Origin of the sequence: Shimazuella kribbensis DSM 45090 (assembly GCF_000428065.1) — a bacterium.
Lineage (GTDB): Bacteria > Bacillota > Bacilli > Thermoactinomycetales > Thermoactinomycetaceae > Shimazuella > Shimazuella kribbensis.
This window is the reverse complement of sequence record NZ_ATZF01000002.1, coordinates 288,357-346,027: the sequence shown is the minus strand read 5'-3', so window position 1 is coordinate 346,027 and position 57,671 is coordinate 288,357. Positions and strand designations below refer to the sequence as shown.

Sequence of the window (57,671 nt, the reverse complement as noted above, 5' to 3'; positions counted from 1 at the left end):
TCATATTGCAAATTTGGGTTTTCAAATCGCATATTATCAAGAGGGACAAAAGCCTGTTTTTTTCGGGAGGCCATTTGATGAAACATCTCTACCAGCATCCGTGATTCGAGAAGTCCTATCAGGAAAAACATATCATGGAGTGCTGAGATTTCCAACAGGAGTGTTTATCACAGGTTTTTTTGATGATGCCTTAATCAATACGATTGGCGTGCCGCTTCATGGCATAGAAGGAAGATCTGCTCTATTTGTTCGCCCGGATATAGGTACTCAATTTGGAGAAATGCGCATCTTTTTTTCTGTTTTGTTGCTTTTGACTATTGGATTGAGTATTTTGTTTGTATTTATTGGTACCTATTACATTGTAAGACCTATACGAACATTAACCAAAGCGACTAGAAAAATTGCAGAAGGAGATTTCCATATTCAATTGCCTGTTAATCGGAAAGATGAATTAGGAATCCTAGCAAAAAGTTTTTCAGGAATGACGGCTAGTATTGAGCAATTGGAAAAGATGAGACAAGAGTTTGTGTCGAATGTTTCACATGAAATTCAATCACCACTTACGTCTATACAAGGATTTTCTAAAACTCTTCAATCAAATGATTTGCCAAATGAGACGAAGAAACAATACTTATCCATCATTGAACTTGAGAGCGAAAGATTGTCTATACTAAGCAAGCAACTTCTGACGTTGGCCTCACTAGAAAGTGAAAAAAATCTATTACAACGAAGTCCATTTGATTTGGCGGAGCAGATCAACCAAGTTGTAACCATGTTGCAGTGGCAATGGAGAGCGAAAGGGTTAGCGATCGAGTTGGATTTACCATCCACGCTGATAAATGCAGATGCTAAACTTCTTTATCAAGTATGGATAAACTTACTGACCAACGGTATAAAATTTACGGATGAAGGCGGTACGATCCGTTTTGAAATACTACCAATATCTGTAGAGGAAATACAAGTTCGTGTTACAGATACAGGGGTAGGAATATCGAAAGAAGATATATCACATGTATTTGAACGTTTTTACAAAACAGATAAATCCCGAACAAATAAAGTTGGAGGTAGTGGACTTGGGTTATCCATTGTGCATAAAATCATTTCTTTACATAAAGGTAGTATTCAGGTGTCCAGCGTTCCTCAAGTAGGAACTACTTTTATCGTGACACTTCCAAGACTGTAATATGATATTCATCTCATGTTCATGTGCACTTCTTATAATCGAGCTAGAAAGAGAGGTGCAAGAACATGTTTCTAGCGATTCGGGAAATGATGTATGCCAAGTTACGTTATTTTCTAATTGGTTTCATTATGGTATTGATTACTTGGTTAGTATTTATGATTGCAGGATTAGCAAATGGATTGTCTGCGGACAATGCCTCTGCTATTCAGCAGATCAACGCAAATTCTTTCATCTTGCAATCAGAGGCAGAAAGCAAAATAAATCGTTCACAAGTCAATATGGTGCAATGGAAATCTGTTGAGCAACAGGTTAAAGAAGGACAAGCAACGCCGCTTGGAGTAAAAATGGCTGCTATAAGTAAAATCGGCAAATCCAAAAAAATCGATATCACCGTTTTTGCTGTAGATCCGAAAGAATTTCTGATGCCAGTTGTGATACAAGGGAAATCGATGAATAACAACGAAAAACGAGAAGTTGTTGTGGATCAATCTCTTCAACAGGAAGGCATTAATATAGGTGATTGGATCGTCGACACCGACACTTCATCCAAATGGAAAGTAGTGGGTTTTACCAAAAATAAATCTTATAGCCATTCTCCTGTTATTTTTATGAACCTAAGCAGTTGGAAGGCATGGACAAAGAAAGATACTTTTCAAGCCATTGTGCTTCGCGAAACAGATAGTAAAATAAAAATAGATCAGCAACTGGAATTCGTCCCTAAAGAACAAGTATTAGAAAGTACACCAGGTTATAAAGAAGAGCAAGGGTCATTACAAATGATGATTGCCTTTTTATTTGTCATAGCTTCTTTTATTCAAGCAGTATTTTTCTATGTTATTACACTTCAAAAGTCACATCAATTTGGTGTGTTAAAGGCAATCGGTGCTAATACGAAGTTTTTGGCTCAAAGTGTAGTTGCTCAGATCTTGAGTATTTCTATTGTAACAGTGGTTGTAAGTATTGGATTGACTTATGGTTCCGCCTTTGTTTTACCAGATAGTGTTCCTTTTCTCTTAGAAACGAATACTTCTGTTGGATTCTCAGTGCTAATGATCGTTGTATCTTTGGTAGGAGCTTTGTTGTCGGTATACCATATTTCCAAAGTAGAAGCAATTGATGCAATTGGGAGGGTTGAATGATGAATCATATGTTGGCTTTCGAACGAGTTAGTAAAGTATATGGCGAAAAAACCAATCAAACAGCGGCTCTCAAAGATGTTTCCTTGGAAGTAAAAGCTGGAGAATTTGTAGCGATCATAGGTCCTTCCGGATCTGGGAAAAGTACGCTTTTATCCATGGCAGGTCTCCTGTTATCTCCGACGAATGGCAATGTTTATCTTGATAATGTAGAAATTACGAAGCTTTCGGAAAAAGAAAGAGCGCAACTAAGATTACAAAAAATTGGCTTTGTGTTTCAGGCATCCAATCTCATTCCTTACCTATCTGTTTTGGATCAATTACTATTGATAGGTAAATTAGCAAGTAATAGTAAAGGAATGAAACAAAGGGCGGATCGTTTGCTAAAAGAATTAGGTTTATCTCACCGTACACACCATTTTCCCGCACAATTATCTGGTGGAGAAAAACAGCGTGTTGCAATTGCACGAGCATGGATGAATGATCCTGAAATCATACTAGCTGATGAACCAACTGCAAGTCTGGATTCCAAACGTGGTCGAGAAGTGGTGGAGATGCTAGCTAGTGAAGTGAAACGGAAAGGAAAGGCAGGAATTATGGTTACACATGATGAGAGGGTATTAGACTTATGTGACCATGTTTATACGATCAAAGATGGGGTACTGCATCTTGATGATAAAGTTCTCTTCAGTGGACAGATGCAAGAATAGGATTCATGCTATAATAAAATCCAGTAGTCGATCTCCCGAAGGAGTCCAATGCGCAAAGTTGTAGTGTTCATCGGAGCTGTTCTTGGCCTCATCGCGAATCGTCGTGCGCTCATCAAGTGGGTAACCCACATTCCGATCGGCGTAACAAAGATGAACTGGGACGATGAGATCAAGCCGGAAAGCCTCGATTCAAAGTGATGATTCTTCGAGCGAGGAACCTACCCATTAGCTAGACCATAATGGTAAGATACCGTCTGGTCACATCATAGGGATCGAAGGGATTATTCCTCACCTCAGGTCTAGATTGAGGCTCAGCCTTCCCCCGTAATCAAACTATTTCACATACAAAAAATATCAACATCCTAATAGAGGTATAGTTAGGATGTTTTTCGTATTTAAGTTACAATGTTTGTATTGCCAAAATTAGGAGTGACAGCATGAGATTTATTAAACCAACTAATTTTCTTACGTTAAAAAAACATGGCCGGAAAGTGGCAAACATATTCTGGCTACCTATGATGATACATCTATTGTTGTATATCAAGCATACTGTCCCAAAATAGCAGCATACGCTGTAGAACAGCAAACATTTGGTGGAGAATTTTCCATGAATCGGATGAGTTGGATCAAACCGAATTTTCTGTGGATGATGTTTCGGTCTGGTTGGGGAATGAAGGCAGATCAAGAAGTTACGCTAGCGATTCGGCTGAGACGAGAGGGATTTGAGGAGATATTACAGTCAGCAGTTCATAGCAGTTATCAAACATCATATGGAACACAAGATAAATGGAAAAAAGTATTGAAAGAATCATCTGTCCGATTGCAATGGGACCCAGATCATGATCCATTTGGCAATAAGCTGGATCGAAAAGCAATTCAACTTGGATTGAAAGGAGAAAGTTTACAAAAGTATGTAAAAGATTGGATCATAGAGATCGAAGATATATCTGATTTTGTTGAGGAACAACGCCACATGATTCAAAAGGATCAATTGGATCATTTGCAAGTCCCCAATGAACAAATATATTTACCAGCTAAACATAGAGACTAACTGGGTATGAATAAAGTTTATAAAAGAACCGTTTCCCATTTGTCTAGAAGGAAACGGTTCTTTTCGAATTAATCCCCAGAAGGATGAGTACCATAGCACATGAAATGTCCTCCTTTCAGAAACTTTTGATACTTGTAAAGTATTGTTTGGAGTATTTAAGATAATTTTCATTATCATCAAGTTGTAAATAGACTTCAGCAAGCCCAGATAGAGATTGAAGTTTTGTTGTGTGATCCATGGCATGTTGGAGTACCTCCTTGTAGTAATGGATTGCTTGATTGTATGACGTATCTAGTTGGCATGTTTTTGCTAGTTGTAACATTGTTTTGGTGTATTCTAACATGTTATTCTGTTTATTCGCAATCCTAATTGTTTTCTTTAATACTTTTTGAGAACGACTATATCTGTTTTGTTCTTGGTAAAGAATTCCTAGCTGGAGGTAGGCTTGCAGAACAAGTTGATGTCTTTTTGAGATGCTATTCTCTAGGCCGATAGCTGTTAATAAACATTTTTCTGCATGCAGGGGATAGTTGCGTTGTTTGTATATATTAGAAAGAGTGATATATAATTCCATTTGTCTTTCATAGTTATCGTTGATTAATGCTAATTCTAATCCTTTTTTGGCGCAAGCGAATGCTTCTTCATACATTTGAATTTTCAAGTTTAATTCAGCTTGAAAATCATACATGCCTATAACGGTATCCATATTAAGGTCAAAAGAATCTGCTTTGATTTGTTCAATTGTTTTAAGTGCGTCTTCTGTTCTGCCTAGATTGTACAGATAAATAGAACGATTAGATAAAAGAGTAGTGTAGAGGTATTTTCGTTCTCCATTTCGATCAAAAGCGGACAATCCTTCGTTCGTAAATTGCAAAGCCTGTTCATAATTGTTTTTATGAAAAGCGATGATTGCTAGATGGTTTAAACAATATGGTTTTAAATTTGTTTTTCCTGAATCAATTTCTTTTTCTAAGTTTTTAAGTGATTCTTTGAAATAAGCGGTTGATTTATCTTCTTGATTTAGCTTAAAGTAACATCGACCCTTTAAAAAATCGAGTAATGCTCCTTGATATCTTTCGGTTAATTGGGCTAATTTTTTTAAAACCGAGCTAGGATCTCGATTTATTTTATTCTCTAGTGACAGTAAATCTAAATATTTTTCTTCTTGCTCGGATTGCTCTTGCTGTGTAAGTTCTGATAAATGAAGATCAAGTTTGCGTAGGAGATAGTTTATTTTTGTTGGATTACGAGTGATACCTCTTTCTATAGAAGACAGGGTTGCACGGGGAATATAATTATCGGCTAGATCATCTAATGTCATGCCTCTTTCTTTACGAGCTTTGCGAATATAAGAACCAATTTTAGAAATGTCCATATGAAATCACCTCTAATAAAGGCATTTCTTTTAATAATGTTTAAATTTGGACTAATTGTCAATTCAGAATTTATCGTGAAGTATGGGAATTAAGCATTAAAACCATTGATTTTAACACATTTTTTCTCGAATTACCGTAATACATAAAAGAATTATCTTGTTTTTGTAATATATTGAATTTGCTATTTCTAGCTCTTATACTAAAGGTAAGATCTTACGTTTACTGGATTTATCAACATTTTCATATATTTATTTTGGATTTCCTGAGAAAATCGATCATTTTTTTAGAATGAAACGTTTCTGTTAGTTGATTTTGATCTACAAATTAACAGAGAAAGGTGAGAGATATGGGATGTAAATTTAAGAAATTCCAAACAACTTCTACACAACAGTTAGCGAACAAAGAAATAAAACTACATCTTGTTAATGGCGGAACGATCAAATTAAACCTTCTTCATACAGAAATCTTTGATATGTCAAATGGGAGTATATTTATTTTAGGGAGAGCATTGGATCAAAAAATTGGATCTCTTGATGAGTTAACATTGCATTCATGCGAGGAAGAGAATTGGAAGCTGTAAAATATCTAGCTTGGCATTTGCTTCATTCGTGCGAAGATAGCAATCTCCATGAAAAATTAACGTCGTTTTCTCCCAATGATCGTAAGCAAATGGTCCAACTAATCAAGTGGTGTCTCCAAAATGGAAAGCGAATTCATTCCTTATTAACACAAGCACATCTCAATCAGATCACCTCTATCTTGCAGAATGGGGAAGAGGAAGAAGTAGAAGATTTTCATTTTCATTTAACAATGTATATCTTTACATTTGGCTTGGAAATGATGAAAGGTCAACTAGATGACTTACTAGAGACAAAAGAAGATTAAACTTTGGTATCATATTAAAATAATCATGGAGTCAGAATACCACCTATAAGGTGGTATTTTTATAATTTGTAAAAGGGGTATGAATAATGAATGACATGATAAAAATGCTCTTTGATCATCGATCTATTCGTTCTTTTCAAGATATCGCATTATCAGATGATCAAATTGAATGGATTGTAAAAAGTGCACAAGCAGCATCTACATCGAGTTTTGTTCAAGCTTACTCGATTATTGGTATTAAAGATAGAAATAAAAAGGCTGAATTGGCTCGTTTAGCTGGAAATCAGGCATATGTGGCAAAGAACGGTCATTTTTTCGTATTTTGTCTAGACTTGCATCGTTTGCAAATGGCTGCACAGATGGAAGAAATACAAGAGGTTGATATAGAAGAGAGTCTATCTTCAACAGAACTCTATACGGTAGGTGTGATCGATGCCGCACTTGCTGCACAAAATGCTGCTATTGCTGCGGAATCCATGGGGCTTGGTATTTGTTACATAGGAGGATTGCGTAATCATTTATACGAAGTGTCATCCTTGTTAAAAATACCAGACTATGTTGTTCCGCTGTTTGGCTTGTGTGTAGGTTATATTGATTACCGTACAGACAAAAAACAAAGATTGCCCATGGAGGCAATCTATCATGAAGAAGAATATATGTCAGACGGAAAAATGTGTACCTATCTCCGTGATTACAATCAAGATATGGTGGCTTATTATAAGCAAAGGACAGCTGGAAAGAAAAAGGATAGCTGGACACAGATGATGGCAAAAATGTTGGTACATCCCAAAAGATTGTATTTGAAAAAATTTCTTAGTGAAAAAAAGTTACCTCTTCAGTAGAACAAAAAGCTGTCTTTCATGGGCAGCTTTTTGTTTTTCTACGACTGAATCTTTCCTTTGTCCCATATCTTTAGTAGTAAGAGGTGATGGCGATGCGTTGGAGTAAATTTATTGAAAAAGAATGTGTCAATATGGATACAGGTGAAAAGCTGGGGACATTTCACCGTTCTGATTTGGTGATTGATCCAAAAACAGGGGAAATAAAAAATATTGTATTGCCCCTGGGAAATTCTATTTTCCGTCGCAAAACAACCGAGTTGTCTCTAAGTTGGTCCAGCATACAAAAAGTAGGCCCAGAACTTATTATTATTCAGCAACATACCTATTTGATGGAATCATAAAAAGGAAAAAATAGGCTAATGGGTAACCGGCAATACCCCATACGAATATAAGTACATCATGTGGGGAAAGGGGTTGAACGGATGCTGACAGATAAACACTTTATTTTTATTGGCGGAGATGCTAGGCAACTGGAAGTAATTAAAAGTTTTATCAAAATGAGAGCAAATATCACATTAATTGGATTTGACAATTTGCATACTCCCCTAAGTGGTACAATGCAAAAAGATTTCGAACCTGCAATACTCGCTAGAGCAGACGTGGTAGTACTTCCTGTTATTGGTACAGACGATAAAGGAGAAGTTAGCAGTATTTTTACAACCAAGACACTTATTCTTACAGAGGAACATATGAAGGCATTGCCAAAGCATGCCATTATTTTCACGGGGTTGGCAAGACCATATCTCAAAAATTTATGTTCTGAATATCAAATTTCTTTTCTCGAGCTGATGCAAAGAGACGATGTTGCCATTTATAATTCTATTCCGACTGTAGAGGGTGCCATTATGATGGCGATCCAAAACACAAATATAACCATTCATAACTCCAATACACTGGTCCTTGGTCTAGGAAGAGTCGGGATCACATTGGCTAGAACATTGCAATCGATTGGTGCCCGAGTAAAAGTGGGAATATCAGATTCGTCCGATTATGCAAGAGCATTTGAAATGGGTGTTACGCCTTTTTACTTACATGAATTAGAAGACTATGTAGAAGAAGCAGAACTTATATTTAATACAATTCCTGCCCAAGTACTTACTGCATCTGTTTTAGCTCGTGTTCGTCATGATGCAGTGATGATTGATATTGCTTCAAAACCCGGAGGGATCGATTATCAATATGCTGAAAAGCGAGGTTTAAAGGCCATTTTATGCCCTAGTCTTCCTGGCATTGTAGCACCCAAGACAGCAGGTCGCATTCTTGCCACAACGATTCGTCAGTTAATGATGGAAGAGATTGCCAAGGAGGTAGGACAATGAGTTTAGAAGGAAAAACAATTGGATTTGGATTAACAGGATCTCATTGTACCCATGATGAAGTGCTTCCTCAGATGAAACGTCTAGTCTCACTGGGAGCCAATATTATACCTATTATGTCTCATACAGTGGCCAATGTAGATAGCCGATTCGGTACAGCTGAAGATTGGAAAAGTAAAATTAAAGATATTACCGGTCGAGATCCTTATACTACTATTCAAGAAACAGAACCACTTGGACCTTCTGGAATATTAGATTGTTATGTAGTTGCTCCATGTACAGGGAATAGCTTAGCAAGGCTTGCGAATGCATTAACAGATGGCCCAGTATTAATGGCTGCAAAAGCTATGATGCGTAATCATCGTCCTGTCATCTTGGCTATTTCTACGAATGACGCTCTTGGATTAAATGCTGCCAACCTTGCTAAGTTACTCGCTGCCAAAGATATTTATTTTGTTCCATTTGGGCAAGATGCTCCAGAAAAGAAGCCTAAATCTTGTGTTTCTCGTATGGAACTAATCCCCAATACATGCGAAGCTGCAATGGAAGGAAAACAAATTCAACCTTTACTAGTTGAAAAATACCGTTACTTCCCTTCATAATAGGAATAGTTATAATTAGTCCCCAAGAGGGGACTTACCCTTTATTTGTAGGAGGAAAAACTTGTGACTTATACCGTAGCTGTTGTAGGGGCGACTGGAGCAGTAGGACAACAAATGATACAATCCTTGGAGAAACGTGAGTTTCCAGTAGGAAAATTGATTCCACTAGCTTCTGCCAGATCTGCTGGAGCAACTGTTCAATTTCAAGGAAAGGCAGTTACTGTATTAGAGGCTACGCCAGATTCATTTGAAGGTGTGGATATTGCATTGTTCAGTGCTGGTGGAGGGGTAAGTAAGTTTCTTGCTCCTGAAGCTGTCAAACGTGGCGCTGTCGTGATAGATAATTCGAGTGCATTTCGTATGGATGAAAATGTACCTTTGGTTGTACCCGAAGTAAACCGCGAAGCATTATCGGATCACCAAGGAATTATTGCGAATCCTAACTGTTCAACCATCCAGATGGTGGTTGCTTTAAAACCATTGCAAGATCAATATGGACTTGAGCGTATAATTGTTTCTACTTATCAAGCTGTATCAGGGGCAGGTTCCCAAGCTATCGAGGAGTTGCGTGCTCAAGCAGCTGCGATGTTGGTGGGCGAAGAACCAGTGTCCAATCTTTTACCAGTAGGAAAATTGGACCAACATTATCCCATCGCATTTAATGCTATTCCACAAATAGATGTTGGTATGGATAACGGTTTTACTTTTGAAGAAATGAAAATGGTGCAAGAAACGAAGAAAATATTAGGTGATGATCGTCTTGGTATCACACCCACCTGTGTACGCATTCCTGTTTACCGTGGGCATAGTGAAGCGGTATATGTAGAATTGAAAGAAGATTACCAGCTTTGTGATGTACGATCATTATTAGAAAGTTTTCCTGGTATTGTCATGCAAGACGATTTAGAACAGCAGGTATACCCGATGCCGCTCGATGCTGCAGGACATGATGAAGTCTTTATTGGGCGATTGCGCCGGGACTTGGCACATCCAAAAGGGCTCAACATGTGGGTCGTATCTGATAACTTATTAAAAGGAGCAGCATCCAACGCAGTACAAATCGCAGAAGCATTGGTAGAGGATAAACGAATAAGAAGGGATTAATATGAAAGTAATCGTACAGAAGTTTGGTGGTACTTCTGTGGCAACGTCTCAGATGAGAGAACGTGTCTTGCATCACATACAATCTGCTTTGACAGAAGATTATCAAGTAGTTGTAGTGGTCTCGGCTATGGGAAGAAAAGGCGAGCCATATGCTACAGACACACTTTTGGGCCTGACAAAAGGGGAGCAGTTAAAAAATCTTTCCTCCAGAGAGCAAGATCTTTTGCTAAGTTGTGGAGAAATTATATCTGCGAGTGTTTTAAGTAGTCTTTTGACCCATCACGGGATCGAAAATATCGTACTCACTGGTGGACAAGCGGGTATCATAACCAATAATCAACACAGCAATGCGCAAATCGTATCTTTGAACCCGAAACGGTTACAAGAAGAACTAAAGCAAGGTAGAGTAGTGATAGTTGCTGGGTTTCAAGGTCAAACTGCAGATGGTGAAATTACTACATTGGGCCGTGGAGGTAGCGATACGACTGCAACAGCACTTGGAGTCGCATTACAGGCTGAATATGTAGATATTTTCACTGATGTAGAAGGTGTACTTACTGCTGATCCGCGGATTGTAGAAGAGGCTACTTCTCTGGAAATGGTAACCTACACCGAAATGTGTAACCTTGCATTCCAAGGAGCTAAGGTCGTCCACCCTCGTGCAGTAGAGATAGCGATGCAGACGAATGTTCCGATCCGAGTGAGATCTACCTTATCGGATGGGATTGGAACACTAGTAGTAAGCCGTCCTGAGCGGGTAGGATTGGCTGAGATATCAGATCGTCTCATCACGGGAATTACCCAGATGCCAAATGTTACTCAGATCCGAATACCAGCAGATCACTTAGACCAACATTTGGATGTATTTCGAAAGATGGCATCAAATGGGATAAGTGTAGACTTTATTAGTGTTACTCCAAGCAGTATTGCATATACGGTAAGTGATCCACTCGGAGAGCTGGCCAAATCATTATTGATCGAAATGGGATTGGAGCCTGAACTCTATCCATCTTGTGCAAAAGTATCTGTTGTTGGAGCAGGCATTGCTGGGGTGCCAGGAGTTATGGCGAAAATTTTAGAAGCATTGACAGAAGAGGATGTAAAAGTTCTTCAGTCTGCTGATTCTCATACCACGATTTGGGTACTTGTGCCTGGAGATGACATGGTAAAAGCAATTCGTGCATTGCATCGTAAATTCGAACTTCATAAATACTGACGGAGGAGGTTGAAATATGTTATTTGGACGCCTATTAACTGCGATGTGTACCCCATTCAAACCAGAAGGTGAAATCGATTGGGATGCACAAGGTGCCCTTATTGAACATCTCATTCAAACTGGTACAGATACGATTGTTGTATCTGGAACAACCGCTGAATCTCCTACATTGACCAAAGATGAAAAACTAGCCCTGTTCACTTTTACTGTTAAAAAAGTTGCCAATCGTATCAAGATTATTGCTGGTATTGGTAGTAACAATACAGCAGAAACCGTTCAATTTACTCGTATGGCAGCAGAGACTGGTGTAGATGGTGTGATGGGGGTAGTACCTTACTATAATAAACCTTCGCAAGAAGGCATATATCAACATTTTGTAGCGATTGCTAATGCTACGACACTTCCAGTGATGCTCTATAATGTACCTGGGAGAACAGGTGCAAATATGACTGCGGAAACCATGATTCGTTTAGCAGAGTTAGACAATGTGGTGGCAATTAAAGAAGCTAGCGGCGATCTTTCACAAATAACAAAAGTGATTGCATCTGTTCCTGATGATGTAGTGGTCTATAGTGGAGATGATAGCCTAACTCTCCCTGTATTGGCTGCAGGTGGGGATGGTATCGTAAGTGTGGCGAGTCATCTCGTTGGTCTAGAAATGAAAGAAATGATAAATGCTTATTTATCAGGTGATGTGAAAAAAGCAGCAAAACTTCATCAACAATACCAACCTGTATTTGAAGGGATATTTTTAACATCAAGCCCATCTCCTTTAAAATATACTTTGGCAAAAAAAGGACTCATGAATCCAACAGTACGCTTGCCTTTGGTAGAGATGACTGAGGATGAGAAACAAAAAGTAGATGTTTGGTTTCATGAACTTGTACAATAATAAAAAAAGATCCGTAGTTACGGATCTTTTTTTATTATTAGATTTTTTGCACGCGGCCAGAAAATTAAGTTAATATGAATGAAAGACATTCATTCAATTACTTGGAGTTCTGGTGAACTGGACTAGATCTTTGAAACCCACTCGTAAGATGATGGGACTTTCCCTCCTGATTATCGGACAGGTGCTAGCGGTCTCAGCGATTCAAGATATAATCGCCCAGTCCCTCCACATTTTGTTGAGTGCAGAAAGCGCCAGTGTGGTCATGACAGCCTACATGATGACCGTCATGTTCGGTAGGCTTTTCTTCGGAAGGATTACTGACAAAGTTGGGGAAAAAAAGCTTCTGTTGTGGAGTTTGCCGATCATGGCAGCTACACTCTGTGGATATCCCTTTGCGGATGGAACATTTGCTCTCGCAGTAGTGCGTGTACTGCACGGAATTGCCTACGCTCTCGTGGTTAACTCAATCTTTCTCGTAGTGAGAAAAAGTGTTTCACGCAAGAACCAGGCTCGTGCGAGCGCCTTCGCAGGTACTTGCATTTATCTGGGATCGGGACTTGCTATGGCCGCTGGTCTGTGGCTAGCCAAAATGACAATCCTTTGGCAAGTTGTTATTGTCCTAGGGATTTCTTCTGTTGTTTTGGTGTACTCTGGTCTTGCTCTTATCTCTAAGCCTAGTGTGACTTTGAGACAAAGGGCGAAAAAGCTCATTCATGCAGTGCACTCCGCTTGCAGTGTAAAAGGGATCACTCAAAAGGATGCTTTTATCCTTGCTCTTCCTGGGCTAGGTGTAGTTGCTGCGTATTCATCATTTCTCGCTTGGTTTGCCAGTTACTGGTTGAACCAGCCTGGATTGATTTTGGCAATGGCTACAGTAGGAAATGCGGCAGTAGCCTTGACGGTAATGCCTCGGTTTGCTAGTAGCCCAAAGGGCTATTTCCCTATCATGATGGGTAGCAATTTGATCATGATTTTGTGTTTGATCATGATCTGGATGGGGCGTTCTTTGCCTATCATGTTGCTAGCTGGAATCTTGATGGGGATCGCCATCTGCGGAAACACTCTTAGCATCACAGAGGCGATCAGCCGAAAGGTTAACCCGAAAAAACATGGTGCTGCGTTTGCCACCTCAGGCTTCATGATTCAATTGGGTGGAGTGATTGGGACATTTTATTCGAGTGTGATGTGGGGTTATTTGGGAGCTGCCATGTGGCTCACTGTTATCCCACTGCTTTTGATCTCACTCATCCCACTTCTTCTCGTAATATGCAAAGATAAAAAAGAGAGAAACGACAGAAAAGTTATTTTGTCGAAGGTTGCTTTCAAGAGAAAGTATGTCTCTCTGCATGCGGAGTTCGGGCATTATGAGAGTTTTACTCGTTCTTATGAGCAACTCCAGAAACTCTTGAAGAGAAAGGGAAGTGGACAACTTCCCACTCTAGATGGAATGGAGACAGAGCGGGTGGCGTTCTTTGTGGTACTCATGAATGCATGCCGTGCACTAAGGCTTCTGGAAGCTGTAAAACAAGCATCTACGAGTCTGCCAGTCGAAGGGATGATCCAGAAAATTCAGGAGTTGCTTCTGCGACTCTTGGAGGAGATCGAATCAAGAGAGATGGAATACAGCTATAACATCCAAATGGGTTACTCTGTGTTCTGGGACTCTGGTTCGAGTTCTCTAGAAATTCAAGCAGCATTGGTAGAGAGAGCAAAAAGTGCAGCTAGAAGAGATGCTGCAAAAAACGCAAATAGAAATGTCTTGGATCTGCTTCGTGCTGTCCAAGTACTTGGATTCGTAGATCTCAAAGAAGTATTTGAGATCTACGAAGAAGAAGTGTCTGAACATTGGCTGCTTACCTAAGCTGCCGTGATAGAGGTCCCCTCCAGAGAAGAATAGGAGGGGGCTGTTCAATTGGAAAATGATATCTAAGCCAATCTTACTTTTCCCTGTTTATTTTGGTCAACATTGTTCGTTTTATTTTTTCCTGCAATGTTCAAAGGATTAACTCTCCAATATTTCTGAATTTCTTTTGGAATACACCATTTAAGGTGCATCTCTCCCCTATATGTGACATTTTTGTTTTTCTGTGCTGCTATCTTGCATAGCCTTTTTCAAATCGTATATAATGAATACCAAGTGAGATTTGTGCGGTTATAGGGTGAACAACAAAAACATATACAGGAGGTAAGTTTTTTGACAAAGAACCAGCGAGGCAAGTTACACGTATTTGCGCTCGGTGGGTTGGGTGAAATCGGAAAAAACATGTATGTTGTCCAATATGAAGATGACATCGTGGTAATTGATTCAGGACTAATGTTTCCTGAGGAAGATATGCTGGGGATCGACATCGTTATTCCAGACATATCTTACCTCATCGAAAATCAGAGCAAATTAAGAGGTATTATTCTTACACACGGACACGAAGATCATATCGGCGGATTAGCCTATATCTTAAAACAAGTGAAAGCACCAATCTACGCTACACAACTCACCATGGGGCTAATTGAACACAAGTTACGGGAAGCACATGTGCATGATGTGAAACGTCATGTAGTTACCAATCAATCAGAGATTCAACTCGGTCGATTAAAAGCAAGCTTCTTCTATACAAACCACAGTATTCCTGATTCAGTGGGAGTTTGTGTGGATACGCCAGAAGGACTTGTTGTACATACAGGTGACTTTAAGTTTGATATGACGCCTGTAAACGATAACAATAGTGACTTCCACAAAATGGCTGAGATTGGGAGACGAGGCGTACTTTGTTTATTATCTGACAGTACCAATGCAGAACGTCCAGGTTTCATTGGTACCGAACGCTCCGTAGGCGACAATCTGATGGAAGTATTTCGCAAATCCAAGCAACGTGTCATTGTTGCTACCTTTGCTTCCAATATCCATCGGATTCAACAAGTAGTGAATGCTGCCTATCATCATGGCAGAAAACTTGCTGTAGTAGGGCGCAGTATGGTAAATGTGGTGAATATCGCATCTGATTTGGGATATTTGGATATTCCAAAAGATCTGATCATCGAGCCAGATGAGATCAATCGTCTCCCTGCTCATCGAGTAGCTGTGATCTCTACTGGTAGCCAAGGAGAGGCGATGTCAGCGCTTACGAGAATGGCAAATGCTTCTCACCGGAAGATTGAGATTCTTCCTGGTGACACAGTTGTCATTGCTGCAACTCCGATCCCTGGAAATGAAAGAAGTATTGGTCGTACCATTGATCAATTGTTCCGTATTGGTGCAGAAGTCGTATATAGTGCAACCTCCCATGTCCACGTGTCCGGACACGGTGCACAAGAAGATCTTAAATTAATGCTCAATCTTATTCGTCCTAAATTTTTCATTCCAATTCATGGTGAGTACCGGATGCTCCGCGCTCACGCCCAACTAGCCGAATCAGTCGGTGTAAAAACCGATAATATTTTTATCTGCGATAATGGAGATACAGTAGAATTTTCAGGTGGTAAAGCGAGGTATGGTCCTAAGATTTCAACAGGAAAAGTCCTTATTGATGGACTTGGTGTTGGAGATGTTGGAAACATCGTCTTAAGAGATCGAAAACTCCTTTCCCAAGACGGTATTTTAGTTGTTGTTCTTACCCTAAGTAAAGCAAATGGAACCATTTTATCTGGTCCAGATATTATCTCCCGCGGATTTGTCTATGTACGCGAATCAGAGAGACTGCTGGAAGACGCCAACAATGTAGTCAACCAGACAATGGAAAAATGTATGAAAGAACAAGTAAGTGAATGGGCATCGCTTAAAACGAGCATTCGTGACTCCTTAAGCAAATTCCTTTACGAACGCACCCGCCGACGTCCTATGATCTTACCAATTATTATGGAAGTATAATCGACACTCACTAAACGAGAGCCAATTTTCCTTGATATATAAGGGGTTTTGGCTTTTCGTTTTTGTTTAAAACCTCATTTGACCACATTTTGACCACATTAGATTTATACGCTCTTAAAACCCTCTCTTTTTGACTCTAATTTTTTCATAGCTTGATCAAAATTTTTAGCAAGATCTTTTTGCATATCAGGGAGTACATGGCTATACGTATCTAATGTAATCCCTACATTTGCATGTCCCAATCGTTCAGAAACGACTTTCGGATTCTCACCAAGTAATAGCAAAGTTGTGGCATGAGTATGTCTCAAATCATGAAAAGAAATAGGTGGCAGATTATATTTTTTGATCACATACTTCATATCACGATTGATATCAGCGGGATCAATTGGTCTTCCTAAACCACTTGCAACAACTAGATCATTATCCTCATATGCATTCCCGAATTTTAGTTTCAGTTCATCTTGAAGTGCTTTATGTTTTTTTAGACATTGAACAGCAAAACTGGGCAATGAAATGGTGCGTTTCGATCCTTTGGTTTTCGGTTCCTGAAATACGAGCCCTTCTTTTACCTTGGATAATGATGTTTGGCTTACGCTTAATCTTGCGTTTTCAAGATCGCAGTTTTTCCATTTGAGTCCAAGTATTTCTCCCTTTCTCATCCCAGTATAGATTGCAAGGATATAAGCGATAAAAAATCTCCTGCCTTGTACAACGTTTAAAAATTGGTTTGCCTATTACACAGGAGGAAGAAAGCACGTACCACATACCTACGTCATCATCCTCTGTGTGTGGAGTGTGAGCGTAATGGTAGAGTAGTACCAGCTACGGTAGTGGATCATATTACTCCACATAAAGGAGATCGAGAGCTGTTCTGGGATTCTACCAATTGGCAATCGATGTGTTCTACTTGTCATAATAGAAAGACTGTTTGGTTTGATGGAATATTTAGAAATATAAGTAAATAAAAATGGAGTAGGGGGGAATCGCTAGAAATAAAATTTCTATAGACCGCCGTCCCCTTTTCTTCACACAAAATTCCCGAAAAAATGCAAAAGGGATGGATTGTTTCCTAATAATAAATACAGTTTCGTCTAATGTTAATTGATATGAAATTTAATTTTATGTATAATTCAATTAAGTGGATTACCACAACACCATTGTCTCACAACCGGAGGAACCGTTATGTCGGATCTGGCCGCGATCATGTCCAACGACAACCTCGTCAACGGACTGCTCTCGCTCACTCGTGAGCAGGTGCAGCAGATCTCTCCCGGATCCGACGATCTCGTCGAGATCTGGGAGAACAGGGACCTTCTTAACATGGTCAAGTGGGAGCTCTCGCAGCTCTCGCAGCCCATCCTGCAGGCGCTCGCGATGAGCATCCTCGTCAACGGACTGCTCTCGCTCACTCGTGAGCAGGTGCAGCAGATCTCTCCCGGATCCGACGACCTCGTCGAGATCTGGGAGAACAGGGACCTTCTTAACATGGTCAAGTGGGAGCTCTCGCAGCTCTCGCAGCTCTCGCAGCCCATCCTGCAGGCGCTCCAGATGAGCATCGAGGAGAACATGAAGCGATAACGTCGGGATCGCGACGGTCACCGCTATGAGTTAGTGAGACAGGTGGGCGACATCAGTATTGTCGCCCGCCTGCTGAAAAAAATGTACTTCAACATAAAAAGACGCCACAAATCTTAATTTTGTAGGCGTCTTTTATTATCGTAATTTATATGTATTTTTACTAGCCTGATCTAGATTATCTTAAATTATCACGAAGTAGGAGGTATGATGATAAATGGGGAGGAATGCGAAACCAATACATCTTCATTTGATAGATAAGAGAAAACATCTAACTAAAACAGAGATAAACCAGTGATTAGAAAACGAAATTAAACCCAAAACAGATAAAATAAAATGTCCTAGCTGTCTGGATAAAGTAGCAAGGTCTAAGTGGAATAGCTTGGTTAAAGAGTTGAAAGAAGTGGATCTCATGACCAATGTGGATGTAGATGCATTGGCCACAAATTGCGATGCGTACAGTCAGTATGTAGAGTGTACCGAAATCATAAGGGCTGAGGGTCCAATGGTGGAGTATACCAATAAATCAGCAGAAACCAATAGAGTACCACATCCCCTTCTTACCAAAAAAACACAGTTGCATAATCAAATGAGATCCTTGGCAACTGGCTTAGTGGCTTGTTCTCAGGCAATGGGAAAAGCTACACGTGAAGATATTGCTATGTTATTTGGTCAATTTCATATGATTGATGCTCAATACGGAGGTAAGATGTTAAAGATGATGAAGAAAAAAGGTTGGTTAGTACCACCACCACTTCACATTACTCAAAGATCTCCTGAAGAAGTACTTGTGTAAAAAGGATTAATAAACTGCCACTTCAAATTAGGAGTGGCTTGAAATTATTGTTGAAGTTCAGGAAAATTAAAGTGCAGGAAGTATACAAAATGACTGCGCTATATCAGTTACAGGAATTTAAAAGGTAAAAAGGGAAAATGGGAAGGATCTTGGAACTTGGGACACTTTAACATATAAGAGTGTCAGGTGTGTACCCACAAAGGTGTTTGATATAATTTAAATAGTGATACTTTAGTTTTTTTATCTTGTGATAGTGCTGGAGTTCTTTTTTTCCTACCTTCCCTTGATTTCTGCTAACATTTTTGACAACAAACTACTAAACACTATCAGGAATTAGTCGCACTAACCGACACGATCAATGTTGAAAATATGTACTAGAATCAACGAAATGACACTAACTGAATCGAAAGCGATAGATTTTAATCGTTATGGAAGTATAATCGACACTCACTAAATGAGAGCCAATTTTCCTTGATATATAAGGGGTTTTGGCTTTTCGTTTTTGTTTAAATTCTCATTTGACCACATTAGATTTACACGCTCTTAAAACCCTCTTTTTTTGACTCTAATTTTTTCATAGCCTGATCAAAATTTTTAGCAAGATCTTTTTGCATATCAGGGAGTACATGGCTATAGGTATCTAGTGTGATCCCTACATTGGCATGTCCCAATCGTTCAGAAACGACTTTTGGATTTTCACCAAGTAATAGCAAAGTTGTGGCATGAGTATGTCTCAAATCATGAAAAGAAATAGGAGGAAGATTATTCTTTTTGATCACATATTTCATATCACGATTGATATCAGCAGGATCAATTGGTCTTCCTAAACCACTTGCAACAACCAGATCAGTATCCTCATATGCATCTCCGGATTTTAGTTTCAATTCATTTTGAAGTGCTTTATGTTTCTTAAAACATTGAACAGCAAAGCTAGGCAATGAAATGGTGCGTTTCGATCCTTTTGTTTTCGGCTCCTGAAATACAAGGCCTTCTTTCACTTTGAATAATGTTTAACTCACGCTTAATCTTGCGTTTTCAAGATCGCAATTTTTCCATTTGAGTCCAAGTATTTCTCCTTTTCTCATCCCAGTATATATTGCAAGGATATAAGCAATAAAAAATCTCCTCCCTTGTACAGCGTTTAAAAATTGGTTTGCCTCTTAGGTGGGCTTGCTGTGGATGGAGTTTTTGGATCAAAGACCAAAGAGGCTGTTGAAACTTTCCAGAAGAGTGAAGGGCTATTGGTCGATGGTATTGTAGGACCTCAAACATGGAGGAAATTATTTTTATAAAACAAATAAGGCAGTTTCTCCTATTTTGGAGTAATTGCCTTAAAGATGTGAACAATTATCGTTTGATATCATCTACTATTTATTCTTATCTATACATACGCGTAATAGCTTTTCAGTGGAAGAGAATGCAAGGTTATTCCAAGGAATTTCATCAAAATAGAAAAAACGACCTTTCGTACTTTCAATATTAACCACGACTTCTTCGCTATTAGCAATGGCTTCGTAGGTCAATTGTATCAATCCATCTTTAGGAGAAGAGAATGTATCAACAATTTCTTTTACTTCTACAGAAAGACCTGTTTCTTCTTTCACTTCCTTTTTTATTGTCTCGAATAGATCATCCCCACGTTCCACATGTCCTCCTGGAAACGCCCATAAGCCTTTCCCAGGTTCTTCGTTTCTCTGAAGAAGTAGTACTTTGTCTTTTTTTCTATTCAGAACAACTGCTACAACTGCCAGCTTTGGATCTAAGTAAAAGATAAATTGACAATGATGACAAATGAGTTGAGGCTGGTTGGGAATATGTATGTCTTCTAGAGAGAAATGGTGACCGCAACGTGGACAAAATTTTAGATCTTCTTTTTCGTATTTCCATTTGTAGGTAAAATAAAGCTCTTTATTCATTTTAAATCTCCTTTGACTATAAAGGGGAATGAAATCTTATTGTGCATTTCCTTCATATTCCATTTTATTATCAATTCATCAAGAATGGATTTGAAAAGAGAAGATCTCCCCTTACTGTTATAATAGGTACTTGTAACTATCAATTTTCGATATATTTATTGACCTATTATGCATTCTTAAGAAAGGTATGATTTTATTGGATACCACTATTTATATCGTAAGACATGGACAAACAAAATGGAATTTAGAAGGACGTTTACAAGGAAGACTAGATTCTCCGTTGACAGATGATGGTGTGGAGCAGGCTCAGCAATTGGCAATACGATTACAAAATATTACCTTTGATTCCATTTATTCTAGTTCAAGTAACCGTGCATTTTCTACTGCACTCCATTTGAGAAAAGATCGAGAAATAGAAGTAAACAAATCAGATAATCTCATGGAAATGGATTTTGCATGTTGGGAAGGTAGAAAGTGGAGTGAAATTCAAGATTTATTCCCTGAAGAATTACTACTTATGAATGAACACCCAGAACATTTTGAGGCAAAGAAAACAAAAGGAGAAACTTTTCATGATATGCAAAGCAGATTAGCATCTTTTATTGATAAGATTTTAAAGCAGCATGCTGGACAAAACATTTTACTTGTATCTCATTCCATTACGATTAAGGTGCTGATTAACTATCTCCGAGGAGGAAATTTAAAGTATTTATGGGATGGACCAGATATTCATTGGGCAAGTCTTTATCAAGTTTGTTTTACAGAAAATAAGACGAAAATATTTTTTGAAGGAGAGGGAATCTCCCCTTTGTAACCTTGAATTACAACCCTGATCATAAATAATGGTTAAGGTCATTTTTTATGAATTTAAAAGTTATGAAGTTTTAATAGGCGGTGAAAGATGGACCTGCAACTTCATAGATCTTTCATTCGTTACTTTCCTCTATTTTCTTGTGAACTTCGAAAAATTCGATATTCATTTGGTTAAATTTCTTCTGATCCCCAGCTACACGATTTTCTTTAGGACATCTCATAATTAATTCGTATAGAGCTAAAGATCGCCTTTCGCTCTATACAGTTTAATTCGTTCGATTTCACCCTGAACAATGTGACGATTTTTACTCGATAGAAACCAAGTGGCTGGATGCCATCCATTTGTATCAGAGAAATTCGTGATCTTTATGCCATGTAAATCATAAACCTTCTTGAATGTAAGATAGGTGCGTAGTTGATGGAATGGAGAGGTCACTAAGATGATGTGAGTGAAATTATGTTCCTTTAGCAGATTAAGCACATATTCCGCGTTTTCACGAGTATGCAATGATTGATCTTCCACTAGAATCGAGTCCGCAGGAACCCCCATAGCCAAAGCTTTATTTCGTAAATAGTTGGCACCAAGATTTACATCCCATGTTTCAGCTGCCTTCGCAATATCTTTTTCCTGAATCCGTCCATTTCTAGCAGCATCTTGAAGATCCTCTAAAGGGATAAGGTTAGGTTCTCCAGAATCTGCTACTTTCGCACTAAATCTGCCGCTACAAACGATGTAAGGAGCCCACTCTCTGTGGTACAAAGAGATAGCTGTCTGAATTTTACTGTCTAAAAATTTGATATTTCCCCGCGTACCTGCGAGTACAACGATTGCATCAGCTTTATGTAACCGATTCCTCAGTGCAAACCGTTTTCCCTTAATGTAGAAGATCAGCCATAGGATCAACAATAAGACGCTTGAGCTTGCTGTAAGAAGGATTGTTTTCATTTTTCACCAGTGAGTATGTCGCTTAAATCAGTAACATACTGATCCTTTCTCCAAGGGGATTGTAACAATTTTCGGTGTAGATCTTTCACTTTACTTATTATCTTACTAGAGCCAATGGAGTTTGCAAGTTGAAAAGCACCTTGTGCATAGCAAACAGAAGCATCAACAACTCCCAATCCATAATAAGCCTCTGCTTTTTGAATTAAGTATAAGTATAAAAAAGCAACAGAAATATTAGGAGAATCATTGCAACAATTTCTCGTAGCATCTGCTTCCCTAGCAGATCAACTCCATTCCAAAGAAGAACGAACGGATGAAGAAAAAACGTTCATTCAGGCTTTTGAGGAGCTAGGGGAAGTTATTATTGATCCTGAGGCTCAGCAACTGATAAATAAAAAGGAAACTAATTTATAGCTACTCAAAGAAGCCTAGTCGCTCTTGTTGTTTATTTTTCCTGAAGATATTACCAGTATGAAGTAAAATAAATATTTCAAGCTCAGTAATGAAGTCATATAAAGAAGATACCTTTTTCTAAACTACTAGATGTAGATTGGTCTTATGTGGATGATCCCTAAATTAACTATTGTTGATTGTTGTTTATGAAAGAGAAGGCAAAGTCTTTTATGAAATGTCGTCATGAAATAATACCCTTTTAATTAGGTTATTACTTGTAACGGAAATCAGTTGCCTATGATATATTGGGAGTATACATAAACAGGAGGGCATCAGGTTGACTTACGAAGAGATCAAAAGACTTCTGAAAACTAGCATTGGCAGCAGGTTTCTTGGAAGAAAAGAAGTGAAAGAGCTACCAAGTATCTTATGGGAAGACGAAATCCCAAAAAATTTGGTAGGTGGGAACGGAATATTAGTGGTAACGGATAAACGTTTGATTTTTATCAATAAGGGGATTTTCTCACTCAAGGTTAAATATTTTCTACATGAAGAAGTATCTTATATTGAGGAAATTCCAAGAATAACGACGGGGGAAATTGTTGTTTACGCTGGTGAGGAAAAGGCTAAAATCAAACGTGTAGATAGAACTGTTCTTCGTATGTTTCTTACTCGGTTAGAGTCAAAAGACTGACCACTAAAAGACGAGGACAGAACAGAGACTGTTATACGGAAATTAAAAGAGCTTGGATAGTTGAAGAATCCAGAGGTTTTAACGGAAGAAGAATTCCATCCCGAGAAAGCAAAAATATTTAATACAAAGTAATCGCCACTCATTTGGAGTGGTATTTTTATACTCTGGAGGTTGGGTGAAATGATGTGAAACTAACTCCCTAACAGCAGGCATTTTGTGATTATTACACTGAAACAGGAAATGCAACTGAAGCTGCTAAACGTGCAGGATACAAAAAACCGAATGTACAAGGTAGTCAAAACTTAGAAAAGCTTAGTATTAAAATGTATATAGAAGAAGGCATGAAATCAAAAGTAGATAAACGCATTATGGACGCAGACGAAGCATTGGAGTTACTAACAAGTATTGCTCGTGGTGAAGTAACAGAAACCATGGTAACTGCAACTGGCAAGAAAGAGACCAAAGAGGCAGATATTAATCAACGGATAAAAGCCATAGATAGCTTGATGAAACGATTCGATGTGGTTGCGAGTTTGGATAGGATCAGGGCAAAAACAGAGCACATCAGAGAGAAAACAAAGCTTCTCAAAGGTGCATCTGTTTCAGAGGAACAGCGTGTGGTGATCATTGTGTTCAATACCAAAGAAAAGATTCCCGAAATGGATAAGTACATGGCATCCAAACTGTTAGCAGAGTTCACTGCTCTTGGTGGCACTACGGATACTACTGCCATTACGTCTGCTAACATTCTTGCTACATTCGATACCTACATGGAACAAATGGATGATGCAGAAGTGCCAGAAGAAGGGCGTGTATTGTATCTTACACCTGCTCTACGAAAGTTGTTGAAAGAAGCAACAGGAATTACTCGTGAGATCAATGTAGATATGCCAAGGACACGATCTCTGAATCAGATCGTTTCTCGCTTAGATGAAGTGGAAATTATCACGGTTCCTTCTGTTCGTATGAAGTCTGCATATGATTTCACGAGCGGAGCTGTTTCAGCAGTAGGTGCAAAACAAATTCGTATGATCTTGCTTCACCCTTCTGTTGTGATTGTTCCATTCCTTTTCTCCGACCTGCAGAACGATCTCGTATTACGTTTAACGGAAGAAGATATGAAGTCAATCGTGTGAATGAATTTTGGACAGATGATGTTGTGGTCCATCATATCGAGGTGGAGTTGAAATGAGGATTCGCTTGGATTTAGGCAAGATCCCACCTAAGTTTCGAAAGTTAGGCAAAGAGGGGCAGGTATTGTTGGATCAAGAGGTGTTGAAAGATAGTAACTACTATGCTCCCCAAGATATAGGGAACTTGATTCAATCAGGCATACGCAATACCGTTTTTGGTAGTGGGAAAGTCATTTGGAACACGGTGTATGCTCGAAGATTGTACTACAATCCACAGTACAACTTTAGTAAAGATAAGAATCCAAATGCAGATGGACTTTGGTTCCGACGTGCGAAGTCTTACAAACTAAAGAAATGGATCGATCAATTGGATAAACTCAAGAAGCGAACCATTTAGAAGAGGGGATTGCTGGTGGATCTTCTTGATCAAGTCAAAGCATATATCGAATAACGTACTAACCGTATGAATAAAACACACTCATAATGGTGTATATTAGATATTTTGCAAGTAGATGTTGCTGCAATGATCTGAGTATGTAGAACAGTAAGAAAAAAACTTTGCTTTCATGGCGTTAGAAGATATTTCGGAGCTTGATGATGAAAAGCCGCCAATTGAGGTGGAATATTTTTGAGATTATGGCGATTGTAAAAGTAGACTACTGAGGAAATAGCAAAATGTCCTCTATATGAGAGAACATTTTATAGTGTGAGAGATAATGTAAATGGTTTCCGTTCATGACAGACTAGCATATCAACATAACATCAATTAAATGAAACCTTTGCCAAATCCGATACGAGGTAAAATGAATTTAAGGGCAATTACAAATAAGAAAATTAGCATCGAATCACTTCCTATCATTGGAGTATCAGTAGCTATATATCTTATGTGGTAGATTTTAAGGTTGTAAAGGTATCTAACCTACTTTTTTTGTTCAATGTAAATTTAATTTTGGAGTTGAAAAATGCACACAGGTGATATTTTCATTAGGAGGGGTACGGAAATATGACGAAGCTATTAGGCATAGAAAACAGTATCTGGCGACTGAAAGGCAACGCAACCATATACTGGGGTTTATCTGGCGGACTAGAGCAGTAACCCTATCACTGGGCCAATTAAATACAATCAGAAAATACCTGTTTTCATAGCTTGGATTATTCTATTTTATTGTATAATGATTATTATTGTTTATAAAAAATAAAATTTTAAGGAGACTTATATGCCTATGCCTAAAAAAGCAGATATCATTCGTGAAGGATTCGGATATTTGGAAGGTTTCCGTTGGCACCATAATGAGGTATGGTTTTCTGATTTTGCCGCTAAGAAAGTTTATCGGATGAGTCCTGATGGGGAGCAGTTGAATATTGTAGCTTCCCTGGATGTGAAGCCTTCTGGATTAGGTTTTCCACTTCATGGTGATCCATTGGTAGTTGGAATGGATGATTGTACGTTACGTCGGATCAAAGCGGATGGCAGTACCGAAATAGTGGCTAGTTTTCAGGATAAAGCATATGAAGCAAATGATATGTGGGTAAGCCCAGAAGGAAGGGCTTATATAAGTCAATTTGGTTATGATCTTTTTGCAGGTGGCCCACCTATTCCTTCTCACCTGATCATTGTACATCCAGATGGCACAGTAGAGGTAGATAAAGAGGATTTGATCTTTCCTAATGGTATACAACTTACTGCAGATGGCGAGACATTAATTGTATCAGAACTCTTTGGATTAAGATTGAATGCTTTTGATGTAAAGGAAGATGGTACATTATCTAATCGTAGAGTCATTGTTCAATTTGAAGAAGAACTGGATATAATGGATGGGCTTGTTTTAGATGCAGAAGGAGCCATATGGGTTACGATGCCTTACCGGAGTGAAGTTCGTCGTATTACACAAGAAGGCATTACAACAGATATTGTTAAGACTGCTACGGAAGGACATATAGTAGTTTCTTGTACATTGGGCGGGGAAGATGGTCGTGATTTGTATATCGCTACTGCAAATGCTACTATAGAAAATTTATATGGTGGGACAGCACGAGTGGAGATGGCAAGAGTAAATGTCCCTAGTCTCCTCCATAAAAAGTGATAAGAAAAATGGCGAATAGAATTCAAACCTCACATCCACATGTAAAAGTGTGGGGTTACATTTATGCTGAATAGTTTCTATTAATCTGAGTTCGTTGCATAATTAACGATTCCAAGAGCTTCGATTTCGATATAGGAGCAAAACCAGCAACCGTGTAACGAAGTGAATTTGACCAATAAATGGAAATGGTTTTGTCATAAAAGAACCACATGACCTCTATATATTTAGGATCATGTGGTTTTCTATATTACTATCTATTTTATACGGAGCGAGGAAACTACATTGTTCCATGATCTATTCTTGCTTAGCTTTTTCTTTGTGAAATCGGAGTATTTACCAGGCTTCAATTTCAATTTATGCCCTTCGTAGTTGATGTGCTCATATAACACGACTCCGTCACCTTTTGAAACCTTAGCAGATGAGGCGAGATCATTCCAATTGTTGTTTACTAAGGTTTTATCATTGGAGCAGAACTTAATAGAGCGGCCTTTGAAATGAATGTGCTCATACAAGGTAACACAAGAAAGTTTCTTCTGTTGGTGTTGAGGCGCTGCTAATGCTGAAGCTGGTAACATTGCGCAAGCGGCTACTGCTAAGGAAGATAACACAGCAATACTTTTTTCATCGGAACAACTCCAATTACAATATTTTGGGAATTAACCCTGTTGACGATGCTGGTTTGGAGCAGGCTCAGCAATTAGCAAAGCGATTACAAAACATCTCCTTTGATTCCATTTATTCTAGTTCAAGTAATCGTGCTTTTTCTACTGCGCTTCATTTGAGAAAAGATCGAGAAATGGAAGTGATCAGATCATCTCATGGAAATGGATTTTGCAAGTTGGGAAGGTAGAAAGTGGAGTGAAATTCTAGATTTATTCCCTGAAGAATTACTACTCATGAATGAACACCCAGAACATTTTGAAGCAAAGGAAACAAAAGGAGAAACTTTTCATGATATGCAAAGGAGATTAGCATCTTTTATTGATAAAATTTTAAAGCAGCATGCTGGACAGAACAATTGCTTGTATCCCATTCCATGATTAAGGTGCTGATTAACTATTTCCGAGGAGGAAATTTAAAGTATTTATGGGATGGACCAGATATTGATTGGGCAAGTCTTTATCAGGTTTGTTTTACAGAAGATAAAACGAAAATATTTTTTGAAGGAGAGGAAATACCTCCTTAATCCTTTTTACTGCACATTGCAACTTCTTTTAAATAATCCCCCCAAATCTGCTGCTCGAGACGAATGAAACAAAACATCAACGAAGCTGGCTTATTTGTAAAATCCTTTACGAAAATAGAAAGTTATGAATGAGATGTATTTGGTAACATAAATAACAAACAAGAGACCCGATATTTCCTTGAGTCTCTTGTTGTAAAGGGTATAAATTTTAGTTTTCTGGTGGATCTACGCGATTCATCATAATTATACCCTCCTTCCTATTAATTTCTTTCTAATTCGAAATAATTGTACCGTATGCTTCTGGAATTCGATTTCATCAGAAATCTCTTCAAAACAGATACATAAGTTGGTTAATATCTCGGATTCTTTTGAATGAAAACTATTTTGTTGGGCAATCTCTTCAGCTTGTTTATACAGATCAATTGCATCTGTATACAGTTTTTGCTGAATGTACCATTTTCCCATTGCCATCAAAGATTCAGTCAGTGCAAGATCATCTTTATATATTCTGCTAATTTCAATGGCATCTTCAATATATTGCTTAGCATCTTGCAATTTATTTTGTTGAATCAGTAATGTTCCAAGATTAACATAATTAAATGGATAAAGAAATTCTTCTTTTACTTTTGGTCGGATATCCAACGCTTTAAAGTAAAATTTTTCTGTGTTTTCATAATCCCCTATATTGTAATGAATCGTGCCTAATGTTGTCCATAATGTAAAAACTCGATCAAAATCATTATTTAACCATGCTATCCTTATTCCTCTTTCACAATCTTCGAGAGCTTTGTGTGGCATTTCCAAATCATTTAAAAGTTCCGCATACATTCTGTACATTTTTACGATAACAGAAGTTCTGACATTTTGGAATACTTCCGAAGTGGTTTCTATTTTTGATATTGCGATTTTTAATTCTTCAAGAGCTTTTAACGCTTCTTCTTTTCGATTTAAACCTTCAAGGTAAATGGCTTTGTTAAGTAACAGGAAGTAAATACGATATCTTCTTTTCCCATCTTCAACAAAACATTCTATTCCTTCAGTGACATACTGCAAAGATTCTTGGGATTGATTTAGGAAATGTGCAATACTTCCAAGTTCATTGTAACATGCTGATTTGATATTCGAGAGTCTTAGTTCGGGGTGTTCAGTCAACTTTTCATCAATAAGTTTAATTGATTCAAGAAGATGTTTTTGGGACTGGCTCCATTGTTTTTTTTCGAAATAGTACCTTCCAAAAAGATAATGTCCAATAGGAGCAAGAGTACTTTTTGTATCAATATCATAATACTGCTTTAATTGCTTCAATCTCTCAAGTGCTTTATCGGGGTTAGCAACCACTATCTCTTCAATCTCAAGCAAATCTATCTTGGCTTGCTTTTCTCTTTGTTCTATCTCACTAACAATTCCGAAAAGCTCATTTTTTATTCCCAAAAATTCCGCGTAACATACAATATTATCCTCTTTCGCTTTGTGGCTCCCATTTTCTATATTGCTGACAGTTGCTTCTGAAAGGCCAGTGGCTTTTGCTACTTCTCGTTGACGATACCCCTGATCCTTACGTGTTTGACGAAAAATTTCTCCCATTTTTTCCTGATTGTAGATGAATTTAAGCAATTAAACTCACTCCAATTGAAGTTATTTAAAAGATAGGTGAATAAATTTTAAATTTTTGATCTGATTTGCTACATATCGTACCATTTGAATTTTTCCATTAAAGATACATGCAATAATATTAAAATTGATATTATTTTCTGAATATTTTATAATATATTTAAGATTTTAACAAGAAATGCTCTAAATGAAGCAAAAATGAAAAGATGCATATCGAAAAATAATTAATATCCATGCATTTACAGTCCTAATATATAGCAATATATCAGAATTTGCTATATATATTTTTTTAATATTCTTTTTCTTGACGTTTAAATTTAAAACAAATCAGTTGTTTTATCTTTTTCTATTAAAGTGTTTCACCAGAACTACAACTTTTTAATCGAGGGGAAGGTATATGATGAACAAAGAAAATCAGGTTCTACCAATTGATGATGATCTGAAAAACTTAATAACTTTGGCTTTGGTTAAGTATCAAAAAGAAATCGAAGAGAAGATTTTGGTACAGAGAAGCCAATTAAAGGCAGCTTTATTTATGGAAAGAAAGGCTCAAATCCAAAGAGCAATAAGAACAATAAATCCGATTAACAAAGATTTATTGCCTTCCTTAACCAAAAAACAAAAGAAACAAGGTGAATATCATGAAAGCTGATATGAAGAAGAATGTATCTCTAGATACAAGTGGAAGATCATTAGAGCATAAGATTCCATTCTCACTATCCATGAAACGTAAAAGGCCAAAAGAAAAGATCAAGGTTTGTTTGGAAACAAGCAATGGGACATTAACCCTGTCCATGAGTGAAATTCATAAAACATTGTCCAATGGCAAGATAGTGGTTCGTGGGAAAAGTTTTTAAAGCATTGTTCTGTTTGAATGCCACCTTTGACTTAATTGGGGAAGGAGATTGCTGACGAGTGAATATCTATGAATCCAAAACATCAAATGTTGAACTAACCGAAACATTAGAATTGGCTAAAGAATTAGCCGAATATTTCGTTTATTTGTGTGGAGAAGGAGAGCATTATGTTCCCTTAATCACTAGATTAAGAGAAGCCAAAACGCGATCATCTATTATTGAATCTATCTATGTTCTCCTAAAATATGGTCATCTGCATTTGAAACTTACCATGAAAACAATGAATCGGGTAAAAATGGAGCGACTTTTTAGCTTTATTAAAAAGGCAAAAGCAAATGATGTTCTTCGTTTTCATTCTGCTATCACAACTTATATTTTTGCATTTGAATTAGGGAAGATTCAAGAACAAGAGCGTTATTTGTTGCAATTGCTTAGTTTGTAGTTTTTAAAGAATTTGTATTTCGAATTAAAAAGTAGGTGATGCGTATGTCAAATCAACTTTATGCTCTGTTATACCGCTTAAGGTTTACTCCAAGATGGAGCGGATCATATTGCATACATACAGAAGATGTGGCACAACATAGCCATTTTGTCTCTCTTATCGCTCATGCTCTATGTTTGATTAAAAAAAACATATACAACGAGGATGTAAATGTTGAGAAAGTAATCACATTAGCACTTTATCATGATTCTTCAGATGCCATACTAACCCATGTTATTGCTCCAGTAAAAAGACATGAATCAGTAAAGACATCTTTTCAAAAGTTGAAAGGAATAGCTAACAACGAAATTACTAGAATGGTACCTGAAAAAATGGTTTCTGAGTATCTAAATCTTTCTAGATGTAGACGAGAATTCCATAAACATTGTAGATATGGCTGATCAAATTGATGCTTATTGTAAAGCGAAGATAGAAATTAACAAAGGGAATAACGACTTCTATCCGATTCACGAAGAATTAGAAAAAGAAATACAAAACCTTGCTATGCAGCAGCCTTGTGTACGCTACTTTTTGGATAATTTTCTTCCTTCTTTTTTTGAGAAGAGATTAACATATCGATATCTGTAGGAGTGAATGTAAATGCCTTGTAGTTATTTAGAAAGAAACAAAATCGAATTGTTTGATAAGAAAGTGAAAAGTATTGCCAACCAAATATGGTTAAGTCCCAGTGAGCTAAAAGAACAGATAAAAGAATGGTTTGAAGGAATTCTTGGAATTAGATATCAAGAGATTATCATTTCAGGAGAAACAGACAACATCACTTGTTATATTGTTTTATTGGACAAAAATGTAATCGTTTTCTCCCCATTTCAAGATTTACGCTCAAATGTATTATTGCAAAGGTATAATTCCGATTGGCATCAAGGAATAGATGAGCCTATACCATGGTATACCTTTGCTTATAACGATAAACTCTTAAGACTTCTGAAAATGCCCACCATGCTTCTTATTAATTTATGTGTGATTGATAACTTTCCTATCCCTAGATTGAACTTAAGTATAGGTACTCTTTCATCGTACTTAAGAAAACAACAGGTAGCACAAGTTCATATATTGGATATGCAGATGGGTATTACCATCGATGAGATAGTGAAGAAAGCATTAGAACTACAGCCAGATCTAATTGGCATGAGTGTTAATTTTGGTCAAAAATTACTTGCTTTTTCGCTACTGGATAAGTTGTTTGCTGCAAAAAAAGCGAAAGAGTTGGATTCTCTTATCATAGCTGGGAATGTGATTCCTTCATTCAATCCAGAGCAATTCTTTAACAAGTATCCTGAACTACTAATCTGTAACAAAGAAGGAGAATATGCACTGCGAGATTTATCACTTCATATTCGTGGGCGAAAAGCATTAAAAGATGTCAATGGTATATCATACCTTAACTCTGAAACAGGGAAGGTCGTTCATAATCAAGCTATTACAGTAAATATGAATGAAGTCCCAACACCAGCATTAGACACACTTAAAGATGTAGCCAAATACAGAGGTGCTCTCACTTTGGAAGCAAGTAGAGGATGTGATTATTCGCGTTGTACTTTCTGTCCCAGGGATCATAAGTTAAGGTCTTGGAGACCGTTATCTTCTAGAAATCTATTGAAACAAATCGATGATTTAATACGCTCTGGAAATGAACTAGGAATCAAGCCTCATATTTACTTAGCCGACGAGGAATTCATAGGTGAATTGCCGGATGGAAGGGAAGCAGAACGAGTAATACAATTTTGTGAAGGCATCTTACAACGTCCAGATAAAATTCGTTTTGATTTAGCTGCTAGAGCTGATTCCGTATATATCCCTAAAAACAGTGTAGAGTGGAATGTGGAACGGCTAAAAATGTGGCATTATTGCGCTCAGGCAGGAACAGATCGAGTTATTATTGGGGTAGAATCGGGATCGGAAGCTCAGTTGAAACGTTATGGAAAAGGGACCAGGCCAGAACAAAATATCATTGCCCTAAGACTTTTAAGTGCATTAGGAATTCAATTGCGAATCGGCTTTATCATGTTTGATCAGCTTATGGAGGGATTTGACGATATTCGTGAAAATCTAGCTTTCTTGGAACGGACAGACGCATTAATGAAACCAGTTGATATTGGTGATATGTCTTATGAAGAATTGTATGATCGACTGTTGCATGATGAAGACTTTATCAATGAACATAAAACTGGACAACCTGTATATTCAATTGTTTCTTATATGCTGGCGTCGATGGAGGTATTAACCAACACACCCTATTCCAGAATGGTAAAGCTCACGGAAAGAAAGAAAAATGTATCTCTCATCCAGAATGAAGGGAATCCTGATACGAATATGGGGAGATATACTATTCATTTTCTGGATTATAGAGTTGGTGAATTAAGTTTGGCTTCTCAAATGTGGATCGATAGTAACTTTGGGATTATGTATACCATTAAGAGCTTATACAAGGTAGCTAATCCAGTTGAAAAACAAAAGTACTACGATTATATGAGAAGACACAGAGAAATTAGTCAGTATCTTTTGGAGTATCTAGTGTACACACTTGAACCAACATCTCAAGAGGAGAACTCTTTGCGCAAGTTCCTTCGAGGAGAAAAATTAGAAGATTTATTAATTTTAGAACAAGGACATATTAAAGAATTGAGATCTCGCATTCAAGATAGTTTATCGAAATGGCAGCAATTGATGGCTAATTTAATTAACGATATCCAAAATGATTTAATCAACAAAAAATTAACAGATAGTTTGGATGATCGATTATCTAGATCAATTGATCTTTGGTTGCAAAATCAAGGGAAGTGGAGCCTTATTAATAATCCAGAATTGATTTAAGCGAGGGATTCTATGAAATATCGAAGAGTTGGACTATCTGGTTTGAAAGTAAGTGAATTAAGTTTAGGTAGCTGGCTCACCTTTGGTGGGTATGCATCAGAAAATGATTCCATTTCAACGATATTTAAGGCGTTTGATTTGGGTATTAATTCATTTGATACTGCAAATGTATATGAAAGGGGCGAGGCAGAGCGTATCTTAGGAAAAGCACTCAGTGAGCTTTCGAGAGAATCATTTGTTTTAAGCACAAAATTGTTCTGGCCAATGGGTAATGGAGCAAATGATCGTGGATTATCTAGGAAACACATAGTTGAGCAATGCAATAGAAGTTTAAAAAGATTAGGTGTTGATTACATTGACATCTATTATTGCCATCGATTTGATGAGGACACTCCCGTACTTGAAACATTAACAGCAATGAATGATTTGATGAGACAAGGAAAAGTATTATACCTAGGTGTAAGTGAGTGGACAACGGAGCAAATACAGCAAGCATGTGTTTTAGCAGACCAGTATTTGCTAGACCGTATGATTGTAAATCAAGCGAAATACAACATGTTTAATAGAAATATTGAATCAGAGATCATTCCCATCTGCAATAAATTAGGTATTGGTCAAATGGTATACTCACCATTAGCTCAAGGCGTTTTAGCTGGTAAGTATATGAATGGGAAAAAGACACCTATCCAAAGAAAGTCTTTACCCAAAATGATTAATGAGAAAAACAGACGTATTGTTGCAGAATTAAAAATTATTGCTGAACAAGAAGGCCTATCTTTGATTCAATTAGTATTAGCATGGACTCTTCGTGACACAGCAATAGCAAGTGCAATTGTTGGAGCAAGTCGTCCTGAGCAAATAGAACAGAGTGTTAGAGCTAGTGGCACTACACTTCACAGCGAAACAGTAGACAGAATAAACAAACTATTGGTAAAATAGCCAATACAAATCAGGAGAATTCTGGAGATGATAGTAATGAGTAAAGAACGATTTACTGCACCTGTAACCATTCATTTGTTTTTTATAAAAAACGAGGAGATCCTTCTTCTTCGCCGTTATAACACAGGATATGAAGATGGAAACTACAGTGTAGTCGCAGGACATCTGGACGGAGGAGAAACGGTCAAAGAAGCTGCTGTTCGCGAAGTGAAAGAAGAAGCTGGAGTAGAAGTCGCAGAAGAAAATGTAAAAATAGTTGGTGTTATGCATCGCAAAGCGGCAGATGAAAGAGTGGACTTCTTTGCAATTGTAAAAGATTGGAGTGGGGAAATACAAAACTTGGAACCTCATAAATGTGATGATCTGCGGTTCTTTCCGTTAAACAATCTGCCGTCAAATGTGATACCTTACATTTCTAGAGCTATTGGAAATTATAAAGAAAATAGATGGTTTGATAGTTTTGGTTGGGAAGAGAAGGAATTAGTGCATAATTTATAGTATCAAGAGGGACTTATAGGGATTTTATAAGTCTCTTTTTTTGTTATGATATTACTAGTTTTCAAGTAAACAAACTTTTGTTTTTTCTCTTCATTTAGGAAAGTTATTCATCCATGAGATATAAAAAGGAGAACAAGCATGCAAAAAGTAACCTTTAAAAATTCCCGAAATCTAACGTTGGTAGGTAACTTTTATCCATCATCTCCCGAATACATTATTATCATGTGCCATGGTTTTACTTCGGATAAATCCTCTAGGGGAAGATTTGATAGATTTGCTAATGCTTTTCAGCAGTTAGGTTACAGTGTCTTAGCTTTTGATTTTAGTGGCTGCGGGGAAAGTGATGATGAAAGATTAACCATGTCCACACAGATCGATGATCTACATGATGCAATTACCTTTGTAAAATCCATAGGGTTTAGTCATATTGCTCTTTATGGTCATAGTCTTGGTAGTAGAGTGTGCTTAGAATGTTACACAGATCAGATTGCCACGATAGTTTTGACAGGTGCATTAACAGGTCCAATGAAATACGATTGGAATAAACATTTAACAAAAGAAGAATTACAAGAACTAAAGGAAAGAGGCTATATCACAAAAAATCAAAAGCATAGGAAGGTCATCATCGATAAGCAAATGCTTTTGGATTTTGAGTTAATAGACCAAAAGGAATTACTTACAAATGTAAAATGTCCAGTATTGATTCTGAATGGTGATGGAGATGAGGAAGAATGGGACTTATACCAACTAAGCCGACAAGGAATGAAATGGTTATCGAAAGACTCTAAGTTGGAATTGATTCAAGGTGCGATTCACAGTTTTACAGACCACTTATCTGTTATTGAGAAGTTGGCAACAGAGTGGTTTTTAAAACATTTTTCACTTTTAATGAAGTAAGGATTACAACAAGGAAAATAGATTCTAAGAAAGAACTAAGAGGTTTACCCAGACTGGCAAATGTTTACTTTGTCCGTACTATCCTATGACTATTATTCCAATAACTGATTATATAAATAGTTTTTCATGAATTATTCCTTATAAGTTTTAATGAAAAAACGCCGTTTCTATAAACACAGCGTTTTATTAGTAATTCATTTATTAGATAATCTACGAGGATCTTTTACTAACATAAACCGTTTCCGAATAGGACTACAAAAACTAATCTTGTTCATATTTTCCTGTATTTATGTTGTAGTAATTTGGGTAGTCTCCATGAAAAAGTAAATACAAAGGTATTTTTAATGTTCGATTACCTACAGATGTCCAAAGTTCATGCAACCAATGGAGAAAAATAGGCTCGACATCTTCAAAAAATTCATCTGGGTCACCAGACGACTCTAATTCTTCCCAATCTACTGCTTCATCGAAGGCGATAGAAAATGAACCATAGCCATCCATTATATATTGTTCTTTTCCATTCTCATCTATAATCGGTACTTCGTCATAGAGATTGGCATAGGGTTTTATAGAGAATCCAAATCCTACATCAAATTTTTCTGCTTCACACATGAGAAGTTTTGTATTTTCCCCAAATTGGGTATTTGCTAATTTTTTGAATAAAGATAGCGCTTTTTCTTTTTCTTGTCCTAATACTGTTAATACACCTGTTTTATCTTTCTCAGATAACATGAAAGCACTCCTTACTTTTTCCTACTTAAACCCCAGATCTCGGCTCCGCCTAAATGGATAATAGCACCATGTACTTTTGATTTTACTAATTGCATTTTACCTTTGTCTTGGTGATGATGCCAAGTATATCCTAAAGGATCGACACCTTTTTTAACATAATCTAAATTTGCTTTTTCTATCTTATTAATTAAGTTTGGATTGGATTCTAATCTCTTTTTCAAAGTCTGAGAACCTTTTCCGTTCATAATATCATTTAATTCTTTCTCAGATATGGACAGTTCCTTTTTTAGTCCAGTTTTTTCTAAATAACTTTTATATTTTGTTTTTAGTTTCGATTGTCCACCATTTGTGAGTAGATCAATAGCCGTATTGGTCAATTCCGTTTTGGTACTCTTGTTTCCTTTTAGTTCTTCTCGAAGGATTTGATCATATAAGGATACATTGGATAAGAGGAATTGATCTTTATCTTTTAATTTGTAATGTTTTTCATCGAGCTCAAGTTCATAATCTGTCCATTTTTTCAAATCCGGAAATCCTTCATTGGTAATTGGAATTTTCTCTTTTTCTCCATTTCCATTAATCGTCACTTCTTTTTCTTTTCCGAAATATTCCTTGTTGAATTTTACAGAAACGGATTCACCTTTTGAGTTTATTACACTCACATTTGTTAGATCATTTGGGTCAATGGAAACTTTTCCTGTATTCGGATTAAGATTTGATGCAACTCCATTATTAAGACGTTCTTTTCTATTTCCTTTGATTCCTAAATCGTTTAATTTTTCATCTAGTGACTTATCAAGTTCAGCTTGGATTTGTTTCTTGGATTTAGGTATGGGATCACTGCTCGGTTTGTTACTCTCTTTTTTATCTCCTAATTCAGTGGGGCAGGCACATCCTTTTTTATGAACAAATAGCTTGTCTTCCAATGAGAAGATTTTGGTTATCTTTGTTGGGAGTGGAAGAGAATCAGTTACTTTAAACAATCGATTCCAAATGGTAAGTGGTTTACCTTTTTCGTCTTTTCCATTAACTGCTTGCATGAAGGTTTGATGATCATAGATGAGAGCCCAGGCAGCTCCTAGTGGATCTTTCCCAGCTTGTTTGAGTAGAGTTGCACTGCTTTCCCATACTTGATGGAAATAATTATTTGGATTGTTCCACAATTGACTAGCCGATTCTTTGATGTCTTTCCAACCGATTGTGTTACTTATGTATCCAACAGGATCAAGAAATGCTCCTTTTATATCTGTTTCCCAATACTGTTTTCCTTGTTCTTTAAACCAATTGGATGTATTTTTCCACGTAGATGTCAACCAATTGGAAACTGCTCCATCGCCTCCAGTATTATTTATGGATGATTGATTTATTGGTTGACCATCAGAATCTTTCCATTGCTTATTAGTGGAGAGGGAAGAATAATCGTTGATGACAGATGAGTTTGTATCATCCTTTTTTGTATTTACTTGATCCCTTTGTTCCGTTAACTGGCCAATAATCGAGGCTTTTACCTGATTTTTCAAGGTTTGAACAATAGAATCATCACGTAAGGCAAATAATAATAGGCTAGCTATTAAAGCGCCAACACCTAATAAAATGACATACTCTATGGTGAGACTTCCTGTTTTGGAACGTAGAATTGATTTCCAACTTTTTTTCATAGGTTAATCACATATCCTATACTCAAAAGAAGAAACAATGTAGCTCCTATGATTAAGAAAATCGATCCAAATCCTTTCCATGGCGAAAAACGATTCATTTCAGCGACTACTTTGGAGGCCACAATAAAGAAATAGATAGTAAAGGCAATGTCAAGCAATAAAAATAGGAGGAATAGGAATGTCACAAATCCTGAGCTTTGGATAATGGGTTGTTCACTTGAAAACATTTCACCACGAAAAATGAGAAGGGAGGGGATATAAATAACCAGCTTTGTACTATAAGCAATCGTTGCCCAGCTGATAGCCTTTCGCGTTTCTTCCAATGTTGCGTACCCTTGAAATAGCCGGGAACCTACATAAGTCAAACAGAAAAGTAATCCCCATGTGATTGCTCCAATAATAGGCCCAAGGATCAAAGATAATAGGAGAATAACTAAAGTAGGAGTGGTATCTCCCAGATCACGGGAAACAGCAGCGCTGATGAAAAGAGTTGCTCCAAAAAGGATAATCAAGAGGATGGTTGTTCCTTTTGTCCCTTCTATCAAAGCTTCATGAACTGTATTTCGTGGTTCCTTTAACATACTAATCCAATACTTTTTTAAAGTAGAAATCATATGGTCACTCTTTCTATGGTGTAATAAATCCGATGATATCGGTGATAGATATAGATCCTATTTGTCGACTATCATAACTATTGGATCGATCATCTCCTAAAACAAAAACATGTCCTTGAGGGATATTGACTCGTTCCGTATCTTCCATATCAATGCTCTTTTTGAGATAGGATTCAATTAGTTTTGATCCATTGATATATACTTGATTGTTTTTTATCTGTATGGTTTCACCTCCAAGACCAACCACTCGTTTGATAAAGTCGTATCCCTCTTCCTTGGAATGAAAAACGACAATATCTCCTCGTGAATAGGTATCCTTTGTTTTCGCATAGTAGACTTCTTTCTCTTTTATACTAGGTTCCATACTAGTTCCCTCGGCCTCATATATGGGGAGAGAACGGATGAATATAGTGATCCCAATTAGAAGAAACAGGGCACTGCTAATCCAAATCCACTTTCGTTTATACAAATTCCTCATTGTAATCCTCCTTTCAAATAGAAGTTTCAAATATTAGGAACAAATTATATTATAATGAAATGTAAGTAAATTAGGAAAAGAGATTTTTTCAAATTGGATGTACTTGGCCGCCCATATGTTGCTCTTAGTTGGCAACTGTTTTTTCAATAAAAAATCCAAGATCAAAAGATGTGGATGAATTCTTGCTGCATGCACCTACGCTAAAGAAAAATATTGGTTACTATCTGCTCATCAAAACCATCAACCTACAAGTAGTTGGATTCATGACTTAGAAGAAATGTTATCGAAAAGGGCTTAATGGAGGTGAGGAAAAAATCAAAGCAATTCAAGGATCTATTTTTCTCACAATGGAATCGACGTTTTCAGTAGAAGTCCAGTCTGAGGAACCGATTTTTCGAGGATGTAAAAATTTAAAATGGATCGTTACCTTATCCAATGGCGAAAAATTATTTGTAAAACAGTATCATCAACAACGGTACTTGGGAAAGCTTTCATACGTCAAAAAAGCTTTAGCGATCCAAAATACACTTCAACACCAAGGAGTCCTTTGTCCGAAAATCCACACTTGGAATGGAGAATATATTTTAACAACTCCAGACGGAGTTTTGTTTTCATTCATGGAGGTGTGTAAAGGAGAGTTTGTAAAGCCTAGTCATGCAACTGTGAAACAAATGCAGTCTCTTGGTTATGAATTAGGTAAAATGCATGCTGCTTTTCGTAAACTACCTGCCAGTGACTTTCATTGGTCACCATCCAAAGAACACATTCAGGATGAGTGGGAAAAACAATACAAACAAGCAAAAGAAGGAGAGTGCACCCCTCGAATTTTGTCTGCACTGGAGCAACAATGAGAGATCTTGGATCACCTTGATTTTACCCTATTTCAACTTTGTCCTCGTGGTTGGGCTCACTGGGATTTACATCTTGATAATATGCTTTTTCAAGATGATCATCTCTCAGCAATCTTAGATTTTGATCGAATGAGATATGTGTACCCAGAACTAGACGTGGCTCGTGCAACATTATCAGGTTGCATCGATGAAAATGGTTTAGATGAGGGGAAGTTAGCTGCTTTTTTAAAAGGTTACCAAGGATGGTTTCCATCTTTTGAGTTGAACGACTTAGGATGGGCACTTCGATTACTATGGACAGTAGAAGCCCCTTGGTGGATAAAAACAGATATTGAGAAGTGTAGTGTAGTCCCACAACGATTTTTTTATGAGATTGAGTGGTTACAAAGCAACTGGGGTATTTTTATTCGATAATGATTTATTTACAGGTACCCTAAGGTAGAAATGTGGTGAAAAATTGCATACCATTGTCGTTATAACGGACATCCATGGAAATTATCCTGCTTTAGAAGCTGTTTTGCGAGAGATTGATGACAAGCATCCCCATATTGATCATATTTACTGTTTGGGGGATATGATTGCTATAGGACCAAATACAAATGAAGTTTTGGAGACCTTATTCTCAAGAGAAAATGTTTCTATGATTTTAGGCAATCATGAGGAAGCGGTTATGGCTTTGATAAAAAAAGAGCAGTACCCATATATACAAGAGAAGTCTCATCATCAATGGATAGCAGATCAACTTAGACCAGAATTTATTCCAAAACTCTTACAATTACCACGTACTATTATGTGCGAATTTGAAAACCAAAATCTCCTATTTACACATTTTCACATCAAGCCAGAGAAATTGAATGTGCCTATTAGTGAAAACCCGTATACTTCTACAAGTAATCAGTATCCAGTCCCAATGAATGAAGTAAAGAAGATTTTTCAAGATACAACATATGTTGATGCGGTACTTTTTGGGCATCTTCATGAGTCCTATCATTTTCAGTTCAATCAAACAGTTTTTGTCAGTCCTGAGGCATTAGGATGTAATCATCAGAGTTTTGCTAGATATGTTTTATTGGAGATAGAAGGGGAATCCATTCGAGTTAGTTTGAAACCAATATCCTATGATAAAGAAGCATTTATTCGATCATTTAAACAAACGAATGTCCCTGATCAAGAAAATATTTTGAGAATATTTTATGGTGAAAAATGATTTGTTGGATTTTCCAGAAAGGGTCAACAAGTGAAAAAGCAAAAAAGGCACCCCTAGGTAATTAGGTGTACCCTCTTTGCTTTGGTAGCTTTTTTTATTTCCATTGCAATAGCTTTAGCTAAAAGAGGTGGAACGGCATTGCCAACTTGAGTGTACTGTGGTACTTCTTGCTTTCTCCTTTGTCCACCTGTTGTTCTCTTTCCGAGAAATATGAAGCTGTCATCAAAAGATTGAAGTCTTGCCATTTCTCTGACAGTTGGTATACGATTTTCAAAGGGAACTAGAAAGTCATCAGGCAATGTTACCATAGTTGGGGCAACTAAATGACTAGCCATTCTATAACGATTACTTTTCTTTGTGAGGAGAGCGTTAATTAACTCTCGGTCTAGATTGCCTTCTTTAAACTTATCAATAATTTCATCTGTAGTATATTGATCATTTAGAAGTCGTTTACATTCACCTACTAAATGAGGACAGTTGCTGAGGTCAATACCGTTGTTATTAATCCTCTTGATGAGAGAGGAAGTAGTTTCCCCCTGTATAAATAGAGAGAAGCGCTCTTTGATTATACTGCTGTGTTTGGCGAGTTCATGATTATATTGATGATCAAAATTAGGAATTGAGTTGCCAGATACTTTTTTGGTTCTTCCAGATCGGGATTCGATTTGGTAAATTGAATCTGATTTGATCAGCTGTTTCTTAATTTCTGGATCAACAATTAAATCACCAATGGCTTCTAAGACAGAAATTTTATCCGTTTCTTTTGGAGTTGTTGGCTCTGGATAATTGGGAATATTCTCATCATCGAGATAAGCGATGAATATTACCCTTTTTCTACGTTGTGGGACACCGAAATCTGATGCATCTAAAATTCTCGGTTGGAGAGCTTTATATTTGATATCTTTAAACTCTTGCATAAGTATGTTTGGTAGTAAACTATTATCTGGATAATCTCTACCTTTAACCCCGATGTATCCATCTAGGCAGGTATCCATGAATCCTTCTACGTTTTCCATTACAACATACTTAGGCCTTATCTCATTGATAATTCGCAAATACTCTTTGAATAGCATGTTTCTGGGATCATCTCGTCGTCTTAAACCCGCACGACTAAAACCTTGGCAAGGAGGTCCACCAAAAATAGCATCAATTGTAGGAAATTCCTTACCTTTAAACAATTCAAGGCTTAGTACAGAGTTAACAATGATTTGTTTGTTTAAATCTCTTATGTCAGCTCTTTTGAAAAAAGTATTGATACCATGAACTAAACCAAGTTGTTCATGTCTATAAGTATAAGTTTTTTCAACGTATTCATTGATGTCATTTGAAAATACGATATGGAAGCCAGCTTGAAGGATTCCTTCGCTCATACCTCCAGCTCCACAAAATAAATCAATTGCTATAGGTTTCATTAAATCTCTCATCCTTTAGTAAAATATTACTGCTGCTATTATATTAAAAAAGAAGATTAAAGTCCAGGGGTTTTTTTCGTGATCTGGCTTTTTATTGTGGTCTATACATTATAGTAAGTTTAAATTTAATCAATATATTTGTGTGAAGATTCCAACCTATCACTAAAAGTTACCTTGGTAAAGCATCATTTAAAGAACGAATAAGAAAAGGAGACATATATGAATGCATACTTTTTGCCGAATACACAGGAACAAAATCTGATACAGATTATACAAAAGTACTGTAGAAATGAATTTACATTAATTCGTATGACAGAAACCATGTTAAAGAAAAGTATAATAGATGCATCGGAAGGACTAAGGGTAATTTTAAAGGAAAATGACATTATTGATTACGATACTTTAACACAAGGTGAAAAAGAATATCGACAAATAACTATTATTAGCCCCGCAATGATTGAAGAAAGGCAAGTTAGTCTATACCGTCCAAAAACAAAACAAGGTGACCCAAGATTTTGGATATATTCTTTCAAAAGCATTGTAAATAGTGGTGATCTGGTTTATTTTACAGTTTATAGTAATAAACTAGTTGCTATTCCTTTACTAGAGCATGAGTGTTTTGAGGAATCTATTCGTTCTTTCTTTGGAGATTATGATGATACTCTAGTAGAAGAATTAAGAAAGAAAATATCTATATTAAAAGGAATTGGCTGGATCGAGAGCATTTCACCACACAAACCCAACCCAAAAGATGCTGGATTAACATTAGAGAAGGCTTTAGGAGTTAAACCAAATAACTTGATTACTGCGGACTATATGGGAAAAATTGAACTTAAGACCAAGAGATTGAAAACTAAGAATATGGATACTTTATTTAGTAAAGCACCAGATTGGGATATTAGCAAAATTACTAAAGCAGCAGATATGATGCTCAGATATGGGTATTCTACTGCTAGATATCCAGATTTTTATGATCTTTATGTAACTGTCAAAAATACACCTAATAATCAGGGATTATTTTTAGGTGTTGATGAGGAAAAACAACTCGTTCATCAGAAATATCTTATGAATGGTCAGGAAGAGGATACATGTAATTGGAGATTCTCCGGTTTAAAAGAGCGGTTATTGGCGAAGCATCCAAAAACAATGTGGCTATTAGTAGATGAGGAAATTATCGATGGAAAAATACATTTTAAATATGTTTCAGTTCAACTTACACAAAGTCCGATATTTAATCAATTCACATCATTAATTCAACAGGGGATTGTCACTTATGATTGGAGAGGAAGGGTAAAGTCTGACGGAACGGGTTATAAAGATAAAGGACACTGTTTTAGAATGAAGCCAAGAGATCGACATTTACTATTTGGGGAAGTAAAAGACTTGCCAATATAATTTTGATTCAATAAACGAACTATATTTCCTAATTCAGGAATACCATTTAAGCAAAATGTTGCAAATTCTATAAAAGATATATCTGGAAGGAATTTTTCAAATAGTCATTCTAGTGGATTAAGGATGAGTTTGTCTTCCTCGATAATTGGATTCTAGTCATGATTATTCTCGATTGGTTTAGTACTTAAGCGGCAGGTGAACTTCTTTCACCTGTTGCTTTCTTTTTTGAAAACAATTGAACTAATATTTACTCGATCACTTAAATCATTTGGCATGATGGGGATTCCATAAGAAATGCATTGAACTTATTAAGTAATTTGTTTCATAGTGTCTTAAGTGGTATCAACAGAGGATGAATAGGAATTCCGTCGAATATTTGAGTAGGATTCATCCGATTCGTTCTAAATAAAATCTTAAGGGATGTTGTAGTGTTGAATCAATTACATGAATTAATCTATATACAGGTAAGAGCACTTATCCAGTTTAATGCTTATTTAAACTCAGATAAATTAGTTATGCCTGATATAGTTACAGTGGCACGAAAACGTTTAACTAAGTACCTAATACAAAAGGGTAAATATCCAGCTTTGGGTATAAATGAGTGGTTACGTTATTTGATAGAACCTTCAGAACAATGGTTAAGTGAAAATGATATATTTGATCCAGTATCGCCCTTATGGGAAGAAGGTGGGTTGAGCCGTGAAGCAGAATGGTTTCTTGAAGCCTACGGTTTACCAGAGGATTTTCAAGAACGTCCAGTATTAAAAGTTTTATCCTATTGTCGTGAGGAAGATGAGCAACATGGATATGTTCTTTTTAGAAGTTTATTAACAAATCCTGATTTGGCAGTCATTAATCAAAAAACATTAACGGAAACTGCTGGGAAGATAGTAGATAGTTTTATAAGAAAGCAATATTTGTCTTGTTATGAGCCTTTTGATGAATGGTATATGTATAAAAAGTGTCCATACTGTGGATGGAGTTTAAAAAAATACAATGGTCAATGGCGATGTGGACGATCTAATGTATGTAATGAAATGGAAGGATACTACTTATCTAAATGGTCACTCCAATCACCAGACGAATTTGATTTTTCTTCAGAAGATCAAGTATATCGTCTACTTTCAGGTATCCATAGATTTATCTTAGTACCAGGACTGCCAGAAAATAGGATTTACCAACGATTATCTGAGAAATATAAAGTGGAACTATACCCTAATAAAGATGAGTTTGATATACGAATTTTTTTAGAAAATGGCAATCTAGATTTAGATGTCAAATGTTTTAGACAACCACGGCATTTAGTAGGGTACATTAACCACTTAAGTGATTTGAAACGTGAACCTTTTCAAACCGATGAAGCAAAATTTGTGGTTCCTAATGAGTACGGCTATGCTAGTTATTTGAAACAAGTAAACACTCAAATTAGCAAATTTCGAATTCAGGTTGTTTCGGAAAATCAGCTATTCCGAGAGTTAGGGGAGAAGGAGAAATCTATATGAGTCGGTTAGACTTTATTCCATTTCTTGAAGGAATAAGTGGGTCGAATTATTTTAAGGCATTACCTTTCGACGATACGAAAGAGGGCAAAAAAAAGCGTGATGTTTTTTTGCAAACAGAATTTACTTTATTTACATGTTATATAAATGGCTTACAAGAATGGGATGCTGAAGATTATAGTATTTTATTTGAAGGTTGGGAAAGATTGGTTCTACCAAATAAGGAAGATATTGATGATTTTCGTCGATTGCGGTTGCTTATCAATCATTTTCAAAATAAATCTATATGGAATAAGGCGTTAGAAGAGTACAGAGCAGTAGAAGAGAAATATTGCTTGTATACAATTAGTAGGGAAGGTCGATTAGAGAATCGGAAAGTTGATCCTGTTTGTTGTTCGAGTAGAATAAAATATTATCAATCTGCCTTACAAAAGAAAATACTACGAGTTGAGACACTAATAGAATTTGCTAAACCAGAAGAAAGATATATGTATAATCGCCCAACAAGAGATGAATTATATAGTCTTGAAATACCGGAACGTTTGGTAGATGACAAACAAACAGAAGTGAAAAAAAGAAATAAAAAGAAGAAGATCACTCTTTCTGCAAATTTAGATTGGCTCAAAATTGGTCAGAAAATGGACAAAGTTCTTCAACAGAACGGCTATGAGCCAAGTTATGTGGAAAGACTCAAAAGGCTTAACTTAGTATCACTTAACCAGCAACAAATGACTTTGGATTTTTCTAATTTGATACATATCCTTGGAAGATTGAGTGCAGGTAAATCTACATGGATGTTGGCAGTTACTTATGAACTTGTGACAAAAAAGAAAATTAAAGCAGGATTTATTGAATCGAGTGTTGCAAATCTTTTGAAACGTACAGAAGAACTGAGAGCTTTGGGATTAAGAGTTGCGACTATTATTGGGAAAACAGAACGTCAGAAACATGAACAAGAACGTTTATCTAGCCCGAATCTCTCTATAGAGGATATTGCCAATGACGATAGTTTTGAAGATATCTCTTCTGTATGTTTGGCAGAAGCATTAGCTGGAGATGAAACGATTAATAATGATTATCCTTGCCAACGATTATACAAAACAAAGACTAAAAGTATGACTTTACTATGTCCTATGGCAACACATTGCGGTATATATAAGCAACAAGCAATGCTGGATAAAGCAGATATTTGGATTGCAACTCCAGCTAGTTTACTCCATTCATCCATCCCCAAGAATCTTAGAAAAGATAATCCAAGTATATATGAGCTTTTTTATGAAGAGTTGGATGTTGTTTTCGTTGATGAAGCGGATGCTGTCCAAAAAACGTTTGATGAACAATTTATCAATGATCTAAGCCTATTTGGAGATGGTGGATATCTAATCGAAAATTTTGTTAGGAAGGTACGTGAGGCGATTCATGGGTTCTATGAGCCTGATGGTGAATTTATAACAACATATGCCAGAAAGTGCGATGCATTAGCTGATTCTGCACGAAATCTATTTCAAGTTATCTTGAAATCCCCAAAATTAAAACGAAAACTAAAAAGTTCAATAGCTTTTAAACACTTCTGGTACAAAAAAATAGTTAACAAAGTCACTAAACTATTTTCATCAGAAAAAGATGCAACCAAATTTATAGAGATTCTTCAAACGTGGAATGAGTATCCATATAGAGAAGAAAAAGTATGGAGAAAACTACCTAATTGGTTAGATAAAATTGAACTATTCCTTGATAAAAAAATAGATTTGTACTCCTTTTCGGGAGTAACAAAAATTTTGAATCAGTATGAGGTAGTTCAATTGGAAAGTGAGTGGCGTTTTTATTTATGGTTGTGCAGGTTCGAAGCAAGTTTTGCTTATATTACCAATAATTATCCCTATCTATTAAGTTATGTACCAGAGCTGAATTTAAAACTTCCATCGACAATCCAAAAATATCGTCTCCTTCCACATCTTCCTACTCCTATTTTAGGTTATAAGTATGGTTACAGGCTTGTTGAAGATAGTAATCAAAATGGATTTGTGTTTAAACTGATCGAGTATTCAACGATTGGGAGCACATTGCTTTATCGGTTACCTGACTTATTTATGTATTGTGGAGAAAGCAGAGGACCAGGTGTTGTTTTACTTTCAGGAACCACATTGGCCCCAATACCGTCTCACTATGCTTTGAAAACCCCGCATACATGGCTATTAACATCAAATAAAAAGGTATCAACCCTCGAGCAGAAGTTTTTGCCATTGGTTGATAATACAGGTAGCTTTATTCGAATATCTGGGCAACCACCAGAATTGAGAAAAATAGCATTGCGACAAGTTGCTACTCAATTACCTAGCTTAATTGATGCAGAGATGCATTCTTGGGAAAAAGAAAAAGGAGTAATGCTTGTTTCTAATTCATATGAAGATACTCTTACCCTTATTGATGATCAGCAATTAGAGAAACAGAAGTGGAACTTTAAGGCATTAGCAAGGAAAGTGACACATCCAAACGTTCAAATTACGAGGAATCAGCTTGAAAGAATTGCAAAAGAGACCGATGTTCTTCTTGCTCCAATATCCGCAATGAATCGTGGGGTTAATTTATTGGGGACAAGTAATGAAGCAAAATATGGGACAGTTTTTTTCCTTAGTCGTCCTTACCCACCTCCAAAAGATATAAGCTATATTTTGTCTTATTTACATGGAAGGGTTTTTAATATAACTGAAACGATTAAAAGGCAAGGATTTGTAGGGAAAGATGCATTGTCTGAACTGAGACGTCGATGCAACGCTATATTTTCTACAATGTACGCAAAACCGGACTATTGGAGCAGTTTATCGGATACTGATCGGCTACATTTGGCATGGTATTTGTTTGTACCTATTTGGCAGATGATAGGACGGCTTATTCGTGATGGGTCTCCTGCCCGTGTGATCTATATTGATAAAAGCTTTACTTCTGATATTGATGTTCCCTCACTATTAGAGACTTGGTATCGGTTGTTCTTCCCACACAGAAAAAATGAGTTATTTCAAGAATTGTATGGACCTTTTATTGATTCTCTGGAAAAAATGCTTCAAGTGGAAGAAGGTAAAAAGGAGTTGGAATACCATGATCAATGATCAACATGAATTAGAACCCATGGTTTTTGATGTTACTGAGTTTGATTGGCCTTCGGAGCCTATATATTATTTTTATCTTCCAAAATCATGGAAGAAAGTATTATGGCCAGACTCTAAATCTGGAAATCATATAAAAATAGGTATTTTAACCCGTTTACGTAATGAGCTAACAAGCCAGTATCCCGATATGCTTTATATGGGACTAGATGAAGCTAATTATCATGGTGTAAAGCCTATGATTGTGTCTTTTAGTATGATAAAGCCAGATGTTCTTACCTATCATTTTCAGAGACATCTTAAGAAGCTTGGTGTGACAGATACTTTGAACATGGATGATGTTGAATGGAGGAGAGTAGAAAAAGTAACTGATTGGGAAGAACTGGGGCTAACGAAAGGTAATATTTATACTTGGTTACCAGCATATATTGCTCGTGAATTTGCCTTACAGGCTAAACCATTTCAAGCAATGCACTATAGTAAAGATAAAGAAACGAATATGGGGATTCAACTATTTGATAGGGAGCTTTCTTTTTATCCTTTAAAGCTGAAAGGGAAAAGTTATGGCTGTATGACTTGCCCATACAAAGGTTTTTCGTATGGCATCGAATTTAGTATTCATTCTAGAGCAAAAGAACCAAATAAACTATATTTATATATTCATCCAACTACTCATCGATATGTATTGACACCTATTACAACCCCATTGCAGGTTAGTAGAGAATCGAATGGGTCTGTTTTGTTACGGATTGCAAGTCAGGGATTAAGTCCATTTATACCTTTAACAATAGAGAAGAAAAGTAATGAAAAGGAAGCTTTTTTAACTTGGAGTGATCACAATTATATAAAAAATCTGAATGTGTTCTTGGAACATCCATTTGATATAAATGAGTTATTAAATGATCCATCTAAGTATCAAGATATAAACAATGATATCTGTGCACTTCTACTATATAACCCTACAATGTACGCATCTTCATTGAATGGTCAAGTTGCAACAGGGGGAATGGGTTTGTCTGAAAGAAAACAACTTCTGGATATTTTTAAACAAGTGTTTCCTGATCTTAACCAAATACCAAAGTTTAGAAGCCTGAAAATTAAGGAGAAAGGTCATGGTTATGAACCATTTCCTGTTGTAAGAAATGATGCTAGTTCTATTACGATAAACTGTCACATGTCTGAATTTATGTATGATAGTTTATTAAGACAGACAGATAAGATAAAAAAAGGAATTCAATCTCTTGATAGTAGCAAGTTTAAAGTTACATCCGACAAAGGGGATTTTCTGTTAAATTTCCAACATGTGCAGGATAGTGGAGTTGTTTTTGATCTTGATCCAGATTATCCACACCGTTCGATTTCAGCAATGAAAAGAAAAATAAAGGATATCTCAGCTGTAGACGCTTCTATTGTAGAAATAAATCATAAAAATACTTGGATTGCTAATCCTTCTTTAGATCCTAAAAATGCACTTCGTGTATCTTTTCGTGAATTAGGACAATTAACCCAATTTATATATCCTGAAAATGAAAAAAATCCAGAACATAGATCCAAAAGTGTATTGCTAGACTTGTTAAGTGATCTTGGAATGTTTACAAATAATCTTAAAAAGGCAGATCAAAAAAAGAACTGGCTATTTATTAGCGCGTTTACTACGAATAAGTATTCCAATCAGAATAGAGTCCTCTTATCCAAATATAATGATGGTGTGGTTTCTTTTAGAATTGAAGGTGATGATGGAGTTTGGCGTTCTTTACCCGAACTAATAACAGAAAAAGATGGTTTAACCAGAAGTTTGTCTGTTAGTAACTTAGCACAACAAAAGGAATCATTTATTGAAAAGTCTATAGTTGATGTGTTAAAGCAGCAATCAGGTATATGGTATGTGCTTTTCGACCGTATGCCACTTTCAAGGCTTTATCCTTCTGTTCAAGACAAACATTTAATCTCAGGAAATTGGAAATTCAATAGACCGGAATTACAGAATCAAAGAGGAAGACTTCGTATTGTAAGGATGACTACGGGGGAATATGTATCAGATTATCATAATCGAGTGGTAGGAAAAGATTATTGCTTTGATACTGGTCTTTTTATTTCACATGACGGAGTATATTATAGCTTATCCCAAAAATCTGACACTGCTCAAGTAGCAACCCTTTTCACCAAAGTTACAAACCCTAAAGAACCAATTGTTCAACCGAATCTGGTAGAGTACCTATCTATGGGGAACGAATGGGAGGAAACTGAAATTGAAGACGCAATTACACAACTTCACTATTGGAGACGTGCAAATTTAACTTTCAATAAACATACAATTTATCCTGCACCTCTTCACAGGGTATTTACAGTTGGAAAATATATTGAAGCTACTTTAATAGCAAACAAATACTTGATTAAAAGTTAGATGATATAGAATTAAGAGTGCCGCATTATCTGATAACATTCAATTCGATGTATTAATGTGATTGATGATTATTTAGTTTTAGTTCTAACTTCTTTCCTGATACAATGATTATTATGATTCCTAAAACAATGAAATTTTGCATATGGCCTATTTTTTTGCTAACATTTTTAAAAGCAATTAAGAGATAAGTGTGTTTTACAAAAATAAATTGAATTGCAATTTGATTACTAATCCAAAGCAAGAGCTTAAGAATTATATTTAAAATGAATTAGACAGGTAGTTTTTGTCTGCTTGTTTCGATGAGACAATTAAATCCAAGATGAGGAGAATGAAAAATGGAAGAAAAAGCAAAAGACAAAATTCAAGAGTTGAATAGAGCTTTTCAAGAATTAAACGAGTTTATAAACATGCATTATAATGAGGTGAATCATATTTTTGATAGAAATTATCCTTTTTCTGAGTCGTTCGATGAACTTGCTGACAAGGTTTCTACTTGGGCACAAAGTGCAGAAGAGAGAACATCATCTGAATAGAAATTACTGACTTTAGAATTTCTTAGACAGGGAAACGTTTAAATTATTACTCCAAAGAATGAATGAAACAATTCCGGATAAACTTTTAAAGGAATCATCAAATAAAGAGATAAGTCTTTCCTGACACACCCAACCCAATTGACCACATTTTGCCCACACACTAAAAATCCTTGGGCTCTCCCACATACACATAAGTGAACACAAACCCTTGAAACACGGGACTTCATGCACTTATGTGACCCAGAGTAAACCCAAGGAAACACCTATATTTAATATGGAAGTATAATCGACACTCATTTAACGAAAGCCAAAACCCCTTGATATATAAGGGGTTTTGGCTTTCTGTTTTTTATTTTAGAGGGACTGTTTTTTAGCTTGATGGGTATGTGTTATTTCCTCAAGAAGGAAATGGCTTCAGAGGAATATGACTTACTCGACTGACAAATACATCCAAATATTGATTATTATCAAAAAAACGAATAAGATAAGCCTAACTAAATTAGTTAGGTGGTGGTTAGATGACGAAAAACAAAATTAAAGAAGTTGCCTGCAGGCAATTGGCAGAGAAAGGTTATGAACGTACAACTCTCTCCAGCATTGCGAAAGAGGTTGGGATCAAAACCCCTTCCATTTACGCTTTTTACAAAAGTAAGGAAGACCTCTTTATGGTTGTTTACAAAGATTTGTTGCAAGATTATTACCTATATATCAAGGATTCCATCGACAATTTAACAAATGGATCAGTTAAGGACAAGCTTCATCAAATTATAAAAGAGCTTTGTCATTACCAATTAAGTAGTCCCGAAAAAACGATGTTGTTTGCGAAATTTACCATTTTCCTTCCTCCTGCTTTAACGGATGAACTGAAGATAACCTTTAGTGAGATGGAAGATATACTTTGTAATATACTTAAAGACATTTTTTCACAAGGAATAACTCAGGGAGTAGTAAAAGATCAATCAGTCGATGATTTAATTGCTTCCTTTCTTTGTTTAATTGACGGTATCTTTTGGGAATTGTTAATTTATCCTGTTGACAAGTTTAAAAAGCGTGTCGAGCAAGTCTGGCGCGTCTATTGGAATGGAATCACCACAGACAATATAAAAGAAGAACTATCCTAATGGGTTCTATCAAACTTAAAATTACACTCTAGATGAGGAAATCCACTAACGTATTGTTCCAAATGCCGCTCGATATGCGTGCCTTCCGCATTTGTTGTAAAGAACACAAAAACGCTGCAGTCAAGAATATCTTCGCTTATTATTTTTTGTATCCATTTTTGCTCAAGTAGAAAATATAGTAACTTTTTAAGGGGGAGACATTGTGCAAAAGGAACAATTTGGTTCAGACTACGCAAGAGAGGCAGTACCAAAAGAATTACAGCGATCTTGGTATTCCATGTTTTTGGTATTAATAGCCATTGGGGTTGATTTATCTTCGGTTATCCTAGGAGCCGAATTAGCTAAAGGCATGCCGCTAAGTCAAGCGATTATATCGGTTTGTGTCGGGTCGTTTCTTCTAGCTAGTTTATGTACGATATGTGCAATTGTTGGATCTTCTACCAACCTTTCTACGTCCATGATTACAAGTTATGTTTTTGGAAAGTATGGGGCTCGAGTATTTTCCATTGTTATCGGTATTTCCTTACTCGGGTGGTTTGGTGTACAAGTAGGCTTTTTTGCAACCAACGCACAAACTGTATTACTAGAAGTTTTTCATATAAACCTTGGCGTAAAAATACTTTCTATAATTGGTGGGCTGCTGATGATGACGACAGCCATTATCGGATACGTGCCATAGAAAAATTAAGTGTTTGGTCAGTGCCACTTCTAGTAGGATTAATGCTGTTAACCCTCTTTTTAACACTTAAAAACTATTCGTTGCCCGTTGATTTTCCGCATACAGGCAGTTTTACGTTCGGTAGCGCGATTTCACTTGTCATTAGTATTTTTATTGTAGGAGCAACGACACAGCCAGATATCTCTCGTTGGTCGAAAAGTAAAAAAGATACGATCATTGCGACTTTTTTTGGTATTTTTCTCGGCAATAGCTTTATGATTGTGCTTGCTATTTTATTGTCAAGGGTTATGGGGACTGACGATTTGATGAAAATTTTTATCATTCTTGGAATGGCTATTCCAGGGATACTTGTATTAACGCTGGCACAATGGACTACCAATACTACGAATTTATACTCTTCTTCGCTCGGTTTTTCTCTAATTTTCTCGAAAATTTCAAAACAATGGTTAACATTTATTTTAGGTTTGATAGCTACAAGCTTAGCTGTTTTTGGTATCTATGATCAATTTATTCCATTTTTAAATATTTTGGCGATTGTGATTGCACCGATAGGCGGTATTTATGCATCGGAATATTTCATTGTGAAACGAGAGTTCCAACGATATGACCTTCAACTAGAGGCTAAGTCAGTTGTACCTCGTTCGATCATTGCATGGGGGATAGGAATGCTGATTAATTATCTGACCCTAGCATCTCCAACGGGCTTGGCCTTATTTACTCTTACCAATGTCTCATCCCTTGACGGCTTTTTGACTGGGTTCATTGTTCAAACAGTTTTAGGGAAATTATTAATTGATAAAGATTCCATGCAACAAGTAGATAGCAATCAATGAAAATATGAGGTGTCTGGGAAATGAGATACATTGATGAAGTTGCAATTGAAAAAATCGCTTTGGGTGCAGCCGTTTTAGGAACAGGCGGTGGTGGAGATCCCTATATTGGAAAATTGATGGCAAAAGAAGCCATTCGCAAATATGGGCCTGTCAGGTTAATTACAATAGATGAATTAGAGGATGATCAATTGGTGGTTCCAGTTTCAGGGATGGGCGCTCCTACTGTGACAATTGAAAAAATACCTTCTGAACATGAAATGACAGCTGCACTCGAAGCGTTAGAAAAAGTAATAGGTAGAAAAGTGGATGTGGTAATGCCCATTGAAATAGGAGGAATCAACTCTTTGTTCCCGATCATTGCCGCAGCCAAAAAAGGATTGACGATGTTAGACGCAGATGCCATGGGCCGCGCTTTCCCAGAAGCACAGATGGTGACTTTTCATTTGGACGGTTATCAGCCATCGCCTGTTACAATGGCTGATGAAAAAGGGAACACGGTTGTCCTGTATCCGCGAGATGGTGTGTGGGCAGAAAGATTGGCACGAGTTCTCACGATTGAAATGGGAGGAAGTTCATCCGTATGTGATTATAGTATGTTAGGAAAACAGATAAAGACGTCGGTAATTCCAGACACACTTACTTTAGCTGAGAGGATTGGTGATTATCTGTTGGATCCTCAGTTAAAAGAACAAGCAAGAATTAATAAAATGTTGGAGGAATTAAGGGGATATCGGTTATTTGAAGGCAAAATTGTCGATATCGAACGGGGGCTTAACAGCGGTTTTACGAGAGGAATAGCTAAGTTTGAGGGGATTCGAGAGGATTATGGAAAAACCTTTACCATCTATTTTCAAAATGAGCATCTCGTAGCGAAGGAAGAAGAGAAGTTATTGTGCACCACTCCCGATCTAATCACCGTACTAGATACAGAAACAGGGTATCCGATTACAACAGAACGAATGAAGTATGGTGCCCGAGTAGCGGTAGTTGCTTTTCCTTGTCATGAAAAATGGAGAACGCCAAAAGGAATTGAGACGGCCGGTCCGCGCTATTTTGGCTATCATTTTGACTACATTCCAGTGGAAGAATTACAGAAGGAGAGATAAACGATGTATCGGTTGGGAATAGATGTTGGAGGTACGAATACGGATGCCGCTTTACTAGACAACCATTTACAAGTGGTTCATACGGTTAAAGTCCCGACGACAAAAGATGTGGAAAGCGGAATTTTTAATGCGATTAGCAAAGTAGTCAAGGAAAACAAGATTGCAACCAGCAGCATTACCTTTGCGATGCTTGGAACTACCCATTGTACCAATGCGGTTGTCGAACGGAAGCGACTCAATAAAGTGGGTGTAATACGAATTGGTTTGCCTGCAACCACGTCTATTCCCTCATTCACGGACTGGCCACACGATCTGCGAGAAGAAATTGAGGTGGCTTCTACCATTATTTCAGGTGGGTATGAATTTGACGGACGTCTGATTAGTGAGCTGAAGAAAGAAGAAGTGCTGAAGTTTTGCAGAGAAGTAAAAGGAACGGCTGAATGCATCGCCATAACAGGTGTTTTTGCCCCGGTCAATAAAGAACAAGAACTAGTCGTTGCAGAGTGGGTGAGAGAGGAACTTGGAGATATTCCGATCTCATTATCTCATGAAATTGGCAGTATCGGTTTTTTGGAACGTGAAAATGCGACAATTATAAATGCGGCATTAAGGAAGACAGGTAAAATGATTGTGGATGGATTCGCTGAGGCTTTAAAGGAACTAGATATAAAAGCGGAAATGTACTTTAGTCAAAACGATGGAACTCTAATGAATGAGTCTTACGCCCTTCGTTATCCTATTTTAACGATGGGTTGTGGTCCTACCAACTCTATCCGAGGCTCGGCTCATTTATCAGGATTACAAGATGCGATTGTACTAGATGTTGGTGGAACGACAAGTGATATTGGTGTTTTATCCAATGGATTTCCCAGACAGTCGTCTTTATCCGTTAACATTGGCGGTGTGAACACAAATTTTCGAATGCCAGATATTTTATCCATTGGCTTAGGCGGCGGTACTCATATTCGTGAGACAAAGGATGATTTCACAATTGGACCAGATAGCGTCGGTTATAAAATCACACAAAAAGCGATCCTTTTCGGAGGTGATGAACTAACGGCCTCCGACATCGTAACACGTTTAGGACATGCATTTGAAGATTATAAGGAACAAGTGGAACATCTGCCAGCGAGCTTCTGTAAGCAAGTGTTTTCTAAAATGACCGAAATGCTGGAAGACGCGATCGATCAGATGAAAACAAGCTCGAAAGAAACCCCGCTAATATTATCAGGTGGCGGTAGCATTATTGTTCCTCATATGTTAAAAGGGATTTCGAATGTTATTCGACCTGATCATTATGGTGCAGCCAATGCAATAGGTGCAGCATTAGGTCAAGTGAGCGGAGAAATAGAAAGAAGTTATAGTTTGGATCAGATGAGTCGAGAAGAAGCAATCGAGGATGCCAGAAAACTGGCTACCGAAGAAGCAATCAGAGCGGGGGCTGATAAAAGCACCATTTCGATCGTCTCTGTAGAGGATATTCCACTCGCTTATTTGCCAGGTAATGCATTGTTTATCCGGATTAAGGCGGTTGGCGATCTCATCAGTATCTCCACCTGAATTAGGACTGCATCTTAGCAACAGAGTTCATCCGTTTTATCAAGGATCTAACATTGGATGAGAGAGCCGGGAAGTTCGTTTCTTTTACCAGTATATACTTGCACGGGCAGCATTTTGGCGAAGCATTTGGTATTGCTGGCATTCACGAAGAAATGGGACCGCTCATGCTCAATACGGGTGTCATTCGTTACGATGCGGAAGGAGATATCACTTTTGGCATCAATATATATTCTAATCGATTGGCTCGATTGATAGCGATCAGAACATAAAGACATTCAGCTTTCATTGCTGGATGTCTTTTTATAAGCAAGTCAAGGTGGTGAAAGAAGGTGGCGAGACTTGAGAAATTAACACCAGAAGTACAACAGAAGATAGTGGATTCTCTTCGAATGAGCAACTATATCGAGACAGCATCTGCTTATGCAGGAATCATTTTTGGTAGATAAGCTACAAAGATTCTCTCATACCCTAAAAACGTGTCATCAAGACCTTTCTCAAGAGCACTATAATAAAAAAAGAATCAGTTCGATGAGAACAGTTCTTAATCTATTCTAAAAAACTATAACTGGCCATGATCACAATTATTACCACATTGACAAGCTACTACTGTTGGGTCACATCTTTGGTCACACACTTTTGATAACACGAGTAAACAA

59 protein-coding genes and 3 pseudogenes (1 of these 62 only partly in view) are annotated in these 57,671 nt (G+C 37.0%); 49 read left to right on the top strand and 13 right to left on the bottom strand.

The window, feature by feature from the left end:
- The 5 genes from A3GQ_RS0105180 to A3GQ_RS23470 form a co-directional block, all read left to right on the top strand.
- Nucleotides 1–1,183, top strand: partial view of a sensor histidine kinase gene (locus tag A3GQ_RS0105180; RefSeq protein WP_028776146.1) — the 3' portion only. Its footprint begins 200 nt before the window's first position; the window shows 1,183 of its 1,383 coding nt (coding positions 201–1,383); its start codon lies off the left edge, out of view; the stop codon is at nucleotides 1,181–1,183.
- Nucleotides 1,184–1,248: 65 nt separating this feature from the next.
- Nucleotides 1,249–2,322, top strand: a complete 1,074-nt coding sequence (locus tag A3GQ_RS0105175; RefSeq protein WP_028776145.1) for an ABC transporter permease — start codon at nucleotides 1,249–1,251, stop codon at nucleotides 2,320–2,322.
- Nucleotides 2,322–3,029 carry an ABC transporter ATP-binding protein gene (locus A3GQ_RS23475; protein WP_051271224.1) on the top strand — a complete coding sequence of 236 codons (708 nt, stop codon included), beginning with the start codon at nucleotides 2,322–2,324 and terminating at the stop codon, nucleotides 3,027–3,029. The genes A3GQ_RS0105175 and A3GQ_RS23475 overlap by 1 nt, the downstream gene beginning before the upstream one ends.
- Before the next feature lie 48 nt (nucleotides 3,030–3,077).
- Nucleotides 3,078–3,227 (top strand): hypothetical protein, encoded by a 150-nt coding sequence (locus A3GQ_RS26680; protein WP_156877556.1) that lies wholly within the window; start codon nucleotides 3,078–3,080, stop codon nucleotides 3,225–3,227.
- A gap of 304 nt (nucleotides 3,228–3,531) precedes the next feature.
- Complete coding sequence (locus A3GQ_RS23470; RefSeq protein WP_051271222.1) at nucleotides 3,532–4,080, top strand: DUF4291 family protein; 549 nt, start codon at nucleotides 3,532–3,534, stop codon at nucleotides 4,078–4,080.
- A 115-nt stretch (nucleotides 4,081–4,195) separates the two neighbouring features.
- On the opposite strand, the gene A3GQ_RS0105150 is transcribed toward A3GQ_RS23470, so the two are convergent.
- Nucleotides 4,196–5,455: a helix-turn-helix domain-containing protein gene (locus A3GQ_RS0105150; protein WP_028776144.1), complete on the bottom strand. Its 1,260-nt coding sequence runs from the start codon at nucleotides 5,453–5,455 to the stop codon at nucleotides 4,196–4,198.
- A gap of 347 nt (nucleotides 5,456–5,802) precedes the next feature.
- Here A3GQ_RS0105150 and A3GQ_RS0105145 point away from each other — a divergent pair, with 347 nt between their 5' ends.
- The 11 genes from A3GQ_RS0105145 to A3GQ_RS0105090 all read left to right on the top strand — a co-directional run bounded on the left by A3GQ_RS0105145 (nucleotide 5,803) and on the right by A3GQ_RS0105090 (nucleotide 16,175).
- The gene (locus tag A3GQ_RS0105145; RefSeq protein WP_028776143.1) at nucleotides 5,803–6,036 is read left to right on the top strand and encodes a cupin domain-containing protein; all 234 of its coding nucleotides are present in this window, start codon (nucleotides 5,803–5,805) and stop codon (nucleotides 6,034–6,036) included.
- Entirely contained in the window at nucleotides 6,024–6,341 is a 318-nt protein-coding gene (locus A3GQ_RS0105140; protein ID WP_028776142.1) for a hypothetical protein, read from the top strand. The genes A3GQ_RS0105145 and A3GQ_RS0105140 overlap by 13 nt, the downstream gene beginning before the upstream one ends.
- Before the next feature lie 86 nt (nucleotides 6,342–6,427).
- On the top strand, nucleotides 6,428–7,183 hold the full coding sequence (gene nfsA / locus A3GQ_RS0105135) for an oxygen-insensitive NADPH nitroreductase (RefSeq protein ID WP_028776141.1): 756 nt from the start codon (nucleotides 6,428–6,430) through the stop codon (nucleotides 7,181–7,183).
- A gap of 92 nt (nucleotides 7,184–7,275) precedes the next feature.
- Nucleotides 7,276–7,524 carry a YlmC/YmxH family sporulation protein gene (locus tag A3GQ_RS0105130; protein WP_028776140.1) on the top strand — a complete coding sequence of 83 codons (249 nt, stop codon included), beginning with the start codon at nucleotides 7,276–7,278 and terminating at the stop codon, nucleotides 7,522–7,524.
- An 81-nt stretch (nucleotides 7,525–7,605) separates the two neighbouring features.
- The gene (gene dpsA / locus A3GQ_RS0105125) at nucleotides 7,606–8,502 is read left to right on the top strand and encodes a dipicolinate synthase subunit DpsA (protein WP_028776139.1); all 897 of its coding nucleotides are present in this window, start codon (nucleotides 7,606–7,608) and stop codon (nucleotides 8,500–8,502) included.
- Nucleotides 8,499–9,101, top strand: coding sequence for a dipicolinate synthase subunit B (locus tag A3GQ_RS0105120; protein WP_028776138.1), 603 nt, complete (start codon nucleotides 8,499–8,501; stop codon nucleotides 9,099–9,101). Before dpsA ends, A3GQ_RS0105120 begins: the two co-directional genes overlap by 4 nt.
- A 63-nt stretch (nucleotides 9,102–9,164) precedes the next feature.
- Nucleotides 9,165–10,205 carry an aspartate-semialdehyde dehydrogenase gene (locus tag A3GQ_RS0105115; protein ID WP_028776137.1) on the top strand — a complete coding sequence of 347 codons (1,041 nt, stop codon included), beginning with the start codon at nucleotides 9,165–9,167 and terminating at the stop codon, nucleotides 10,203–10,205.
- Nucleotide 10,206: 1 nt separating this feature from the next.
- A complete protein-coding gene (dapG, locus tag A3GQ_RS0105110; protein ID WP_028776136.1) occupies nucleotides 10,207–11,421 on the top strand; it encodes an aspartate kinase in 1,215 nt (404 codons plus the stop codon).
- Nucleotides 11,422–11,437: 16 nt separating this feature from the next.
- On the top strand, nucleotides 11,438–12,313 hold the full coding sequence (gene dapA / locus A3GQ_RS0105105) for a 4-hydroxy-tetrahydrodipicolinate synthase (protein WP_028776135.1): 876 nt from the start codon (nucleotides 11,438–11,440) through the stop codon (nucleotides 12,311–12,313).
- Nucleotides 12,314–12,425: 112 nt separating this feature from the next.
- Nucleotides 12,426–14,174: an MFS transporter gene (locus A3GQ_RS0105100; protein WP_028776134.1), complete on the top strand. Its 1,749-nt coding sequence runs from the start codon at nucleotides 12,426–12,428 to the stop codon at nucleotides 14,172–14,174.
- A gap of 333 nt (nucleotides 14,175–14,507) precedes the next feature.
- Entirely contained in the window at nucleotides 14,508–16,175 is a 1,668-nt protein-coding gene (locus tag A3GQ_RS0105090; protein WP_028776133.1) for a ribonuclease J, read from the top strand.
- 104 nt (nucleotides 16,176–16,279) lie between these two features.
- Here A3GQ_RS0105090 and A3GQ_RS23465 read toward each other — a convergent pair whose 3' ends face one another.
- A complete protein-coding gene (locus A3GQ_RS23465) occupies nucleotides 16,280–16,846 on the bottom strand; it encodes a site-specific integrase (protein WP_281170811.1) in 567 nt (188 codons plus the stop codon).
- Between the two features lie 117 nt (nucleotides 16,847–16,963).
- Between A3GQ_RS23465 and A3GQ_RS26110 the strand changes: the two genes are divergently transcribed.
- From A3GQ_RS26110 to A3GQ_RS23455, 3 genes are all read left to right on the top strand, one after another.
- Nucleotides 16,964–17,140: an HNH endonuclease gene (locus A3GQ_RS26110; RefSeq protein WP_342664986.1), complete on the top strand. Its 177-nt coding sequence runs from the start codon at nucleotides 16,964–16,966 to the stop codon at nucleotides 17,138–17,140.
- Nucleotides 17,141–17,357: 217 nt separating this feature from the next.
- On the top strand, nucleotides 17,358–17,753 hold the full coding sequence (locus tag A3GQ_RS0105075; protein ID WP_028776132.1) for a hypothetical protein: 396 nt from the start codon (nucleotides 17,358–17,360) through the stop codon (nucleotides 17,751–17,753).
- Between the two features lie 307 nt (nucleotides 17,754–18,060).
- Complete coding sequence (locus A3GQ_RS23455) at nucleotides 18,061–18,546, top strand: phage terminase small subunit P27 family (protein WP_156877554.1); 486 nt, start codon at nucleotides 18,061–18,063, stop codon at nucleotides 18,544–18,546.
- Nucleotides 18,547–19,079: 533 nt separating this feature from the next.
- Here A3GQ_RS23455 and A3GQ_RS23450 read toward each other — a convergent pair.
- On the bottom strand, nucleotides 19,080–19,544 hold the full coding sequence (locus A3GQ_RS23450) for a site-specific integrase (protein WP_051271218.1): 465 nt from the start codon (nucleotides 19,542–19,544) through the stop codon (nucleotides 19,080–19,082).
- 177 nt (nucleotides 19,545–19,721) lie between these two features.
- Here A3GQ_RS23450 and A3GQ_RS26105 point away from each other — a divergent pair, with 177 nt between their 5' ends.
- On the top strand, nucleotides 19,722–19,838 hold the full coding sequence (locus A3GQ_RS26105; RefSeq protein WP_245596737.1) for a peptidoglycan-binding domain-containing protein: 117 nt from the start codon (nucleotides 19,722–19,724) through the stop codon (nucleotides 19,836–19,838).
- Between the two features lie 75 nt (nucleotides 19,839–19,913).
- Here the strand turns inward: A3GQ_RS26105 and A3GQ_RS0105055 are convergent, their stop codons facing one another.
- On the bottom strand, nucleotides 19,914–20,462 hold the full coding sequence (locus A3GQ_RS0105055) for an NUDIX hydrolase (protein WP_028776131.1): 549 nt from the start codon (nucleotides 20,460–20,462) through the stop codon (nucleotides 19,914–19,916).
- Between the two features lie 196 nt (nucleotides 20,463–20,658).
- Here A3GQ_RS0105055 and A3GQ_RS0105050 point away from each other — a divergent pair, with 196 nt between their 5' ends.
- The gene (locus tag A3GQ_RS0105050) at nucleotides 20,659–21,276 is read left to right on the top strand and encodes a histidine phosphatase family protein (RefSeq protein ID WP_028776130.1); all 618 of its coding nucleotides are present in this window, start codon (nucleotides 20,659–20,661) and stop codon (nucleotides 21,274–21,276) included.
- Between the two features lie 237 nt (nucleotides 21,277–21,513).
- On the opposite strand, the gene A3GQ_RS0105045 is transcribed toward A3GQ_RS0105050, so the two are convergent.
- Together A3GQ_RS0105045 and A3GQ_RS0105040 are read right to left on the bottom strand one after the other, a co-directional pair.
- Nucleotides 21,514–22,221 (bottom strand): YdcF family protein, encoded by a 708-nt coding sequence (locus A3GQ_RS0105045; protein ID WP_028776129.1) that lies wholly within the window; start codon nucleotides 22,219–22,221, stop codon nucleotides 21,514–21,516.
- Nucleotides 22,218–22,397: a hypothetical protein gene (locus A3GQ_RS0105040; RefSeq protein ID WP_028776128.1), complete on the bottom strand. Its 180-nt coding sequence runs from the start codon at nucleotides 22,395–22,397 to the stop codon at nucleotides 22,218–22,220. Before A3GQ_RS0105040 ends, A3GQ_RS0105045 begins: the two co-directional genes overlap by 4 nt.
- A gap of 70 nt (nucleotides 22,398–22,467) precedes the next feature.
- Here A3GQ_RS0105040 and A3GQ_RS26670 point away from each other — a divergent pair, with 70 nt between their 5' ends.
- The 5 genes and pseudogenes from A3GQ_RS26670 (at nucleotide 22,468) to A3GQ_RS0105005 (ending at nucleotide 26,525) form a co-directional block, all read left to right on the top strand.
- Complete coding sequence (locus tag A3GQ_RS26670) at nucleotides 22,468–22,635, top strand: hypothetical protein (RefSeq protein ID WP_156877553.1); 168 nt, start codon at nucleotides 22,468–22,470, stop codon at nucleotides 22,633–22,635.
- 316 nt (nucleotides 22,636–22,951) lie between these two features.
- Nucleotides 22,952–23,308 carry a PH domain-containing protein gene (locus A3GQ_RS0105030; RefSeq protein WP_028776127.1) on the top strand — a complete coding sequence of 119 codons (357 nt, stop codon included), beginning with the start codon at nucleotides 22,952–22,954 and terminating at the stop codon, nucleotides 23,306–23,308.
- A gap of 215 nt (nucleotides 23,309–23,523) precedes the next feature.
- Nucleotides 23,524–24,444 (top strand): annotated as a pseudogene (locus tag A3GQ_RS27975) (terminase small subunit); the annotation flags it as partial.
- A gap of 52 nt (nucleotides 24,445–24,496) precedes the next feature.
- Complete coding sequence (locus A3GQ_RS0105015) at nucleotides 24,497–24,838, top strand: minor capsid protein (RefSeq protein WP_028776126.1); 342 nt, start codon at nucleotides 24,497–24,499, stop codon at nucleotides 24,836–24,838.
- Nucleotides 24,839–25,664: 826 nt separating this feature from the next.
- A complete protein-coding gene (locus tag A3GQ_RS0105005; protein WP_169818246.1) occupies nucleotides 25,665–26,525 on the top strand; it encodes an SMP-30/gluconolactonase/LRE family protein in 861 nt (286 codons plus the stop codon).
- Nucleotides 26,526–26,779: 254 nt separating this feature from the next.
- Here A3GQ_RS0105005 and A3GQ_RS28475 read toward each other — a convergent pair whose 3' ends face one another.
- Nucleotides 26,780–27,100: a beta/gamma crystallin family protein gene (locus tag A3GQ_RS28475; RefSeq protein WP_083964102.1), complete on the bottom strand. Its 321-nt coding sequence runs from the start codon at nucleotides 27,098–27,100 to the stop codon at nucleotides 26,780–26,782.
- On the opposite strand from A3GQ_RS28475, the gene A3GQ_RS0105000 reads away from it, so the two are divergent.
- Nucleotides 27,082–27,375 carry a histidine phosphatase family protein gene (locus A3GQ_RS0105000; RefSeq protein WP_028776124.1) on the top strand — a complete coding sequence of 98 codons (294 nt, stop codon included), beginning with the start codon at nucleotides 27,082–27,084 and terminating at the stop codon, nucleotides 27,373–27,375. The two genes, A3GQ_RS28475 and A3GQ_RS0105000, sit on opposite strands and share 19 nt — an antisense overlap.
- Complete coding sequence (locus tag A3GQ_RS28470; RefSeq protein ID WP_028776123.1) at nucleotides 27,344–27,565, top strand: histidine phosphatase family protein; 222 nt, start codon at nucleotides 27,344–27,346, stop codon at nucleotides 27,563–27,565. The genes A3GQ_RS0105000 and A3GQ_RS28470 overlap by 32 nt, the downstream gene beginning before the upstream one ends.
- A gap of 389 nt (nucleotides 27,566–27,954) precedes the next feature.
- Here the strand turns inward: A3GQ_RS28470 and A3GQ_RS0104985 are convergent, their stop codons facing one another.
- Complete coding sequence (locus tag A3GQ_RS0104985) at nucleotides 27,955–29,325, bottom strand: helix-turn-helix transcriptional regulator (protein WP_028776122.1); 1,371 nt, start codon at nucleotides 29,323–29,325, stop codon at nucleotides 27,955–27,957.
- A gap of 394 nt (nucleotides 29,326–29,719) precedes the next feature.
- Between A3GQ_RS0104985 and A3GQ_RS0104980 the strand changes: the two genes are divergently transcribed.
- From A3GQ_RS0104980 to A3GQ_RS0104940, 9 genes are all read left to right on the top strand, one after another.
- Nucleotides 29,720–29,974 carry a hypothetical protein gene (locus A3GQ_RS0104980; RefSeq protein WP_028776121.1) on the top strand — a complete coding sequence of 85 codons (255 nt, stop codon included), beginning with the start codon at nucleotides 29,720–29,722 and terminating at the stop codon, nucleotides 29,972–29,974.
- Nucleotides 29,964–30,179: a hypothetical protein gene (locus A3GQ_RS0104975; RefSeq protein ID WP_028776120.1), complete on the top strand. Its 216-nt coding sequence runs from the start codon at nucleotides 29,964–29,966 to the stop codon at nucleotides 30,177–30,179. Before A3GQ_RS0104980 ends, A3GQ_RS0104975 begins: the two co-directional genes overlap by 11 nt.
- 58 nt (nucleotides 30,180–30,237) lie before the next feature.
- Complete coding sequence (locus A3GQ_RS0104970; RefSeq protein WP_028776119.1) at nucleotides 30,238–30,621, top strand: hypothetical protein; 384 nt, start codon at nucleotides 30,238–30,240, stop codon at nucleotides 30,619–30,621.
- Nucleotides 30,622–30,665: 44 nt separating this feature from the next.
- On the top strand, nucleotides 30,666–31,061 hold the full coding sequence (locus A3GQ_RS0104965) for a YfbR-like 5'-deoxynucleotidase (RefSeq protein WP_028776118.1): 396 nt from the start codon (nucleotides 30,666–30,668) through the stop codon (nucleotides 31,059–31,061).
- Nucleotides 31,054–31,248 carry a YfbR-like 5'-deoxynucleotidase gene (locus tag A3GQ_RS28465; protein WP_028776117.1) on the top strand — a complete coding sequence of 65 codons (195 nt, stop codon included), beginning with the start codon at nucleotides 31,054–31,056 and terminating at the stop codon, nucleotides 31,246–31,248. The genes A3GQ_RS0104965 and A3GQ_RS28465 overlap by 8 nt, the downstream gene beginning before the upstream one ends.
- A 12-nt stretch (nucleotides 31,249–31,260) precedes the next feature.
- Nucleotides 31,261–33,495, top strand: a complete 2,235-nt coding sequence (locus A3GQ_RS0104955; protein ID WP_028776116.1) for a B12-binding domain-containing radical SAM protein — start codon at nucleotides 31,261–31,263, stop codon at nucleotides 33,493–33,495.
- Nucleotides 33,496–33,507: 12 nt separating this feature from the next.
- Nucleotides 33,508–34,434, top strand: a complete 927-nt coding sequence (locus tag A3GQ_RS0104950) for an aldo/keto reductase family protein (protein ID WP_028776115.1) — start codon at nucleotides 33,508–33,510, stop codon at nucleotides 34,432–34,434.
- A 36-nt stretch (nucleotides 34,435–34,470) separates the two neighbouring features.
- Entirely contained in the window at nucleotides 34,471–34,932 is a 462-nt protein-coding gene (locus A3GQ_RS0104945; protein ID WP_028776114.1) for an NUDIX hydrolase, read from the top strand.
- A 138-nt stretch (nucleotides 34,933–35,070) separates the two neighbouring features.
- Nucleotides 35,071–35,829 (top strand): alpha/beta hydrolase, encoded by a 759-nt coding sequence (locus A3GQ_RS0104940; protein WP_028776113.1) that lies wholly within the window; start codon nucleotides 35,071–35,073, stop codon nucleotides 35,827–35,829.
- 261 nt (nucleotides 35,830–36,090) lie between these two features.
- Here the strand turns inward: A3GQ_RS0104940 and A3GQ_RS0104935 are convergent, their stop codons facing one another.
- Genes A3GQ_RS0104935 through lepB form a run of 4 tightly spaced genes read right to left on the bottom strand, consistent with a single transcriptional unit; the run spans nucleotide 36,091 to nucleotide 39,311 of the window.
- Complete coding sequence (locus A3GQ_RS0104935; RefSeq protein WP_028776112.1) at nucleotides 36,091–36,561, bottom strand: hypothetical protein; 471 nt, start codon at nucleotides 36,559–36,561, stop codon at nucleotides 36,091–36,093.
- 11 nt (nucleotides 36,562–36,572) lie between these two features.
- Nucleotides 36,573–38,219 carry an HNH endonuclease gene (locus A3GQ_RS0104930; RefSeq protein ID WP_028776111.1) on the bottom strand — a complete coding sequence of 549 codons (1,647 nt, stop codon included), beginning with the start codon at nucleotides 38,217–38,219 and terminating at the stop codon, nucleotides 36,573–36,575.
- A complete protein-coding gene (locus A3GQ_RS0104925; RefSeq protein ID WP_028776110.1) occupies nucleotides 38,216–38,833 on the bottom strand; it encodes a YIP1 family protein in 618 nt (205 codons plus the stop codon). Before A3GQ_RS0104925 ends, A3GQ_RS0104930 begins: the two co-directional genes overlap by 4 nt.
- Nucleotides 38,834–38,846: 13 nt before the next feature.
- The gene (gene lepB, locus A3GQ_RS23435; protein ID WP_051271214.1) at nucleotides 38,847–39,311 is read right to left on the bottom strand and encodes a signal peptidase I; all 465 of its coding nucleotides are present in this window, start codon (nucleotides 39,309–39,311) and stop codon (nucleotides 38,847–38,849) included.
- Nucleotides 39,312–39,658: 347 nt separating this feature from the next.
- Between lepB and A3GQ_RS28350 the strand changes: the two are divergent.
- A pseudogene (locus tag A3GQ_RS28350) lies at nucleotides 39,659–40,576 on the top strand (phosphotransferase).
- A gap of 43 nt (nucleotides 40,577–40,619) precedes the next feature.
- Nucleotides 40,620–41,369: a metallophosphoesterase family protein gene (locus A3GQ_RS0104905; RefSeq protein ID WP_028776107.1), complete on the top strand. Its 750-nt coding sequence runs from the start codon at nucleotides 40,620–40,622 to the stop codon at nucleotides 41,367–41,369.
- 53 nt (nucleotides 41,370–41,422) lie between these two features.
- Here A3GQ_RS0104905 and A3GQ_RS0104900 read toward each other — a convergent pair whose 3' ends face one another.
- Nucleotides 41,423–42,781, bottom strand: coding sequence for a DNA cytosine methyltransferase (locus A3GQ_RS0104900; protein WP_028776106.1), 1,359 nt, complete (start codon nucleotides 42,779–42,781; stop codon nucleotides 41,423–41,425).
- Nucleotides 42,782–43,000: 219 nt separating this feature from the next.
- Here A3GQ_RS0104900 and A3GQ_RS0104895 point away from each other — a divergent pair, with 219 nt between their 5' ends.
- The 10 genes and pseudogenes from A3GQ_RS0104895 (at nucleotide 43,001) to A3GQ_RS0104850 (ending at nucleotide 57,284) form a co-directional block, all read left to right on the top strand.
- A complete protein-coding gene (locus tag A3GQ_RS0104895) occupies nucleotides 43,001–44,176 on the top strand; it encodes an MvaI/BcnI family restriction endonuclease (protein WP_028776105.1) in 1,176 nt (391 codons plus the stop codon).
- A 431-nt stretch (nucleotides 44,177–44,607) separates the two neighbouring features.
- Nucleotides 44,608–45,678, top strand: coding sequence for a restriction endonuclease-related protein (locus tag A3GQ_RS0104890; protein WP_028776104.1), 1,071 nt, complete (start codon nucleotides 44,608–44,610; stop codon nucleotides 45,676–45,678).
- A complete protein-coding gene (locus A3GQ_RS0104885) occupies nucleotides 45,675–48,782 on the top strand; it encodes a pPIWI_RE_Z domain-containing protein (protein WP_028776103.1) in 3,108 nt (1,035 codons plus the stop codon). Before A3GQ_RS0104890 ends, A3GQ_RS0104885 begins: the two co-directional genes overlap by 4 nt.
- Nucleotides 48,772–51,183: a pPIWI_RE module domain-containing protein gene (locus A3GQ_RS0104880; protein ID WP_028776102.1), complete on the top strand. Its 2,412-nt coding sequence runs from the start codon at nucleotides 48,772–48,774 to the stop codon at nucleotides 51,181–51,183. Before A3GQ_RS0104885 ends, A3GQ_RS0104880 begins: the two co-directional genes overlap by 11 nt.
- A gap of 335 nt (nucleotides 51,184–51,518) precedes the next feature.
- Nucleotides 51,519–51,716, top strand: a complete 198-nt coding sequence (locus A3GQ_RS0104875) for a hypothetical protein (RefSeq protein WP_028776101.1) — start codon at nucleotides 51,519–51,521, stop codon at nucleotides 51,714–51,716.
- 518 nt (nucleotides 51,717–52,234) lie between these two features.
- A complete protein-coding gene (locus A3GQ_RS28190; RefSeq protein WP_028776100.1) occupies nucleotides 52,235–52,837 on the top strand; it encodes a TetR/AcrR family transcriptional regulator in 603 nt (200 codons plus the stop codon).
- Between the two features lie 277 nt (nucleotides 52,838–53,114).
- Nucleotides 53,115–54,349, top strand: a pseudogene (locus A3GQ_RS23430) (cytosine permease).
- Between the two features lie 20 nt (nucleotides 54,350–54,369).
- Nucleotides 54,370–55,455 carry an S-methyl thiohydantoin desulfurase family protein gene (locus tag A3GQ_RS0104860; protein WP_028776099.1) on the top strand — a complete coding sequence of 362 codons (1,086 nt, stop codon included), beginning with the start codon at nucleotides 54,370–54,372 and terminating at the stop codon, nucleotides 55,453–55,455.
- A 3-nt stretch (nucleotides 55,456–55,458) separates the two neighbouring features.
- On the top strand, nucleotides 55,459–57,015 hold the full coding sequence (locus A3GQ_RS0104855; RefSeq protein WP_028776098.1) for a hydantoinase/oxoprolinase family protein: 1,557 nt from the start codon (nucleotides 55,459–55,461) through the stop codon (nucleotides 57,013–57,015).
- A gap of 53 nt (nucleotides 57,016–57,068) precedes the next feature.
- Nucleotides 57,069–57,284: a hypothetical protein gene (locus tag A3GQ_RS0104850; RefSeq protein WP_028776097.1), complete on the top strand. Its 216-nt coding sequence runs from the start codon at nucleotides 57,069–57,071 to the stop codon at nucleotides 57,282–57,284.
- The last annotated feature ends 387 nt before the right edge of the window (nucleotides 57,285–57,671 follow it).

Excerpts from the sequence above, each read along its gene's own strand:
- A3GQ_RS0104875 (WP_028776101.1), top strand. The coding sequence starts at position 51,519 with ATGGAAGAAAAAGCAAAAGACAAAATTCAAGAGTTGAATAGAGCTTTT.
- A3GQ_RS0105075 (WP_028776132.1), top strand. The coding sequence starts at position 17,358 with ATGTCGGATCTGGCCGCGATCATGTCCAACGACAACCTCGTCAACGGA.
- A3GQ_RS23475 (WP_051271224.1), top strand. The coding sequence starts at position 2,322 with ATGAATCATATGTTGGCTTTCGAACGAGTTAGTAAAGTATATGGCGAA.
- A3GQ_RS0104945 (WP_028776114.1), top strand. The coding sequence starts at position 34,471 with ATGAGTAAAGAACGATTTACTGCACCTGTAACCATTCATTTGTTTTTT.
- A3GQ_RS0105130 (WP_028776140.1), top strand. The coding sequence starts at position 7,276 with ATGCGTTGGAGTAAATTTATTGAAAAAGAATGTGTCAATATGGATACA.
- A3GQ_RS0104855 (WP_028776098.1), top strand. The coding sequence starts at position 55,459 with ATGTATCGGTTGGGAATAGATGTTGGAGGTACGAATACGGATGCCGCT.
- nfsA (WP_028776141.1), top strand. The coding sequence starts at position 6,428 with ATGAATGACATGATAAAAATGCTCTTTGATCATCGATCTATTCGTTCT.
- dpsA (WP_028776139.1), top strand. The coding sequence starts at position 7,606 with ATGCTGACAGATAAACACTTTATTTTTATTGGCGGAGATGCTAGGCAA.
- dapA (WP_028776135.1), top strand. The coding sequence starts at position 11,438 with ATGTTATTTGGACGCCTATTAACTGCGATGTGTACCCCATTCAAACCA.
- A3GQ_RS0105045 (WP_028776129.1), bottom strand. The coding sequence starts at position 22,221 with ATGAAAACAATCCTTCTTACAGCAAGCTCAAGCGTCTTATTGTTGATC.
- A3GQ_RS28465 (WP_028776117.1), top strand. The coding sequence starts at position 31,054 with ATGGCTGATCAAATTGATGCTTATTGTAAAGCGAAGATAGAAATTAAC.
- A3GQ_RS0104935 (WP_028776112.1), bottom strand. The coding sequence starts at position 36,561 with ATGTTATCTGAGAAAGATAAAACAGGTGTATTAACAGTATTAGGACAA.
- A3GQ_RS0105000 (WP_028776124.1), top strand. The coding sequence starts at position 27,082 with ATGCTGAAGCTGGTAACATTGCGCAAGCGGCTACTGCTAAGGAAGATA.
- A3GQ_RS0105005 (WP_169818246.1), top strand. The coding sequence starts at position 25,665 with ATGCCTAAAAAAGCAGATATCATTCGTGAAGGATTCGGATATTTGGAA.
- A3GQ_RS0105175 (WP_028776145.1), top strand. The coding sequence starts at position 1,249 with ATGTTTCTAGCGATTCGGGAAATGATGTATGCCAAGTTACGTTATTTT.
- A3GQ_RS28475 (WP_083964102.1), bottom strand. The coding sequence starts at position 27,100 with ATGTTACCAGCTTCAGCATTAGCAGCGCCTCAACACCAACAGAAGAAA.
- A3GQ_RS0105120 (WP_028776138.1), top strand. The coding sequence starts at position 8,499 with ATGAGTTTAGAAGGAAAAACAATTGGATTTGGATTAACAGGATCTCAT.
- A3GQ_RS0104880 (WP_028776102.1), top strand. The coding sequence starts at position 48,772 with ATGATCAATGATCAACATGAATTAGAACCCATGGTTTTTGATGTTACT.
- A3GQ_RS0104955 (WP_028776116.1), top strand. The coding sequence starts at position 31,261 with ATGCCTTGTAGTTATTTAGAAAGAAACAAAATCGAATTGTTTGATAAG.
- A3GQ_RS0105150 (WP_028776144.1), bottom strand. The coding sequence starts at position 5,455 with ATGGACATTTCTAAAATTGGTTCTTATATTCGCAAAGCTCGTAAAGAA.
- A3GQ_RS0104940 (WP_028776113.1), top strand. The coding sequence starts at position 35,071 with ATGCAAAAAGTAACCTTTAAAAATTCCCGAAATCTAACGTTGGTAGGT.
- A3GQ_RS26680 (WP_156877556.1), top strand. The coding sequence starts at position 3,078 with ATGCGCAAAGTTGTAGTGTTCATCGGAGCTGTTCTTGGCCTCATCGCG.
- lepB (WP_051271214.1), bottom strand. The coding sequence starts at position 39,311 with ATGAGGAATTTGTATAAACGAAAGTGGATTTGGATTAGCAGTGCCCTG.
- A3GQ_RS28470 (WP_028776123.1), top strand. The coding sequence starts at position 27,344 with ATGGAAATGGATTTTGCAAGTTGGGAAGGTAGAAAGTGGAGTGAAATT.
- A3GQ_RS0104975 (WP_028776120.1), top strand. The coding sequence starts at position 29,964 with ATGAAAGCTGATATGAAGAAGAATGTATCTCTAGATACAAGTGGAAGA.
- A3GQ_RS0104860 (WP_028776099.1), top strand. The coding sequence starts at position 54,370 with ATGAGATACATTGATGAAGTTGCAATTGAAAAAATCGCTTTGGGTGCA.
- A3GQ_RS0104950 (WP_028776115.1), top strand. The coding sequence starts at position 33,508 with ATGAAATATCGAAGAGTTGGACTATCTGGTTTGAAAGTAAGTGAATTA.
- A3GQ_RS0104885 (WP_028776103.1), top strand. The coding sequence starts at position 45,675 with ATGAGTCGGTTAGACTTTATTCCATTTCTTGAAGGAATAAGTGGGTCG.
- A3GQ_RS0104925 (WP_028776110.1), bottom strand. The coding sequence starts at position 38,833 with ATGATTTCTACTTTAAAAAAGTATTGGATTAGTATGTTAAAGGAACCA.
- A3GQ_RS0104965 (WP_028776118.1), top strand. The coding sequence starts at position 30,666 with ATGTCAAATCAACTTTATGCTCTGTTATACCGCTTAAGGTTTACTCCA.
- A3GQ_RS0104980 (WP_028776121.1), top strand. The coding sequence starts at position 29,720 with ATGATGAACAAAGAAAATCAGGTTCTACCAATTGATGATGATCTGAAA.
- A3GQ_RS0105145 (WP_028776143.1), top strand. The coding sequence starts at position 5,803 with ATGGGATGTAAATTTAAGAAATTCCAAACAACTTCTACACAACAGTTA.
- A3GQ_RS0104895 (WP_028776105.1), top strand. The coding sequence starts at position 43,001 with ATGAATGCATACTTTTTGCCGAATACACAGGAACAAAATCTGATACAG.
- dapG (WP_028776136.1), top strand. The coding sequence starts at position 10,207 with ATGAAAGTAATCGTACAGAAGTTTGGTGGTACTTCTGTGGCAACGTCT.
- A3GQ_RS0105055 (WP_028776131.1), bottom strand. The coding sequence starts at position 20,462 with ATGAATAAAGAGCTTTATTTTACCTACAAATGGAAATACGAAAAAGAA.
- A3GQ_RS0105015 (WP_028776126.1), top strand. The coding sequence starts at position 24,497 with ATGAGGATTCGCTTGGATTTAGGCAAGATCCCACCTAAGTTTCGAAAG.
- A3GQ_RS28190 (WP_028776100.1), top strand. The coding sequence starts at position 52,235 with ATGACGAAAAACAAAATTAAAGAAGTTGCCTGCAGGCAATTGGCAGAG.
- A3GQ_RS0104930 (WP_028776111.1), bottom strand. The coding sequence starts at position 38,219 with ATGAAAAAAAGTTGGAAATCAATTCTACGTTCCAAAACAGGAAGTCTC.
- A3GQ_RS0104900 (WP_028776106.1), bottom strand. The coding sequence starts at position 42,781 with ATGAAACCTATAGCAATTGATTTATTTTGTGGAGCTGGAGGTATGAGC.